This is a genomic window from Paenibacillus sp. FSL H8-0122 (genome assembly GCF_038005345.1).
Classification (GTDB): Bacteria; Bacillota; Bacilli; order Paenibacillales; family Paenibacillaceae; genus Paenibacillus_AQ.
This window is the reverse complement of sequence record NZ_JBBOTB010000001.1, coordinates 4,266,578-4,324,248: the sequence shown is the minus strand read 5'-3', so window position 1 is coordinate 4,324,248 and position 57,671 is coordinate 4,266,578. Positions and strand designations below refer to the sequence as shown.

54 protein-coding genes and 1 riboswitch (1 of these 55 cut by a window edge) are annotated in these 57,671 nt (G+C 53.9%); of the genes, 35 read left to right on the top strand and 19 right to left on the bottom strand.

From position 1 onward, the window contains the following. The 5 genes from NSS64_RS18745 to NSS64_RS18725 all read left to right on the top strand — a co-directional run. Positions 1-142, top strand: partial view of a citrate transporter gene (locus tag NSS64_RS18745; protein WP_340944638.1) — the final stretch only. 1,142 nt of this gene lie to the left of the window's left edge; only the last 142 of its 1,284 coding nucleotides appear in the window; its start codon lies off the left edge, out of view; its stop codon occupies positions 140-142. Between the two features lie 42 nt (positions 143-184). Then, complete coding sequence (locus NSS64_RS18740) at positions 185-2,329, top strand: hydantoinase/oxoprolinase family protein (RefSeq protein ID WP_341141108.1); 2,145 nt, start codon at positions 185-187, stop codon at positions 2,327-2,329. A 15-nt stretch (positions 2,330-2,344) separates the two neighbouring features. Continuing rightward, positions 2,345-3,013, top strand: a complete 669-nt coding sequence (locus tag NSS64_RS18735) for a hypothetical protein (RefSeq protein ID WP_341141107.1) — start codon at positions 2,345-2,347, stop codon at positions 3,011-3,013. Positions 3,014-3,131: 118 nt separating this feature from the next. After that, positions 3,132-4,931, top strand: coding sequence for a sensor histidine kinase (locus NSS64_RS18730; RefSeq protein WP_341141106.1), 1,800 nt, complete (start codon positions 3,132-3,134; stop codon positions 4,929-4,931). 2 nt (positions 4,932-4,933) lie between these two features. Further along, entirely contained in the window at positions 4,934-6,247 is a 1,314-nt protein-coding gene (locus NSS64_RS18725) for an ABC transporter substrate-binding protein (protein ID WP_341141105.1), read from the top strand. Positions 6,248-6,627: 380 nt separating this feature from the next. Here the strand turns inward: NSS64_RS18725 and NSS64_RS18720 are convergent, their stop codons facing one another. Continuing rightward, entirely contained in the window at positions 6,628-7,293 is a 666-nt protein-coding gene (locus NSS64_RS18720) for a hypothetical protein (protein ID WP_341141104.1), read from the bottom strand. A gap of 268 nt (positions 7,294-7,561) precedes the next feature. On the opposite strand from NSS64_RS18720, the gene NSS64_RS18715 reads away from it, so the two are divergent. Together NSS64_RS18715 and NSS64_RS18710 are read left to right on the top strand one after the other, a co-directional pair. Beyond that, positions 7,562-9,553, top strand: a complete 1,992-nt coding sequence (locus tag NSS64_RS18715) for a Na+/H+ antiporter (protein WP_341141103.1) — start codon at positions 7,562-7,564, stop codon at positions 9,551-9,553. A gap of 52 nt (positions 9,554-9,605) precedes the next feature. After that, positions 9,606-10,187: a CueP family metal-binding protein gene (locus tag NSS64_RS18710; protein ID WP_341141102.1), complete on the top strand. Its 582-nt coding sequence runs from the start codon at positions 9,606-9,608 to the stop codon at positions 10,185-10,187. 134 nt (positions 10,188-10,321) lie between these two features. Here NSS64_RS18710 and NSS64_RS18705 read toward each other — a convergent pair whose 3' ends face one another. Next, positions 10,322-10,828, bottom strand: coding sequence for an NUDIX hydrolase (locus NSS64_RS18705; protein WP_341141101.1), 507 nt, complete (start codon positions 10,826-10,828; stop codon positions 10,322-10,324). A gap of 699 nt (positions 10,829-11,527) precedes the next feature. Between NSS64_RS18705 and NSS64_RS18700 the strand changes: the two genes are divergently transcribed. From NSS64_RS18700 to NSS64_RS18690, 3 genes are read left to right on the top strand one after another with little or no spacing between them, the layout of a single operon-like run. Continuing rightward, a complete protein-coding gene (locus tag NSS64_RS18700; RefSeq protein WP_341141100.1) occupies positions 11,528-13,489 on the top strand; it encodes a serine hydrolase domain-containing protein in 1,962 nt (653 codons plus the stop codon). A 22-nt stretch (positions 13,490-13,511) separates the two neighbouring features. Next, positions 13,512-14,189: a response regulator transcription factor gene (locus NSS64_RS18695; RefSeq protein WP_341141099.1), complete on the top strand. Its 678-nt coding sequence runs from the start codon at positions 13,512-13,514 to the stop codon at positions 14,187-14,189. Next, complete coding sequence (locus tag NSS64_RS18690) at positions 14,186-15,544, top strand: HAMP domain-containing sensor histidine kinase (protein ID WP_340942279.1); 1,359 nt, start codon at positions 14,186-14,188, stop codon at positions 15,542-15,544. Before NSS64_RS18695 ends, NSS64_RS18690 begins: the two co-directional genes overlap by 4 nt. Here NSS64_RS18690 and NSS64_RS18685 read toward each other — a convergent pair. Next, a complete protein-coding gene (locus NSS64_RS18685) occupies positions 15,519-16,136 on the bottom strand; it encodes a TetR/AcrR family transcriptional regulator (protein WP_341141098.1) in 618 nt (205 codons plus the stop codon). The two genes, NSS64_RS18690 and NSS64_RS18685, sit on opposite strands and share 26 nt — an antisense overlap. Before the next feature lie 46 nt (positions 16,137-16,182). Further along, the gene (locus NSS64_RS18680) at positions 16,183-17,373 is read right to left on the bottom strand and encodes a pectin acetylesterase-family hydrolase (protein WP_341141097.1); all 1,191 of its coding nucleotides are present in this window, start codon (positions 17,371-17,373) and stop codon (positions 16,183-16,185) included. Positions 17,374-17,541: 168 nt separating this feature from the next. Here NSS64_RS18680 and NSS64_RS18675 point away from each other — a divergent pair, with 168 nt between their 5' ends. Beyond that, the gene (locus NSS64_RS18675; RefSeq protein WP_341141096.1) at positions 17,542-17,892 is read left to right on the top strand and encodes a hypothetical protein; all 351 of its coding nucleotides are present in this window, start codon (positions 17,542-17,544) and stop codon (positions 17,890-17,892) included. A gap of 565 nt (positions 17,893-18,457) precedes the next feature. Further along, a complete protein-coding gene (locus NSS64_RS18670) occupies positions 18,458-19,414 on the top strand; it encodes a phosphotransferase (protein WP_341141095.1) in 957 nt (318 codons plus the stop codon). Between the two features lie 54 nt (positions 19,415-19,468). On the opposite strand, the gene NSS64_RS18665 is transcribed toward NSS64_RS18670, so the two are convergent. From NSS64_RS18665 to NSS64_RS18635, 7 genes are all read right to left on the bottom strand, one after another. Further along, the gene (locus tag NSS64_RS18665; RefSeq protein WP_341141094.1) at positions 19,469-19,867 is read right to left on the bottom strand and encodes a DUF6843 domain-containing protein; all 399 of its coding nucleotides are present in this window, start codon (positions 19,865-19,867) and stop codon (positions 19,469-19,471) included. Between the two features lie 259 nt (positions 19,868-20,126). Continuing rightward, positions 20,127-21,257, bottom strand: coding sequence for a YheC/YheD family endospore coat-associated protein (locus tag NSS64_RS18660; protein ID WP_341141093.1), 1,131 nt, complete (start codon positions 21,255-21,257; stop codon positions 20,127-20,129). Then, complete coding sequence (locus tag NSS64_RS18655; protein ID WP_341141092.1) at positions 21,239-21,757, bottom strand: N-acetyltransferase; 519 nt, start codon at positions 21,755-21,757, stop codon at positions 21,239-21,241. The genes NSS64_RS18660 and NSS64_RS18655 overlap by 19 nt, the downstream gene beginning before the upstream one ends. Positions 21,758-21,785: 28 nt before the next feature. Next, positions 21,786-22,898, bottom strand: coding sequence for a YheC/YheD family endospore coat-associated protein (locus tag NSS64_RS18650; protein WP_340942264.1), 1,113 nt, complete (start codon positions 22,896-22,898; stop codon positions 21,786-21,788). Then, the gene (locus NSS64_RS18645) at positions 22,895-24,268 is read right to left on the bottom strand and encodes a YheC/YheD family endospore coat-associated protein (protein ID WP_340942263.1); all 1,374 of its coding nucleotides are present in this window, start codon (positions 24,266-24,268) and stop codon (positions 22,895-22,897) included. The genes NSS64_RS18650 and NSS64_RS18645 overlap by 4 nt, the downstream gene beginning before the upstream one ends. Further along, on the bottom strand, positions 24,269-25,447 hold the full coding sequence (locus NSS64_RS18640) for a YheC/YheD family endospore coat-associated protein (RefSeq protein ID WP_341141091.1): 1,179 nt from the start codon (positions 25,445-25,447) through the stop codon (positions 24,269-24,271). 10 nt (positions 25,448-25,457) lie between these two features. Beyond that, complete coding sequence (locus tag NSS64_RS18635; RefSeq protein WP_340942261.1) at positions 25,458-26,825, bottom strand: YheC/YheD family endospore coat-associated protein; 1,368 nt, start codon at positions 26,823-26,825, stop codon at positions 25,458-25,460. A gap of 353 nt (positions 26,826-27,178) precedes the next feature. On the opposite strand from NSS64_RS18635, the gene NSS64_RS18630 reads away from it, so the two are divergent. Then, a complete protein-coding gene (locus NSS64_RS18630; protein WP_340942260.1) occupies positions 27,179-27,520 on the top strand; it encodes a YlbF family regulator in 342 nt (113 codons plus the stop codon). Between the two features lie 91 nt (positions 27,521-27,611). On the opposite strand, the gene NSS64_RS18625 is transcribed toward NSS64_RS18630, so the two are convergent. After that, positions 27,612-28,193 carry a hypothetical protein gene (locus NSS64_RS18625; protein WP_341141090.1) on the bottom strand — a complete coding sequence of 194 codons (582 nt, stop codon included), beginning with the start codon at positions 28,191-28,193 and terminating at the stop codon, positions 27,612-27,614. Between the two features lie 178 nt (positions 28,194-28,371). Between NSS64_RS18625 and NSS64_RS18620 the strand changes: the two genes are divergently transcribed. Both NSS64_RS18620 and NSS64_RS18615 read left to right on the top strand, forming a co-directional pair. After that, entirely contained in the window at positions 28,372-28,656 is a 285-nt protein-coding gene (locus NSS64_RS18620) for a hypothetical protein (protein WP_036721603.1), read from the top strand. Between the two features lie 307 nt (positions 28,657-28,963). Continuing rightward, on the top strand, positions 28,964-30,298 hold the full coding sequence (locus NSS64_RS18615) for a DRTGG domain-containing protein (protein ID WP_340942257.1): 1,335 nt from the start codon (positions 28,964-28,966) through the stop codon (positions 30,296-30,298). 162 nt (positions 30,299-30,460) lie between these two features. Here NSS64_RS18615 and NSS64_RS18610 read toward each other — a convergent pair whose 3' ends face one another. From NSS64_RS18610 to NSS64_RS18600, 3 genes are all read right to left on the bottom strand, one after another. After that, positions 30,461-30,763, bottom strand: a complete 303-nt coding sequence (locus NSS64_RS18610; protein WP_076082940.1) for a YtpI family protein — start codon at positions 30,761-30,763, stop codon at positions 30,461-30,463. 106 nt (positions 30,764-30,869) lie between these two features. Next, complete coding sequence (locus NSS64_RS18605) at positions 30,870-31,373, bottom strand: hypothetical protein (RefSeq protein ID WP_341141089.1); 504 nt, start codon at positions 31,371-31,373, stop codon at positions 30,870-30,872. Between the two features lie 51 nt (positions 31,374-31,424). Next, complete coding sequence (locus NSS64_RS18600; RefSeq protein ID WP_036721610.1) at positions 31,425-31,745, bottom strand: YtrH family sporulation protein; 321 nt, start codon at positions 31,743-31,745, stop codon at positions 31,425-31,427. A gap of 145 nt (positions 31,746-31,890) precedes the next feature. Between NSS64_RS18600 and NSS64_RS18595 the strand changes: the two genes are divergently transcribed. The 6 genes from NSS64_RS18595 to pyk all read left to right on the top strand — a co-directional run bounded on the left by NSS64_RS18595 (position 31,891) and on the right by pyk (position 40,705). Next, entirely contained in the window at positions 31,891-35,469 is a 3,579-nt protein-coding gene (locus NSS64_RS18595; RefSeq protein WP_341141088.1) for a DNA polymerase III subunit alpha, read from the top strand. A 619-nt stretch (positions 35,470-36,088) separates the two neighbouring features. Beyond that, complete coding sequence (locus NSS64_RS18590; RefSeq protein ID WP_036725608.1) at positions 36,089-36,589, top strand: phosphatidylglycerophosphatase A family protein; 501 nt, start codon at positions 36,089-36,091, stop codon at positions 36,587-36,589. Positions 36,590-36,736: 147 nt separating this feature from the next. Continuing rightward, entirely contained in the window at positions 36,737-36,925 is a 189-nt protein-coding gene (locus NSS64_RS18585; protein ID WP_036725605.1) for a hypothetical protein, read from the top strand. A gap of 84 nt (positions 36,926-37,009) precedes the next feature. Further along, the gene (accD, locus tag NSS64_RS18580) at positions 37,010-37,903 is read left to right on the top strand and encodes an acetyl-CoA carboxylase, carboxyltransferase subunit beta (protein WP_036725603.1); all 894 of its coding nucleotides are present in this window, start codon (positions 37,010-37,012) and stop codon (positions 37,901-37,903) included. Position 37,904: 1 nt separating this feature from the next. Beyond that, entirely contained in the window at positions 37,905-38,906 is a 1,002-nt protein-coding gene (locus NSS64_RS18575) for an acetyl-CoA carboxylase carboxyltransferase subunit alpha (protein WP_340942250.1), read from the top strand. A gap of 374 nt (positions 38,907-39,280) precedes the next feature. Beyond that, the gene (pyk, locus tag NSS64_RS18570; protein ID WP_340942247.1) at positions 39,281-40,705 is read left to right on the top strand and encodes a pyruvate kinase; all 1,425 of its coding nucleotides are present in this window, start codon (positions 39,281-39,283) and stop codon (positions 40,703-40,705) included. Between the two features lie 134 nt (positions 40,706-40,839). On the opposite strand, the gene NSS64_RS18565 is transcribed toward pyk, so the two are convergent. Then, positions 40,840-41,583, bottom strand: coding sequence for a G1 family glutamic endopeptidase (locus NSS64_RS18565; RefSeq protein WP_340942245.1), 744 nt, complete (start codon positions 41,581-41,583; stop codon positions 40,840-40,842). A gap of 102 nt (positions 41,584-41,685) precedes the next feature. Between NSS64_RS18565 and NSS64_RS18560 the strand changes: the two genes are divergently transcribed. From NSS64_RS18560 to NSS64_RS18550, 3 genes are read left to right on the top strand one after another with little or no spacing between them, the layout of a single operon-like run. Next, a complete protein-coding gene (locus tag NSS64_RS18560) occupies positions 41,686-42,867 on the top strand; it encodes an MFS transporter (RefSeq protein WP_340942243.1) in 1,182 nt (393 codons plus the stop codon). A 54-nt stretch (positions 42,868-42,921) separates the two neighbouring features. Then, a complete protein-coding gene (locus tag NSS64_RS18555; RefSeq protein WP_340995562.1) occupies positions 42,922-43,401 on the top strand; it encodes an acyl-CoA thioesterase in 480 nt (159 codons plus the stop codon). Positions 43,402-43,430: 29 nt separating this feature from the next. Then, complete coding sequence (locus NSS64_RS18550) at positions 43,431-43,829, top strand: FxsA family protein (RefSeq protein ID WP_036695825.1); 399 nt, start codon at positions 43,431-43,433, stop codon at positions 43,827-43,829. A gap of 178 nt (positions 43,830-44,007) precedes the next feature. Here NSS64_RS18550 and ytvI read toward each other — a convergent pair whose 3' ends face one another. After that, a complete protein-coding gene (gene ytvI / locus NSS64_RS18545; protein ID WP_341142843.1) occupies positions 44,008-45,123 on the bottom strand; it encodes a sporulation integral membrane protein YtvI in 1,116 nt (371 codons plus the stop codon). 391 nt (positions 45,124-45,514) lie between these two features. Here ytvI and citZ point away from each other — a divergent pair, with 391 nt between their 5' ends. The 5 genes from citZ to NSS64_RS18520 all read left to right on the top strand — a co-directional run bounded on the left by citZ (position 45,515) and on the right by NSS64_RS18520 (position 50,975). Next, complete coding sequence (citZ, locus tag NSS64_RS18540; RefSeq protein WP_036725592.1) at positions 45,515-46,627, top strand: citrate synthase; 1,113 nt, start codon at positions 45,515-45,517, stop codon at positions 46,625-46,627. A 102-nt stretch (positions 46,628-46,729) separates the two neighbouring features. After that, positions 46,730-48,025 (top strand): NADP-dependent isocitrate dehydrogenase, encoded by a 1,296-nt coding sequence (gene icd, locus NSS64_RS18535; protein WP_341141087.1) that lies wholly within the window; start codon positions 46,730-46,732, stop codon positions 48,023-48,025. A gap of 101 nt (positions 48,026-48,126) precedes the next feature. Then, positions 48,127-49,068: a malate dehydrogenase gene (mdh, locus tag NSS64_RS18530; protein WP_340942236.1), complete on the top strand. Its 942-nt coding sequence runs from the start codon at positions 48,127-48,129 to the stop codon at positions 49,066-49,068. Positions 49,069-49,117: 49 nt separating this feature from the next. After that, on the top strand, positions 49,118-49,543 hold the full coding sequence (locus NSS64_RS18525) for a hypothetical protein (protein WP_036695834.1): 426 nt from the start codon (positions 49,118-49,120) through the stop codon (positions 49,541-49,543). Positions 49,544-49,724: 181 nt separating this feature from the next. Continuing rightward, positions 49,725-50,975 carry an S-layer homology domain-containing protein gene (locus NSS64_RS18520; RefSeq protein ID WP_341141086.1) on the top strand — a complete coding sequence of 417 codons (1,251 nt, stop codon included), beginning with the start codon at positions 49,725-49,727 and terminating at the stop codon, positions 50,973-50,975. Positions 50,976-51,143: 168 nt separating this feature from the next. On the opposite strand, the gene NSS64_RS18515 is transcribed toward NSS64_RS18520, so the two are convergent. After that, positions 51,144-51,674, bottom strand: coding sequence for a GNAT family N-acetyltransferase (locus NSS64_RS18515; protein WP_341141085.1), 531 nt, complete (start codon positions 51,672-51,674; stop codon positions 51,144-51,146). Between the two features lie 304 nt (positions 51,675-51,978). Here NSS64_RS18515 and NSS64_RS18510 point away from each other — a divergent pair, with 304 nt between their 5' ends. The 6 genes from NSS64_RS18510 (at position 51,979) to thiH (ending at position 56,645) form a co-directional block, all read left to right on the top strand. Further along, positions 51,979-52,851, top strand: a complete 873-nt coding sequence (locus NSS64_RS18510; RefSeq protein ID WP_076082909.1) for an SDR family oxidoreductase — start codon at positions 51,979-51,981, stop codon at positions 52,849-52,851. Positions 52,852-53,008: 157 nt separating this feature from the next. Continuing rightward, entirely contained in the window at positions 53,009-53,545 is a 537-nt protein-coding gene (locus NSS64_RS18505) for a hypothetical protein (RefSeq protein WP_341141084.1), read from the top strand. A gap of 55 nt (positions 53,546-53,600) precedes the next feature. Continuing rightward, positions 53,601-53,703, top strand: a riboswitch (TPP riboswitch). A gap of 128 nt (positions 53,704-53,831) precedes the next feature. Then, positions 53,832-54,500 carry a thiamine phosphate synthase gene (locus tag NSS64_RS18500; protein ID WP_341141083.1) on the top strand — a complete coding sequence of 223 codons (669 nt, stop codon included), beginning with the start codon at positions 53,832-53,834 and terminating at the stop codon, positions 54,498-54,500. Further along, a complete protein-coding gene (thiS, locus tag NSS64_RS18495) occupies positions 54,497-54,700 on the top strand; it encodes a sulfur carrier protein ThiS (protein ID WP_036725578.1) in 204 nt (67 codons plus the stop codon). Before NSS64_RS18500 ends, thiS begins: the two co-directional genes overlap by 4 nt. A gap of 30 nt (positions 54,701-54,730) precedes the next feature. Then, a complete protein-coding gene (locus tag NSS64_RS18490) occupies positions 54,731-55,495 on the top strand; it encodes a thiazole synthase (protein ID WP_341141082.1) in 765 nt (254 codons plus the stop codon). Positions 55,496-55,523: 28 nt separating this feature from the next. Beyond that, positions 55,524-56,645, top strand: coding sequence for a 2-iminoacetate synthase ThiH (gene thiH, locus NSS64_RS18485; protein ID WP_341141081.1), 1,122 nt, complete (start codon positions 55,524-55,526; stop codon positions 56,643-56,645). A 344-nt stretch (positions 56,646-56,989) separates the two neighbouring features. Here thiH and yfbR read toward each other — a convergent pair whose 3' ends face one another. Next, on the bottom strand, positions 56,990-57,634 hold the full coding sequence (gene yfbR, locus NSS64_RS18480; protein WP_340942224.1) for a 5'-deoxynucleotidase: 645 nt from the start codon (positions 57,632-57,634) through the stop codon (positions 56,990-56,992). Between the last annotated feature and the right edge of the window lie 37 nt (positions 57,635-57,671).

The window sequence follows — 57,671 nt, the reverse complement described above, 5'->3', positions numbered from 1 at the left end:
CAGTGATCCGACCAACTCGCATAATGTCTGGATCGCCGATTACACGAAGACGGATATTATTGAAACGCTGCGCAAGACGCTGCCATGGATGTTCGTTGCGGTGATGATCTCGATGATTATTGCGGGAATGATTGCCTTTTAGAGACTCTTAGAGACCTAAGCTTCATGGAGAGGAGAACCTGCTATGAGCAATAAACAGATCAGAATCGGCATCGATGTCGGAGGAACCTTCACGGATGCCGTGGCGATAGATAACGAGACCTTTGAGGTGCTGTCCAAGGTCAAAATGCCCACCACGCACCACGATGAACGCGGGGTAGCCAGCGGGATTGTCCAGATTATCCAGCGGATTATGAGCGAGAACGGGATTCTTCCCGGCGATATCAAGTTCATCGCCCACGGGACGACGCAGGCTACCAACGCGCTGCTGGAAGGCGATGTTGCCCGTGTCGGCATTGTAGGGATGGGGACAGGGATGGATGCCCGCAGTGCCCGCTCGGAGACCAATGTGGCGGATATCGAACTGGCTGCGGGTAAATACCTGACCACGTATCACAAGTTCATCGACTCCAAAGAACTTACCGCAGAAGCCATTGATGTTGCCATTGATGAGCTGCTGGCCCAGGGGGCAGAGGTTATTGTAGCCTCGGAAGCTTACAGCGTCGATGATCCGGCCAATGAGCTGAGAGTGATGGAAGCGGCGCGCAGCCGGGGCGTGTACGCCACCGGCGGACATGAAATCTCCCAGCTCTACGGGCTGAAGACCCGCACCCGCACAGCGGTCGTCAATGCGAGCCTGATCCCCAAGATGATGGAGACGGCCAATATGACCGAGCAGGCGGTCAAAGAGGCGGGGATTACCTCCCAGCTGATGATCATGCGCTGTGACGGCGGGGTCATGAGCATCGACGAGGTGCGCAAGCGCCCGATCCTGACCATGCTGTCGGGGCTGGCGGCCGGCGTGGCTGGTGCCCTGATGTATGAGAAGATCTCGGACGGCATCTTCTTCGAGGTCGGAGGCACCAGTGTAGATATTTCTGTGATCAAGAACGGTAAGGTCATGATTGAGAACGCCCAGGTCGGCGGACACAAGACCTATCTGCGCTCGCTGGATGTGCGGACGCTGGCCGTTGCCGGAGGCAGCATGATCCAGATCGGCGGGGGCAAGATCACGGATGTCGGCCCGCGCAGTGCGCATATTGCAGGACTGGAATACGAGTGCTTCACCGGCAAGGAGAACCTGGAGCAGCCGTCTATCGGCCTTGTCCGTCCGCGCGAGGGAGACCCGGATTATGTCACGGTCCGCAGCGCCGGAGGACAGGAATATGCACTGACACTGGCGGGAGCGGCGAATCTGCTGAACCATGTGCCGGAGACGGATTATGCGCGCGGGAATCTGGAGAGCACCCGGATCGCCTGGCAGGCACTGGGTTCCCATCTGGGGATGTCTGCGGAAGAGGCGGCCAGGGCAGCGATGGATATTGCCATCCGTAAGGTAATGGCTGTGGTAAACCAGATGATCAGCGATTATGAGCTGGACGCCGGATTCATTACGCTGGTGGGCGGCGGCGGAAGCGGAGCGGTTCTGGTCCCGGCCATGGCGGCGAAGGAGGGCTTCAAGCACCAGATTGCCAACAATGCGCCATATATCTCCACGATTGGCGTCGGGATGGCGATGGTCCGTGAGCAGATCGAGAAGACTGTAGTGGGCGCGACAGAGCATGACATCAAGCTGATCCGGGCGGAGATTATGGAGAAAATCGTCCAGTCCGGGGCGAATGAAGCCACAGTCGATGTCACGATCGAGATTGACTCCCAGCGCAATATTCTGCGGGCGATCGCCACCGGCTCCACCGAGCTGCGCTCGAAGGATCTGGCCAGCCGTGAGGTGCCGGTGAACGAGCTGATGCAGACGGCAGCGGAGGCGCTGGGACAGCCCGCGGACAAGACGGAGCTGAAGGCGGCCTCCGGCAGATGGTATCTGTTCGAATCCAGCGAGATTAAGAAGTCGATGTTCGGGCTGGTGAAGAAGAAGCTCAGCCATGTCGGTGTGCTGGACCGCGAGGGTGTGGTGCGCTTCAAGAAGAGCAATGCGTATCATCTGGCTTTTTTGAAGAAAAATATGGCCGACCGGTTCGCCTCCTTCCTGGAGGAGAATACGATCTATTCGGACGCCAATGCCACGATCCCCAAGACTTTCATCTTCTATAAGGAAAAAATGCTCGATCTGACCGGGATGCAGACCAAGGAGCAGCTGTTCTCCATTCTTGAAGTGGAGACGCAATTGCTTGAGGACAACAGCGAAATGCTCGCCGTCGTCTATCAGTAGGAGGTGGACAGGAGAATGAAGACGGCTGTAAAGACAGTGCCCGGCGATCATGTACTGGGGTATGCCGAGCTGAAGAACGACCTGTTATTTCACAGAATACCGCACAGCAAACGGCGTTATTATGTGGAGCAGCCGCTTGCCATTGGCAGGGAGCAGGCACTGGCCTTCAAGGCCCGTTATGGCACGGATGTCGGAGCCATCTGCAGGGACAGGGACATCCAGGTGAACCTCAATGAACGGCAGGGCACCATCGGGCAGATCCGCTTCCGCGCCCAGATTGAGCTGTCGGCCAAGGAACGCGTCATTACGCTGTACCGCTCCTCCATGGAGGAGCTGCGGCAATGTGCCGGTGTGCTGCTTCCCGGCTGTTCCTTCAGCCTCAAGGAGGTTACAGACATTCATCTTGCCCATGAGCTGTTCCATGATCTGGAGTTCACGGAGCTGGGCTACACCAATAAGCGGCTGGATGACATCAGCAGCCTCTCCCTGGGGCCGCTGCGCATCCGGGCGGGCGTAACGAAGACCTCGGAGATCGCCGCGCATGCGTTCAGCCGTTATCTGCTGGACCTGCCCTGCTTGCCGAATCTGCTGGATTACGCATATATGATTCACAGCGGGACACTGACAGCCGCCGAATTCTGGAGGCAGACGGAGGTCTGGTCAAGCGAGCTTGAGAATAGCTGAGCCGGAATCTCCGGGCAGCTGCCTTTTGCCAGTAAATACCCATGGTGAACTCCTCTGACTTGATACTCAAATTATGCTATCTTTGTGTAAGAAACCAGAGTCCGGGAGGCTGTTCCGCATGTTATCCGGTAAAAGATTCAACCGGTCCGCTTATGTGCCGCTGCGCACGAAGTTTATCATTTTATTCTGCCTGCTGATTACCATTCCGTTCCTGATCATCGGCACTATCAGCTATAGAAAATATATTGCCGGAGTAGAACGCAGCACGGTGGAGCTGTCCAATCAGGTCGTCAGCCAGATTAATATTAATCTGGAGCATTATATTAAAGAGCTGGACCGTCTGACGCTTGCACCTCTGTATGATGAGGATATGATGCACATTCTCCGCAAGCACAGGGACCCGGAGAAGCCCGGCACCTATCTGAGCACGGATGAGACGCTGAAGATGAACCTGTTTATCTCTTCGCTGGCTTTTGACAGGGGGGAAATCGAGAGCATTCTGGTATTCACCAATGACGGCGGAATCTTCAGTAATCTGGACCAGAGTGTGAGGAAGCGGTGGGACCGCAGCACGGCAGAGTGGATGGAGACCGTAAAGCAGGCGGATGGCGGGCTGGCCATTCTTCCGCCGCATAGTGCAGCTTACTACACAGAGGCGAAGCAGGGGATCATCTCCGTGGCCAGAGTCATCCGTGAACCGTACACCCATGCTATGCTGGGGATAGTCAAGGTGGATCTGACGGCGCGAGGGTTCGGTTCGATTGTATCTACGGTACGTTCCAGTGGGAGCGGTCTGCTGCAGATTACAGGCAAGGATCAGGTGGTTCTATACTCCGGGGCCGGCAAGCTTCCTGATTCAGGCGAATCTTATATTACTGCCTCTGCGCAATCAACGTACACAGGACTTAAGGTCACCTCGCTGATGCCGCGGGCGCAGCTCCGGGAGGATGCCCGTGAATTAACCAATTCTACGCTGGTGGTGTCCATTATTGCCTTGATGGCGGCTTATGCGGCAGCTATTCTGCTGTCCAGCCGACTGATTAAGCCGATTGCCCATCTCCAGTCGAAGATGAGGCAGGTGAAGCGGGGGCTGTTCCTGGAACGTGCGACAGTCACCACCAGCGATGAAATCGGGCAGCTGACCGAAGGGTTCAATACGATGATCGGCGAGATCGACCGTCTGGTCAAAGAGGTCTATGAGACCCGGCTGAAAGAACGGGAGGCGGAGCTGCTGGCGCTGCAGAGCCAGATTCATCCGCATTTTCTGTACAATACGCTGGAGATGGTGAATATGCTGGCCCTTCAGGGCAATACCCGGGAGCTCTCCGGTGTGGTAACCAGTCTCGGCAAGCTGCTGCGTTATACCGTAGGCCACCGGGAACAGATGGTGTATGTGCTGGATGAGGTGAAATTCGTGGAAGCGTACCTGCGCATTCAGGGCATGCGCCTGGGGGACAAGCTGCAAGCCGTAATTCACATTGATTCTTCCTTCGATTACTGTATGGTGCCGAAGCTGATTCTGCAGCCGCTGATCGAGAATGTCATTGAACATGCGATGGGACCGGATACGCTGCATCTTACCTTGGCCGCTTCTGTGGACGAAGAGGATCTGGTCCTGTCAGTCAAGGATGACGGCCTTGGCATCGACGGCGCACGGATGCTGGAGCTTGAAGAACAGCTATATGGCCGTCAGCCCCGGGCCGCAGCCGATGCGGAGCAGGGAGGATTTGGCCGGATACTCAAGGGGTTCGCGCTGCGCAATGTCCATCAGCGGCTGCGTCTGCTCTATGGAGAGCCTTACGGCCTGACACTGGATAACACGGCAGAGCGCGGTGTAACGGTCTCGCTGCGGCTGCCGATGAACTGGGAAGCGATGAACAATACCGGCCCTGCCGGGGACAGACAGGAGGAGGCATAAGGATGCGGACAAGGCTGCTAGGTCTGATTGCTGCAGTGCTGCTGGCTACAGGGTGCTCCTCAGGTGCAGGAAGCGGAGCGGTTGACGGGAAAGCGGGGGATGGGGAAGGAGGGACGGTGACGGCTGCTGTGCAGGAGCCTGTGAAGCTGAAGTTCAGCATCTGGGGCAATGATGCGCAGAAGGCGATGGTCGAGGAGCTGGTGGATGAATTTGAACAGCTTCATTCCGGGATCGAGGTGGAGATTATGACGATTCCTTTTGCTGACTACCAGCAAAAGCTGTCGATTATGATGGCCTCCCGTACCGCGCCGGATGCCGGCTGGCTGGCGGAGCGGATGATTCCGCAGCTCCTGGAATCGGGCCAGCTGGTGGATATTGCAGCGGAGGTGAAGGAAGACGCCGGATATCAGTATGAGGATATCTATCCTTCTACGCTCGACATCTTCAAGCGTGGAGACCAGTTATACGGCATCCCGTTCTCCACGCCCCCGGTGCTGATCTATTACAATAAGGATCTGTTCCTGAAGAACGGCCTGAAGACGCCAACGGAGCTGTACGAGGAAGGGAAATGGAACTATGAGGAGTTCCTCAAGGCGGCGCGAAGCCTCACCGACCCGCAGCGCGGCATCTACGGCGTGAAGCTGGTCCGCGACTGGAACAATTGGTCGGATGCGCTGCTGCCGCTGCTCTGGTCGCATGGGGCAGAGCTGTTCGACAGCAGCGGAGCATCGTTTGCGCTGAATTCCCCCGCAGGGAAGGAAGCGCTGCAGCTCTATAGCGATATGATGTTCAAGAACAAGGTTCACCCGCTGCCCGGGGATGAGATTGCCTTCGACAGCGGCCGGCTTGGCATGTATACGGACCGTTACAGCTATACGTCGAAGGCCCGCGCAGTTACCGATTTCGCCTGGGACATCGCTCCGATGCCGTCAGGCATTAAGGGGACAGGGACTTCCCTCGGCTATGCGGGAGTGTCTGTCTTCGAGACCAGTCATCCGGCAGAGGCTGCAGAATTCCTCAAGTTCATCACCAATGCTGAGTCGATGAGCATCACCGCGCAATATTTCGTCCCGTCACGCAAGTCTGTTCTGGAATCCGATGTCTTCCTGCGGGCAGCCTCCGAGCCTTCACCGGAGAGCATTCAGCGGGCGGTTCTCGATCAGATCGCCACGGCGCGGATCGCGCCCGGGCATAAGAACTGGCAGCAGATAGATACGAAGATCCAGCTGTTAATGGACGGTCTCTACACGCAAACGTCCACCGTTGACGAGTTGCTCGGGCAAATGGAGCTTGAAGTTACCCCGCTTATGAAATAAGCGGGGTGTTCCTCTGTGCTTGTGCTTGTAACTATTCGCTGAGCCATCCCCTGCTGATTTGGAGGTGGAGGCGGCAGCGCAATTACAATTCCTGCACATAATGCAACATTGCCTCTCATTAAGGGTCCATAATCAGAAAATGTTGCACAAAAAGCAGGAATACACCGCACTTAAGTAACTTCACGTTAAGATTCCTGCATTTCCTGCAACAATTCTCCCGCACACCCCAGTATCTAGATAGCTAAGTTGCAATATCTGCAACATTATTAAGGCTGCTAGCCTGTCAAACCGCTACAATCCCCGCCAAATTGCATACTGTAGATTTACTCATGAAGCTTACCTATGCTCAGAGCGGTTCACCCAAGACTAGTCATCAGCACTTACTGATACAAATCAGGCAATCCCTGCACAGGCTCATAATAACAAATGTATCTGTTTTGTATGACCGGGCGCAGCAGTCCTTTATGGACCAGCTCCTGAAGCTGTTTGCGTGCTGTCCTAAAGCTCATATTGTACTGGAGCATCAGGTCTTTGGGCCGTAACCCCTTTTTTTGACTCAAGGAGAGTCTCACAATCTCTCTTTCCCTCGGTGAAAGTGAGGGTCCTATCGGAACACGGAGCAAAGAAGGGGAAATGACCATTTGCAGCAGCATGCGGCAGATTTCCGGACGATTCTGCACATCATCGAAGGAGAAATGTATAATCCTCCAGCCCAGTCCGTTCAGATAATTCTCCCGATTCAGCGAGTAGCTGAACCTTTCGCGGTCCATATCCTTCACATGGCTCTGGTAACCGTCACATTCCAGGCCGAATTTTCCGTACGACGGAAGAAAAGCAACATCCAGAAATTGCGATTTACGGTTCCAGTCGTAGACCTCATACTCCGGATGCAGATCATCCAGATTGCCAAACAGCGGCCACCAGACATTACGCAGCAGCAGCTTCTCTGCATACGGATGCCCCCGTGACAGCCGGCCTCTGCGCTCTCCTGTTCTGATCGACAAATGATGGTCCAAGAGCAGCTGATGCGCTTTTTCAAAATCCATTTCCATTCCCTCCATCTCTCCTTTACGCAAAAAAAGAACGCCCCTCTGCCAGCGATGGCTTGGGACGTTCTTCGTCTGAGCTAATTATACGCCAGCACACGGGCGAGCGGCAATAAATGGTTTATCGATGTCCGTACATTAACCTTTTGTATGAAATCTATAGCAGCCGCCAAGAGGATATTTCCTCCCAGATCGTTTATACTGAGTTTACATACATAACGTAATTTAGTACCTACACAAGCAAGTGTAGAGATGGAGGTTTGTACGATTGGAATTATTTGAGTATATTTTGTTGATGCTGGCAGCCGTGTCGCTGTCAAATCTGGTGAACCGGTTCATCCCCTCGCTCTCCGTGCCGATCATTCAGATTGCACTGGGTATGGCCTTGACCTGGCTGCCCCTGCATTTCGAGCTGGAGCTGAACCCGGAGCTGTTCCTGCTGTTATTCATTGCTCCCTTGCTGTTCAATGACGGCAGGCTTGCCGATAAAGTGGCCTTATGGAAGCTGAAAAAGCCGATTTTGCTGTTGGCGTTGGGACTGGTTTTTCTAACGGTAGGGGTGCTGGGCTATTTCCTGCACTGGCTGCTGCCGGTACTGCCTCTGGCGGCTGCGTTTGCGCTGGCGGCGGCACTGGCCCCTACGGATGCGATCGCTGTAGGCGCACTGGAGCAAAAGGTGAAAATTCCCCATCAGACGATGCAAATTCTCGAAGGAGAATCTTTGATTAACGACGCATCGGGTCTGGTCTCCTTTCAATTTGCAGTCGCAGCTATGGTCACAGGCGCATTCTCTTTTAAAACGGCCAGTCTGAGCTTTATCTCCATTTCTCTTGGCGGTGTGGTGCTGGGCCTTGTGCTGACATTCATTAAATACGGGATCGTCCGCTGGCTGCGCAGGCTAGGGATGGAGAATGTGACGCTACATATGCTGATTGAGATCCTGACGCCATTTGCTATTTTTATGGCCGCCGAGGAATTGGGGGTCAATGGAATTCTGGCGGTTGTGAGCGCCGGGATTGCCCATTCCTTCGGATATAAGCAGATGAATCCTGAGGTAGCCAAGCTGAATATCGTGTCCAAAAGCACCTGGTCCGTCATTATCTTCGTCCTGAACGGACTGGTCTTCCTGCTGCTGGGCACCCAATTGCCGGAGATCATACAAACGGTCTGGAACAACCCGGATATAGGGAATGTCCAGGTTATCCTGTATACCCTCCTATTAACCGCTGCTGTCCTCGGTCTGAGGCTGATCTGGATGCTGGTTATGGATATCCCCGAAGGGGAGGAGCCGCGCGGACCCTGGAAGCTGGAGTTCAAGAAGGCACTGATTCTCACGCTGTCAGGAGTGCGCGGTACGATTACCCTGGCGAGTACGATGTCACTGCCGTTTTTCCTGGATGACGGCTCTTACTTTCCGGCGAGAGACCTTATTATTTTCCTGGCGGCGGGTGTCATTCTGTGGACCCTGCTGGCGTCTAACTTTCTGTTGCCGCTGCTGCTTGGCTCAGATCATGAAGCGGAGCATAGCGCCGAGGAAGCCCAGGCCCGGATCGAAATTCTGCGCAGCGTGGTTGCGGGGCTAAATGAGCAGGCTACAGACCAGTCCCGCCTGGCTTTGAACCATCTAACCGGCATCTATAACACACGAATCCGCATGCTGAAGAAGAATGAAGAGGCCGAGGAAATGGAACGGAAGCTTGGAGTGAAGGCGCTCAAGTGGCAAAGAGAATACACGATGCTTGCGCTTAAGCAGCACGAGGTGAACCCGTATACGGCATACCGTTATCTGAACCGGCTGAACCGGCAGTTGTTCATCTACACCCGTGATCCGCAGTACAAGAATGATCTGATTCCGTTCAAAAGCTGGGAAGAAATCACCGGTGTCATCCAGCAGGTCCGCTTAAGCGCGCAGGAGCGGCGTGAGGAATCGAACCGGCTGCAATCCGGGATTTTCGCGTACGTTCTTGAGAAGCTGAGAGAGCTGCAAAATACGGGGGAGATGGAGCCTGAAGTGATCAGCGCCCTGATTCTGCGCTATGAGCGGGGAAGAATGCGGTTAACCCGTCCGGAGTCCATCTCTGCTACGAAGCGGGAGTTCGAAGAGTCGCTGCATGAGCTGTCCCGCGCGGGCATTCAGCTAGAGCGTGATAACATTCAACTTATGTTCGAGGCCGGACGGATTTCTAGAGCTAGCATGAAGGAAATGAAACGTGATATCCTGTTCATGGAACATGATTTGCGGGAAGAGATGGGCTATTGAGCCCTATTCTATATGAAGCATTACATTCCATAAGGAGATGAATATTCGGAGTATGAGAAAACAAATCGTGGCGGGTACCTGTGCAGTCATTGTGGCAGTCGGAATCTTTTGGTATGCAGGAAACGAGGGGCGTAAGACGGCTGATAACCGGGAAGTAGCGGTCAGCACCCAGCCGGACTCTCAGGCAGCATCCAGTCAAAATATCAAGCAAATGGTGGCAGATTACAGCTCGCGCACCTTGACGGCAGATTCCGCTTCGATTACCTCCACCCAGCTTATCGTGGACAGCGGAGGTCCAAACGAAGCAGCTTATGAGCTTCCGGAGGATGAATTTTTCCTGTCCGTGGCCCCCTATGTGGAGAAGACGCATCCCTGCGCAACGCACAGCCTGACGGGCTGCCAAGGGGAACTGACTGACCAGGAATTTGACGTATACATCGAAGACGCCGAAGGCAAGGAAGTGATGAACAAGTCCGTGAAATCCCAGTCTAACGGCTTCATCGACCTCTGGCTCCCGCGCGACCAGAACTACCGGATGACAATCTCCCAAGAGGGCAGAAAGGCCCAGTCCGAGATTTCTACCTTTGAGAGCGATGATACTTGCCTGACTACTATGCAATTAACAGCTAATTAGTGCAAATTGATTTAATCCTGATTGTTATATCTCTTACAGCTATATTTAGATTATGGTACAAGAAAAGCGCCCAGTGAGGCGCTTTTTCTTGCAAAAGCCGTCCCGCTGGGCGTGCAGCATTTTTCCCAACTCGCTCATTTTACGGATTTAAAGTTTCTATAATCAAATGAACCACTCGCAACAGGAATAGTCCCAGTACGTATCCATTCAATAGCCTGCAATACGAGGGGTGATGAATTGTTAGAAGTTACTTCATCAAGAGGCAGCCAAATAGCCCCGTTTGAATCTTGTCCTTCAAACGATTCAATGGTATTAGGTCTCTCTTCTGAATCAACGTTAACTTCATATACAATTGCAATATGATGTAAATTTTCTACTGTGTTATCTTGTAATGTCCATATCACAGAAAAATCACAAACCCCAATATTTTTAAGTTTTCGAACTGTATGACCTGTTTCTTCACGGAATTCTCTTGTGATTCCTTGCTCTAAGGATTCCATCTTTTCTAACCGGCCACCAGGTAAATCATATTTTCCTGTGTAGGGACCTAAGATTTTTCGAATAACCAAAATACAGTTATCAACCACGCAAATTCCATAAACCCCCATATGTCGATAAAAATTGTCGTTGATATCAAGCATTTTGCCCTTCCCCCCAACTATCTCAAATTCCTTGCTATTCAAGTAGCTGAACCAAGCCAAGTAATATTGCAGATACTTCGTTGCTACTTTCAAAAAAACATTCTAACACAACCCCACATCCGGCGGTAATCCCACCTTTGCCCGCCAATCTAAGAGAGGGTGAAGGTTGTCTCACGCTGAAGCTTGGAAATCCTGCACATATTGCAACATTCTACTCATTAAAAGAGCCGTAATCCGGAAATGTTGTACAAAAGTCAATATTTTACCCTCATCCAAGCGGCTGTGCAAGTAGATTCTTGCATTTCCTGCAACATTTCTCCCGTACCCCCAAGTCTCTATGAACCAAAGTTGCAAAATCTGCAATATTACGGGTATGCCTTGACCATTTGGAAGCAGCGGAGGATGAAGCCGTACATGGCCTACCGTTATTTGCAGCGGCTGACCATGCAGCTTACTGCAAATTAAGCTGAACCCACTTGTGTAGCCCAGGGACGCATGCCTGAAATGAAAAATCCGGAAGAACTTCCATACAGGGGAGCCTTCCGGATTTTTTTATACATTAATTCAAATACTAATCCTGTCCGAAGTCCTGAAAATCATAGTTGATAGCGTTGTTAACGTTCCATTCACACTACTCTGATAATCTCTATAAGTGTTAGGCGGAGGAAAATTATATATAAGATGATGCGGAGGGTAATCATGTTAACACCTAAGAAAAAATGGCGGGACGCTGCTCTGGCAATATTGGCTGTGATGGGATTAAGTGCGGGCCTTATATTTCCCGGGAAACATGCCAGTGCGGAGACAGGGCAAGCTGCTTCACCGGATTCCCGGATTGAATCTCCTGCCAATCTTGAGGATACGGCAAGTCTGACAGCCTTCGTGGATGGAATGATGGAAGAGTATATGAATCGGCTGCAAATTCCCGGCGCGGTGGTCTCTATCGTCAAGGACGGCAAGATTATTCTGGGCAAAGGGTATGGCAGCTCGAATCTGGAGCAAGCGGCTCCGGTTGACCCTGCAACCAGCATGTTCCGAATCGCTTCTACGACCAAGCTGTTTACCTGGACGGCTGTGATGCAACTGGTGGAGCAGGGCAAGATTGATCTGGACACGGACATTAACACCTACCTGAAATCTGTGAAGATTCCTGCCACTTATCCTGAACCCATCACCATGCGCCATTTGATGACCCATACCGCAGGCTTTGAAGAGGGCGGAGTTGGTTATCAGATCGTTACTGATCCTGCCGGATTGCCCGGTTCCATCTCGGAGACACTCAATAAACATATGCTCGCCCGGATCAGACCGCCCGGTGAGATGAGTGCCTATTCTAACTATGGAGCCACGCTTGCAGGGATGATCGTGGAGGATGTCAGCGGTATTCCTTATAATGATTATATTCAGAAGTATATCTTCGATCCGCTGGACATGAAGCATTCAACGGTAGTTGAGCCTTTGCCGGAGTCATTCATCCCTTACCAGGTGGTAGGGTATAATAGCGGGAACGGCAGCTTTATTCCTGGCACACCTACATTCGAGGGCGGATTTCGTCCTGCCGGCTCGGGTACTGTATCTGCAATAGACATGGCACATTTCATGATCGCGCATCTGCAGAACGGGAAATATGGCAACGGGCAGATTCTGAAGCCTGAGACGGCTGCATTCATGCATTCAACGGCATTCCAGCTCGATAAGCGCCTGCCGGGAGTAGCTCTCGGATTCGCAGAGAAGCGGGTGAACGGGGTGAGATTAATCTCTCATGGCGGCTCCGATCCCATGTTTAATACGGAATTGTATCTCGCACCAGCCAAGCAACTGGGGATTTTCTTATCCTACAATGGCGGTCAAGGCAGCGAAGCTGCGACCCATCTGGTCCAGGCCTTGTTCAACCGGTACTATCCCGCTCCTGAAGTGAAGCAGCCGGAGTTCTCCGCTTCCGCGGAATCCGTACAGCAATATGCCGGCTCCTATCAATTTACACGCCGCAACATAAGTGATATTGACAAGTTCTTTAACTTTTTTGCCCAACTGAATGTTACGATTGTGGATAACAAAATATCCTTGGGAAGCGGCAGTGAACAACAGCTGTACAGAGCAGTCGCTCCTAACCTGTTTCAGCTGGAGGAAGGGACCGATCAGATCGGCTTCCTTACGGATGAGTCAGGCACAGTAACACATATGCTCCTGGACATGGCTCCGGAGATGCCGCTGGAGCGTACGCCGCTTTTGGATCAGAGTAAGTTTTGGCTTATCCTCCTTGGTGTCTCAGGATTCATTTTCATCACGGCTTTGCCCGGCCCCCTCTTCTTCAGACGCAGGTTCAAGGCGATGACGCTCCCGGAAAAGCGGGCTATCCGATTATCTGCGGGAACTGCCGTTTGGGCGCTGCTATCATTTATGACTCTGTTTATGGTTATTATGTCCATGGACATTATGCAGAAGCTCAGCAGTATCAGCCCTTTACTGTCTGTCAGCTTGGTTATGCCAATCATTATGGCGGGCTTGACCTTAGCAATGCTGGTCTCGGCTATACTGGTATGGAAGAATAAATATTGGACCGCCCTCAGGCGGGTGCATTACACATTAGTGACGCTTTCGGCTGCCCAACTGACGTTCTTCTTCTACTATTGGAATCTGCTCGGCTGGCAGTTTGGATAACGCTTAAGAGAGAAGGATGATCGTGGCTACTATACTGATCGCGGATGATGATGACAATATCCGGAAGCTGATGTCTCTATATCTGCGCAAGGAAGGGTTCGGCCTCGAAGAAGCCGGGGATGGTACCAAGGCGATGTCCATCATTGAGAACTCGCATGTCGATCTTGTGATTCTGGATATTATGATGCCGGGACTGAACGGCTGGGAGCTGTGCCGGGAAATCCGGCGTACGGATGCCAACCTGCCCCTTCTCATGGTGACGGCCAAAGCGGAATCGGCCCACAAAGTGAAAGGATTTCAGCTCGGAACGGACGATTACCTGACCAAGCCCTTTGATCCGGTTGAGCTGGTCATGCGGGTAAAAGCGCTGCTCAAACGCTCACTGGTTGTCACTTCCCAGTCCGTGCAGCTTGGCAATGTGGTGCTTAACCGCCGGACCTTTCAGGTTACACGCGGTGGAATGCCGGTCACGTTACCTTTGAAGGAATTTGATCTTCTATTTCTGCTGGTCAGCCACCCCAGGCAGATCTTCACCAGAGAACAGCTGATTCAGCAAATCTGGGGACTCAATTATGAAGGGGACGGCCGGACTGTGGATGTGCATGTCAGCCGGCTGAGAGAGAAATTCAGCGGCAATGGCGAGGGTTTTCATATCGAAACTGCCCGCGGTCTGGGCTACCGCCTGATCCCTGAGTCATGATCAAGACACTGTATGTTCGGGTCATTCTCACATTTCTCGGCATTATTGTCTTTAGTCTGATCTGTTCCTTTTTCATCGGCTTGTATGTATTTCAGAAGCAAATAAGCTATGAGGGACAGAACGAGATGATTACAGTGGGCAGGGAGATCATTCACCGCTATGATGACGCCAGGCCTGAAGATACGGACGAGTTCCTGAATAGTATGGTTAAGGTATCGGCGCATCCTATCCATCTGTACGACCAGTCGGGGGAACATACTTTTTACGGGCTCGCGGATAGTCCGGCTGTTACCATCACTCCCGGGGCTGTCCGGCAAGTATTGCAGGGGAAGGTCTATCGTTCTTCCACGGAAGATAATGATACGTTTATTGGAATGCCCTTTATGCTCAAGGGAGAGTGGCGTGCGATGTTCTTGCAGTACTCAGCCGAGAACGAACATATTGTCAACCGTCTGGTACTCTTTGTGCTGCTGCTCGTGCTTGTGCTGGGAAGCGGTTGTATTGTTGTGGCTGCCAGATACCTGGTGGAGCCGATCAAGGCTTTGACGAATGCCACCAGAAGACTGGCCAAGGGTGACTTTGAGGTAGATCTTAAGATGAACCGTGTAGACGAGATCGGAGAGCTGACACAGAGCTATGTGGAGATGGCGGGGGAATTGAAGCAGCTGGAGCAGATGAGGCAGGATTTCGTCTCTAATGTCTCCCATGAAATCCAGACACCGCTTACCTCCATTTCGGGTTTTGCCAAGGCGCTGCAGAACAATGATTTGATTGCGGAAGAGGAGCGTAAGGACTATCTGGATATCATCATTGCGGAGAGTGGACGTCTGTCACGGCTGAGTGATAATCTGCTGAAGCTGGCTTCCCTGGATTCCGAGCATCACCCCTTCTCGGCAGTCTCCTTCCGGCTTGATGAGCAGATTAGAACCATCGTGGTGACCTGTGAGCCGCAATGGGCAGCCCGAAGCATCGTTATCGATCTGGAGCTGCCGGAAGCGGTCTATATCATTGGCGATGAAGATCAGCTTAAGCAGGTGTGGATGAATCTGCTGGGCAACAGCATCAAGTTCACGCCCGAAGGCGGGAAGATCCGCATCCGTATAGACCACAGTGCAGCAGAAGTTGCGGTCACGATCAGCGATAATGGCATCGGGATCTCCCCGGAAGAGTGGGGTGCCGTATTCCAAAGATTCTATACCATAGACAAGTCGCGGAATGGAAGGAATAACGGGAACGGTCTGGGACTGGCCATTGTCTCAAAAATCGTCTCCCTGCATCAGGGCAGTATTGAGCTGGACGGTGCGGCAAAAGAGGGAACAACGATTATCGTCAGGTTGCCCGCACGCCAGCCATAATGAAATCCTTGAATTGCCGGTCCGCTGCCCGGTCTTCCTCCGTAACGGAACCGCCCCGCTGATGAGACAGAATAACGGCTTTTTGTAAATACATGAAATACAGGTGGGTGGACTTCTGCAGAAGATCCAGCCACTTTTTTTGATACTCTGGAGCCACCGCTGCTGTCTCAAGGTTTATGTACCGGGAATACCAGACCTCCATAGCTCTCTTGAAATCAGGCAGCTCCGCCGGATTCTTGGACAGGGTGCTGTAGTAGACTCCAAAAATGGCATCATAATAGATCAGTGCCTCGTGATGATCTTTTAATGCCAGATATTGATCCAGAATCTTCTCCAGGGAGGGAACAGGCCGGGCAAAATCAAAATCAAACAGCAGCTGTCCAAACATCCGCTCCAGATTATCCACATAGAGCTTAGCGGCTAAATCTTCCTTGTCCTTATAATGAAGGTACAACGTGCGGCGGGAGACACCGGCTTGTCCGGCGATCTGTGCCATATCCGTGCGTTCGATCCCCTGAGTACAGAATAGGTCCAGCGCGGCCTTCTTAATGAGCTCTTTGGTCATTTGCATTTGCTTTTCACGTAAATTCAATGATCTTCTCTCCTGTCTTCCTGCGAAAATACCGCTGCTGCAGGAGCTACTCCTGAGCAGGTGCTGACGTCCCCAAGAACTTGCTGCCTACCGAATAGCGCTTCTGCTGATTGACCGCATCCCCCAGCCACTTCACAAGCTTCACACCATCCTGCTCTGCCTGATAGAAGGTCTCCCGGGTGGAAAAAGTGTGCGGGGTTGTCCCGTTCTCAGCGTTCAGCCCGTAATCAGTCAGATAGTAATAATAATTAGGAACTGTGGCCGCTAGAGCTGCTACCGATTGCCGCATTTCCTCTGACCATTCCTTAATGAGCTTCTGGTCCAGTGGCCCGTTGTAATCGTTAATTTTGTTCTGGAAGTGGATCAGAATCTCATCATATACCGAGTAGGATTGTAAAAGCACCGTACCTGCAGGCAGCAGCCGGCCATTCGCCCGAAAGGCAGCCCCGATGATATCTGCCTCCGGCGCATACCCGAAGGTTGCAGTGAAATCCGAGTCCCATTCCTGCTTCATCACCTGCGGCCACTTGTCTGACTTCAGGAAGGAGCTGTCCGCATATTGGAAAATCTCAGAATCCCGGTAATGTGAAGTAATCTCGGGCGCCCAGAAGGCTGACCCGAATCCGCCGGCGCTCTCGCCTGCGATCAGCAGCTTCCCGGGCTTAGCCACGTTCGCATAGATCCAGTCAAGGCTGCTGCGCACATTAGTACGCCCGTTATACCGCATGGTGAAGGTGCTGCCGTCCTCTCGCGGATACGTAGCGGTGCGGTTCCCAATGTGGAAGTCACCTGTTGAATAAGGGAGGTAGACCACATTCCAGCCGTGAAAAGGATTATCCGGGTTGTCTGTATCCATCATCCCGCCCAGCAAAGTCAGCATATAAAACGGAATGTCAGCGAAATAGTTGCCTGTATCTCCACCTTTAATAAAGTTCATGAGCTTAATAGGATGTGCAGCGCTCCGGGCATCCCAGCTGACCCCGCCGCCGGAAAAAAAGATGATCCAGTTGTTGCTCTCACCGGTTTTGGTCCATATGAAATACTCTGATCCATCACTGGAAAGGGTATTCCCGCCCAGCTTGACCTTATTCCACTCGTAGGGCTTCGCTTCCGTGATTACGGGAGTAGAGGTCACCGGCCGTTGGATTACGAAGGCGTAGACCGCAACAATGGCAATGACAACAACGCTCAACAATCCAATACCCGTAAATATCGTGATTTTCTTCATTCTGCTCATCTCATCGCCCCCTTAATAGAAGTATACGTCTAGTTAACTCATTGCACAAGGTGTATACTTTTTCCCCTGGCGTAATTCAACTTACTCCTTAATTTTTGGTTTTTCATAAATTACGATATAATTATCCCTAAGATTACCAGTGGAATGATAAGGACCTGGAGGGATTGTATGACACTATCCAAATGCCTCAAGTTTTCAGTGACATTGTTATTTCTCTTAATGTTCAGTACAGCCTGCCAAAGTCATAAGGAGCTAGGAACAAGCGGCTATATTTCGTTAAATGAATTAGAGAGCTTAGTGGACAATGGAGCCGCACTGAATTGGAGCGATTTTGACAAGTATCCGTATGAGGATATCGGTTCAGGAGTGTATATCAGAAAGTACCAGATCGAAGGGGAAGGACAGTTGTTAGTTAGGGGAAAAAGTCTGGAAAATCCGCCTGAGCAAATTTCTGTGGTTGATGCAGAGGGTAAAGAGCGGGAATTTAATCCTGAGAATTTGAGTGAATTCCTTAAGTAAGTGAAAAGCTCAACGAAGGGCGATGAAAGATGAAAGCGTTACAAACGATACTCCAAGCCATTCTCTACGTACTGCTGGTTATTGGACTACACTTAGTCCTGATTTATTTTCTAGAGATAAGAATGGAGAGATGGGGAACAGCGCTATTAGAAGAAACCATTAGGGTGTACATCATACCGCTGATATTATGCATTGTAAATGCTATTATAATTTCACGCAATCGGAGGATAAAGTACAAAATCAACTGGTTTTTAATAACTATGTTTTCAAGTCTACTACTTCTTTTATTCTTCACAGCCGTGCAAAATCACGGAGATCCTTATGAGGGAGGGTTCGTAACTATTGAATTTTTCCCGAAGTATCAATTGGAGATGCTCTTTATTCTTCCTTGGAGTATCGCAATTATACAGTTTATCTTAACGCTCTATTATCTGTTTAAAATGAGAAAAGAGGATTAATATAGATCGGTAGGTGAATTAATGTGGAATCTCATATGCTCCTCGCTGCGCAAGGTTTAGCTGATGTACTAGGGCCAGGAAAGGTCCTTCATTTGAAGCAAGGGTCCATGACAGAAGACGAACGCGGATGGTCTGGGGTGGAGGTGCGCCGCGTAGAAATTACTTATGCAGATGGTCAAAGGGGAAGTATGATCTTTAAAGAAGCGGCCTTGAAAGAACGCCTGGCGATGGAACGGTTAACTGACCAGGGACACCGGAACACGCCAGCAGCTTTTTCACCGGATATCGAGACAGATGAGCCTAAGTGGATGGCGATGGAGGACTTGGGGAGAATCAAGACACCTCCGCCTGGCCCAAATTGGACATCAAGGGGTGCAGAAGCACTGGCAAAAATCCATGCCCGTAATCTGCGTAGAGGTTCTGAGATGCCGTGGCTTCCCCACGCTGACCGTAAGTATTGGGAGGATTATTTGGTTACCCAATTGACTGTGGACCATTTTGAAGCATGTGCTGAGCAAAACCCGGATTTTCGCCAGGAATTTGGCGCTTATCTGCCATTATTGCGTGAGAAAGCCAACATTTTTGCCCGTGATATGGCTTCTTTGTACAGTGAGAAGAACAGTCTGACTCTTACGCATGGGGATTTACAATCGGTGGATGGTTCACATGTCCATTATTATAAGGGAGAGCCGTATATTATTGATTTCGGCTTCTGTCATTACGCCCCTTTTTATATAGATCTGGTCGGTTATTTCAACCATGAGGATGCCAAAATGTATTACAACGAACTTATCGCAAACGGTGTCTCCCTCAGCTATGCTGATTTTTATGAAAGATTGAGGGCTGCCTTTCGTTACAGCGGGTTGATCTATCTATACCCCAGTATCAGACAATGGTCTTCCGGGCCTACGGAATTAACGGGCAAGCGTCTGCTTCAGATGTTGAAAATTATACTTACTGGCGATTTTCCTGAACGTAAGATAGATTACTCCAACCCCCTTTTCTCAAAGCTGCTTAAGGAGCATAATAGCGGTACACTTCATCTATGCAGTCATGCGGATTAAACTCCTTATTTCATTAATTCATCAGGATAACCAGGAACGGGAGTGTTTTTAAGCTCAGCTTCTGTTCCTACGAAAAAGCTCTGCACCGTAGGTTCCCTCGATTGTACCGGAACTGCTAACCGACTCGCCGTCTCCTATAGTGTGGCCATGGATCATTTGATCGACATCTAATTTTTGCTGCTTATTTTGTTCATCATAGTAGTAAAATTCTTCGAAAGATATCCCATATTCAACATCTGGAGCGGATGTTTTTAATACTCCAGATTCAGGAATGGTAAAAATGTTTCTCCCATGATCCTGTTTGATAGCGTTAAACCCCTCTTGATTATAAATAATCTGTACACAGCCCACATAATTATTTGGAATAAGATATGTATTTAGATTGCTTTTATTAGAGTTGCAGGATGCAAGGAGCAGCACCAAAGGAACGAATAGTAATAGTAACTTTTTCATGTGCTATAACCTCCGTGAATTTAAATTGAAATATGTAGCCTGCGAAGGATGTAACATCACAATACAATATAGATATCATAAGGGGGTCAAATTATAAAAAAGTAAAGTCGGGTGTTGACTGGAACTAGAGAAATGAGCTGCTCCGGATGCCGCATCAGTATAGTAGGGCTCAATATTCCAGTACGAATCGTCAAGTTGATAGCGGAAAAGACAGCCGCTCTCCACAAGGCAGGGACGGCTGTCTTATCTATATATTACCCTACTCCTCAACCACCTTAGAAGAACTAGGCGTGTTCTTATTCTTATACACCCACATCGCGTACTCCAGCGGGCGGACCAGCGCTTTGCGGTAGGTGCTGTTGTCGCCGGAGCGGGCGAAGACCTCGCGGGCGGGCTTAGGGTTGACTTCCAGCACGTAGATCCGGCCCTCGCGGTCAATGGCCAGATCCAGGGCCAGCTCACAGAGGGCGCCGAAGCTGTCTTCGAGATAGGCGGCAGCCTCGATCCCCAGCTTCTCGGCAGTGCGCATGGCCTTGTCGGCCCGATCTTCGCTGCCGAGCCACTGCTTCAGCAGCGTCTCGGCCTTCATGGCATGCCCGCCGCCATGAAGGTTCGAGGTGACGCTGCGGGCGGCGCCCACCCGGCCGGCCATGCCGGTGAACTCCCAGTCGCCCTGGCCGTTCTTCTGCACCAGCATCCGGTAATCGTGGAACCGGCCGCTGGGCAACCGCAGCGGGATGCCCTGCTGCACGAGGAATTTACCGCTGATGCACCACTGGCGGACGATGGTCTCCAGCCGGTTCAGCGACACCTTGCGCGGGGCGATGATCTGGCGGCTCTGGCGGCGTCCCTGGATATCGAAGAGGGACTTGCCTTCACGCTGGCGTTCGATCCGCAGGATGCCGCGCCCCCCGGTGCCGTTAATCGGCTTGACGTAGACGACGGGGCTTACTTTCAGCATCCGGTGCAGATCGGCAGAGGACTGGTAGAGCAGCGTCTCCGGCATATGGGTCCGGAAGCGGCTCCGCTGGGAGAAGGTCTGATGCACCGTCCATTTATTGCGCAGCGGGCGGTTCAGGAAGGTCAGATGGTCGTACCGCGCACGGAAGCGCAGCAGCTGCTGGAAGCGCTGGCTGCGCTGAATCCGGCAGCGGTCATAGATCATATTCGGGAAGGAACGCCATTTGCGCGACCATACTCCGCTTTTGACATCATAGACCATGGCATTGATCAGGTCCTTGCTGACATGTACATCTGCCGGGGTGAACACAAAGACATCCAATCCAATCCGGCTGCCTTCGATAATCATCCTCCGGTATACACTCTTCTCTTCGAGCTGCTTGGCGTCGTTCATATACAGGGTGAGGATGCCTAGGACGGGCTCTGGCACAGGAGTTCACCTCCTTGCGGGAGAATGGCGGGATCAGCTGCGCTCCTCGGGGAACGCAAGAGCAGGGTGGGCTTGCCTGTAGGTCCGGTGACCAGATCAACAGCGGAAAGGCCGATGTTGAAGCACATCTTGAGGCTGGCTGCATTGTCGCAGGCGACTTGGCATTCCAGCTGCCCGAGGCGCTCCAGCTGTGCAGCAAGCAGGGCTGTGCCCGTATGCCTGTTCCGGTACAGGGGATGGACGGCGACTACACAGGCCTCCTTGCCGAAGCCGGACACGAAGCTGACGCCTGCGAGCTGGCGGCCGTTCTGACCCCGCACCGTGGCAACGAGCAGGGAGACCCCCGGCAGGGCAAGCTGATCCGTTGTCAGCCGGGCCAGCCTCCTGCATCCGCGAAGTGTAATCCGCTGCTCCCCATACTCCCTCAGGAACTCAAGCAATCCGTTTCGCCTGGATTCCCACTGTACGGGATTGCTGTCGTAGAGTGAGGATATCTGCATGGTGTCACTTCCTTTGACGGGTAATGGATTATTTGGATTGTCGGGACAGATGATTGCCGTATTGGAAAATGCGTTCGAGCGACAGCTTGCGGATGGCCGGCTCGTCGAATTTCATCGGGCGGGAATTGGCTTCAAAAAACCATACTCCGCCTTCTTCATCGACCCCGAGGTCCATCGACATCTCGCCCAGCATGCTGGATGAAGCCCGCTCAATCTGCCGGGCCACCAGCAGCGCCGTGGTAGAGACATTCTTCAGGATAACCTCTGCCTGCTCGGGCCCGAAGGTTCCCTCCAGCATGCTGGAGGGGTCTTCAATGCTGCCGCCGCGCGGCACATGGGTGGTGATGCTGCGGGCCCCGGCCAGCCGGGCGCCGATGCCGGTTACCGCCCAGGCGCCCCGGCCGTTCTTCTGCAGCAGCACCCGCAGATCGAAGGGGCGGCCGCGGTGTCCGGCAAGCACGATGGCTTGCTGGACAATATAGCGGGCGGACCCTTTTTCCCGGCCGATCCGGGCCCATAGCCGTTCGACAGACGCGGCTTTGTAGGTGGTGTTTTTTTTGCCGCTCTGAATCTGCAGCCGGTAAGGAAGGAGAGTGTCCGGCCGGTATCCCAGCCGCATGATGCCTTTGCCCGCCTTGCCCTTCTCCGGCTTGAGATAGAGGCTCTCGTGATTCTTCAGCATCGCGGTAAGGGTCGCTGCGCTGCGCAGGCGCCGGGTTTTGGGCACATGCCTCGAGGTTGCTTTGGATTCCTTGAGCCACTCGAAGAGATTCCATTTATTGAAGAAGCTCGGATTGTACAGTGAGATTTCGGGATGCTCCAGACACTCGGCAATTTTGCGCGCGACCGGTGCCTTCTCCTCCTCCTCGCGGTTGGGAATCCGGTTATAGATGACCTGCGGCAGCGGAACAGGAATGGCATACCAGAGCCTTCCGCTGGCGGAGGGCACGTAGCCGGTCACGGTCTGTTCATTCAGCTTCAGGTCACGGACCGTGATGACATAGACCATATAGCCCATTTCTCTGCCGGTACGGATAATGTCGCGAAAATTATTGCGGTTACCGCGGAACTGCTTAAGCCGGTCACTGGTGGTCAGAATGGCGATTACGGGCTTGCTGGGATCGGGTATCCGGCTGTTCACAAGTCATCCCTCCTGCGGAATTTGCTGAGATACAGACAATGCTCCAGGATGTGCTCAATGGAAGCTTTGCCCTCAGCGCGCAGGGAGGGGTGGCGGAAGATAGAGCGTCCCGGTTTGGCATTGGCCTCGAACATCCAGATATCCTCATCCTGGTCAATGCCGAGGTCGAACCCGATCTCGCCGAGCAGATGGCGGTGCTGGATCTCCAGAGATTCTGCCAGCTTGACGGCAGTGGTCTTGGCGCGCTGGAGGACTTCATCTGATCTGGCCCCGAACACACGGCCGAGGGCCTGCTGCGGGGTCAATAGCGCTCCGCCGTTCTTCAGATGGGTGGTGACACTGCCCCGTCCGGCTTTTTTGGCCCCGATTCCGACGACGACCCATTGATTGCTGCCGTTCTTGTGCATGTGGAAGCGGAAATCAATCGGGCAGTTGTCAATCTCAATAAGGCGGATACCCTGCTGGACCACATAGTTCTGCATGCTCTGCCCATGGCGTCCCCGCAGCATACGCATCAGGCTGTCGAAGCTGGTGAAGCGCAGCAGCACATTCTTGCCGTTCCTGCGGTACCGGGCGAAATACCCTTTCTTCGGCAGGTAGGTCAGGCGGTAGATGCCGTGTCCCAGGCTGCCGGCCGAGGGTTTGTAATAGACGAAGTGGTGACGGTCGAGCATATCCCGCATTTGTTCGGAGCTGGGGTTACTGTGCGTTTCAGGCACGAAGCGGTTCGCTGCCCCGTCATTCTCCAGCAGCCGGTAGACATCCGATTTGTTGAAGAAGCTCCAGTTGAAGTACGGAATCTTCTTGCGTCCGAAGCGCTCGCGCAGCTGGTTGATGTAAGGGGAGGTCTCAGCTCTGCGGCTGGGCAGGCGGTTATAGACTACATCCGGCAGGGGCACCAGCTTGCGCTCGAAGCGGCCGGTTGCCGTCAGGAAATATCCGTTGACCTGTTCCTGTTGCCAGTCGATATCGCGCGGCATGAAGGCGAAAATGTAGCATTTGTTGCTGCCTTCGCGCAGCAGCTGCTTGATGAAGCCGGTGCGGGAGCCGAAGGGCTGCGCAGCAGAAGAGGGTCCGTCTGAGAGCACACCGACCAGCGGTCCGAGCTGCACCTCGTCATTCTGCAGATTGCGCAGGTAGATGCCGCCGGACTTCGGGACCTTGATGGCGCTTTTGACGCCCGAGGCCAGGAAGAGGTGCTTGCCGGCACGCTTGATCGGTTTGATCGTGGCCGGAATGGCATCTTTTCCGAGGCGCAGGCGGATATTTTTCTTGCCGGATAATTTCAGGCTTCTCATCAGTTCACCCGAGACATATACTACTCGATCAGGCTGCTTGGTGAAATGTACATTGCAAAAAGTGAGACCCATTTATGAATCCTCCTTTGGAACCATAGATATCATTCTCCCGTGTGAACGGAGCTGCCCGGGAGGCAGCTTGTGATGGCTGCTTGAGGTAAGCAGCAGATGGCGCGCATAGCGCAGCGGGTTCTCGGCGGCGAGTCTAGCAGCCCGGCGGTCGCCCGTCAGCCGGAACACCGTGCGCCCTGGCTTGGAATTGGCTTCCAGCAGATAGATTCTTCCTCCGGCATCGATACCAAAATCCAGGCCCAGCTCTCCGAGTCTGCCGCAGGATTCTTCCAGCAGCGGAGGCAGGAGCGCAGACGCCAGGGTCAGCTCCTCCAGCAGGTCTCTTCCTCCCGCGCCGTATTCGTCCAGCAGGAAGGGGAGAACAGGAACGGCCGTGCCTCCGCCGTGCAGATTGGAGGTCAGTGATCCACGGGTGCCGAGCCGGACGGCCATGCCGGTCAGGGTCCAGGCACCAGTGCCGTTCTTCTGCATCAGAACACGTACATCGAACGGCTGTCCTTCACTGCCGGTGAGATGCAGGTAAGGCTGTATGATATAGCGGTGCTGGCCGATGAAGCGGCCGATCCATTCCAGACCTTCGTCCAGCGTACCGAAAACATATTGAAAAGGTTTGTTATCCCGGTCTCTGCCCCGCACCTTCACTCCGCCGCCTTCGCTTCTGCCGAGCAGTACAGCGTGCAGGGTGCGCTTGCCGTGGGAGCCGGTCCGGGGCTTCAGAAAGACACCGTATTCCCTTCCGGCGAGCATATTGCCAAGCGCTTCGCGGCTGCTGTATAGCTCAGTTTCCGGCAGCAGGGGGGCGGCAGCGGGGCTGCGCCGCAGAATCTCGTAGACTCCCCATTTATCAGGAAGCCCGCGTGACCAGGGCAGACAGCGGGTCAATACAGACAGGGCAGCCGCTGCTGCTCTTTTCTCCTCCGGTGTCCGGTAGAAGCAGCGGTTATAGAGAATGTCGGGCGCCGGAGCCTGCACAGGCTCCCATTGTCCGTTCTGCCACTCATATCCGCGGACATAGGAGCCGTCTGCAGCCACACCCTCCGGATGAAAGATCAGGACCTTCAACTCATACAGCGGGGCCGCACGGCAGAGATGACTGCAGAACTCCGGCTCTGCGATGGGAGGAATCCCGTGGCGACGGCCTGTCATAATGCCAAGGAACCCCATTGCTGTTGTGGTCATGATGTCCTCCTTATAACCCGGCCAGATAACGGCAGTATAGAATCATTTGTTTGACTGAGGGTCTGATTTTCTGATCATTCAGGGGGGTGTTGTCGTTCTTGGACGGCTTGGAGTTGACCTCCAGCAGCCAGATCCGGCCGGATTGGTCAAGTGCGAGGTCGATGCCGAGTTCCCCGAAATGGGCGGGAATGTAGGTCTCAACCCCTCTTGCAATGGCCAGCGCTGCTCTGGGCAGCTGAATCTGGGTGCTCTCTTTGACACCGGCCGGAAGACTGCTTTTGCTGACGGCCTCCTTGACCGTACTGAGCGTACCGCCACGGGCAAGATTGGAGACGAAATGATTACTTCCGGCGGTCCGGGCCACGATGGAGGTGACGCCCCATTTGCCGGTGCCGTTCTTCTGTACCAGTGCCCGGAAATCGACCGGCCGCCGTCCAAGCTCCATCAGGGAGAGACCCTGCTGGATCTGGAAGCGGGTGGTTTTCATCTTGGGGGCAATGGACTGAAATAGCTTCGCCAGGCTGGAATAGCTCTGCTTGCGTGTACCCATCGGAGTGGTGGACAGCAGCCGGTAGCCGCCGCCTTCCTCCTTGGAAATGCGCAGAATGCCCTTGCCCAGGCTGCCGCGTACCGGCTTCAGGAACACGCTGGGGTAGCTGCTGCACATTTTTTTGAGTATGGCGAAGCCGTTCAGGGCATGCGATTCGGGCAAGTACCGCTGCAGGGCGGGGTCCAGAGCCAGCGCCTCGAATACCTCCGTCTTGTCTAGGAACTTTTCGTTGAAGAAGTGAGTTCCGTAGCGGGATTTTACATCTGCCAAAAAATGCTGTACGCTAGGTTTATTCTCTACCTTTCGCGTGGTCAGCCGATTGTTGATCACATCGGCAACAGGAAGACTCAGCTTCCGCCAGCCCTCATCGTAGACCCAGCCCTGGATGGTAGTGGTGCGTGATTCCAGCGCTTCCGGGGTGAAGAAATAGACATAAGCGCCTTGTGCATGGCAGGCATGAGTCAGCTCCCGGCAGAACATGGTGATCTGGCCGAAGACCCGCTCCGGCTGTTCGGGATGGTCCCGGCTCACCAGGACGCCAATCATCGGCCCCAGACGCAGAATGCGGCTGCCGGTGCTGTAGGAAGCGTTAAGCGTCAAGCGCTGTCTTAAGCCAAGCCGCCGGGCGAGTGCCTCGCTAACGCGCAGACTGTCGGATTTGGGAACAGGAATTACGGTAACCTCCTGCCGGAAAGAGCCGAAGTTCAGCTGAATGGTTCCGTGCGCCGGTATTTTGAGCCTCTTCATGGATTTGTCGCCTAGCATTACAGCATTTTCCTGCAGGATGCCCGAGTGGACCGTTTGAACCGGGATCTTTAGCTTAGACATCGTGAATCTCCTTCCGGTAGGCAAGCATGGTGCCGGCAATATGAATCTTGAGGGTTACATATCATTCATCATATGGAGACATCTGACCCTTGGTGATTGACCTATTCCCGAAAAAGCCGTGCCGGGCGGATTAATATCGCCGGCAGCCAGGGGGCTGGCAGGCGCGCCCTGGACCGGAGGGCGGGAGCACAGAAGGAAGTAGGCTTGCCCGGTCGGAACTTGCGCGGCTGTCAAATTTGGGCGCAGACAGCCCCTGGGCTGGCTGCTGAACAGGCATAGATCCGCTGCCTGCTGAATGAGCGGGGGCTTTGGAAGCGAAGCAGAGACGAACATTATTTGGAGGAGGAAATAGAATGAACGTGATTGATAAGGCGCATGAATTGGCGCGTGCCATTAAAGACAGCAGTGAGGTATCTGATATTACCAGTGCAATGAAGGTGATCGAAGCAGATCCGGAGAGCAAGGCGATGCTCGACAACTTCCGCCAGAGCCAGATTGAGCTGCAGCAGCGGATGATGAGCGGGGACATGCCTCCACAGGAGGACATGGAGAAGATGGAGAAGCTCTTTGAGGTGCTTAACCTGAACCTGGGCATCCGCCGTCTGTTCGACGCAGAACGCCGCCTCAGTGTAGTCATCGAAGATGTGAACAAAATCATCACAGACAGCCTGTCCCAAATGTACGGCGCACAATAAGCACCGGCAGCGCATCGGGGATTCTCTGATACAGAAAAAGGGTGATTTCAGGGCCATATGGCTCTGGAATCACCCTTTTTGTCATATTCCGTTAATCCTGCTTGCCCTCTACCAGACACAGTAGAATAGCAGCGGCCATCCCGAGACGGCGGTCCAGCTTGCCGTGGGTGTCCTTTGAGAAATCGGCAGTGATTTTGGTGACAAACGGGTTGAAGTTGTACCGGAAGGCAGGAATCACCATTCCCCCGATCTCCAAGTTATATTTCAGCGGAATGATGGCAACCGCACGGCGCAGCAAAGCGAGCAAGGCGTTATCCTCCTTAATGGTGCCTATCTCGTTATCCTGCGTGTCCAGGATGGCCCATTCGTCCTTGATGAGAGACTTCAGGCCTTTGCGGCGGAGTGCGCCCACCGTTTCACCGGTCTCCATATCATACACATCATAGGTTGAGCTGATATCAAGAATCTTGCGCGCTTTGATCCGCAGCAGCTCCCTCCCCATTGTCTCGTCAGGGTACAGTGTAATGTCCTCTCTCAGCCGGAACGCTTTCATTTCCGAGAACAGCAGCAGCTCCCCCGAATCACCCAAGATATGTAGCTTTCCGCCCGGCGCAGAGAATATTTTTTTGCGGGCGATGTACCGGGTCTGGTTATAAATGGGATTCAAGGTCATTCCCTCCTTCGCTATATAACATCTCATACCCGAGCCATGCAGGATAGAATCTGCTAACAAGGTGTGATCAGCCTGCTGAAAAATTACGCAGCTTGTCTCATATTTCAGGCCGCAGGTTCATAGAATAGAGATATAGATTCATTCTAACAATCCTGTAGAGCGAAGGAGCGGTCCTGCAATGAGAAAAAGAAGTAAATTCAAACATTCCGTGTATCTGCTGGTTGCCCTGGCCATGCTGTTATACGCGCTGCCGAAGCTGTCTTTTCAGAATGGTTCCGGCTGGGTGCTGGGCTTCGGTCTGGTCTGGTGTGTCTTCGCGTTCCTGGTTATTGCCTCACATCTGCATTTTATTATCGGAGTGGATGAAGAGAAGCAGAAGCGCCTGGATGCCGTCCGCAAGGCCAAGCTTGCACAGTGGCAGGGCCAGTGGAACGAAGAAGGCCGGGTGTCGCAGAGATCATAGTTCCGGGATTAAGCTAACGGTGCAAAAGTACCCCCTGTTTGCCTGTGCGGCGGACTGGGGGTTACCTGTGCATGCCACTCCTGCTGGAAGTAAGGTGTGCGGTGTTATATATATATTCCCGGCTGTACTCATTGATGTCAATCCTGGGAAGGCCCGTTCTTTCCGCATATCTCCCATACATTTATAGCTGCTTGTCATAGAGCTGTCATAACTTTTGAAAGATACAGTGTAACCTGTTGTACTCCGGTGTGCCCAGCATGTATAATGGGTACAGAATAGTACAGATCGGGGTATGGGGGTGTAACAGTTGGAAGGTCAAGGCGATAATATCACAAAGCATGAACAACTGCTGCAGCACATTGAAAGTCTGAAGGTGGGAACCAAGATCTCCGTCCGCAAGCTGGCGAAGGAGATGGGGGTCAGCGAAGGTACGGCTTACCGTGCAGTGAAGGAAGCGGAGAACCTGGGAATCGTCATCACCAAGGAACGGATTGGCACGGTCCGGGTGGAGAAGAAGCCGCGCAATATTTCCGAACAGCTTACCTTCGCGGATGTGGTGGATATCGTCGAGGGGCATGTGCTTGGCGGAGCAGAGGGGCTGAACAAGCATCTTCATAAATATGTGATCGGTGCGATGAAGGTCGATGCCATGATCCGGTACATCGATGCGGACAGTCTGCTGATCGTAGGGAACCGCGATGATGTGCACTCGCTTGCACTGGAGCAGGGGGCAGGCGTCCTTGTAACGGGGGGCTTCGGCACGAGCCGCGAGGTCAAAGCGCTGGCCGATGCGCTGGACCTGCCGGTCATCTCGTCCAGACATGATACGTTTACCGTGGCTTCGATGATTAACCGCGCGATCTTTGACCGGCTGATCAAGAAGAAGATCATGCTGGTCGAGGATATCGTGGAGGGCAAGCTGCGCCTGAATACACTCAAAATCTCCAGCACCGTAGGAGAGCTGCGTGAACTGTCGCAGGCCAGCGGCGAGCAGCGGTTCCCGGTCACGGATGAGTGGAACCGGGTCATCGGGATAATAGGCCGGCGTGATGTGGAGGATCTCAGCGAAGGGCAAATTATTGAAAAGGCGATGGTGCGCAGTCCGGTCACCGCTGCACTCCAGACCTCGCTGGCTTCGGCGGCGCAGATTATGATGTGGGAGGGAATCGATTTTCTGCCCATTGTGGACCGCAACCGCAAGCTGGTAGGGTCGGTCACCCGGCGTGAAGTGTTGCAGAGCCTGCGCGACGCCAGCAATCAGCCGCAGCTTGGAGAGACGTTCGATCATCTGATCTGGAACGGGTTCGCGGATGAGCGGGATGAGGAGGGAAGATTATTCTTCCACGGCTTCATTACCCCGCAGATGGCAACTGATCTGGGGACGATCTCGGAAGGGGTTCTGTCCACCCTGATGACCCTGTCCGCCTTCAAAGCAGCCAAGGACATCACCGGGAACGACTATGTACTGGACAATATGTCCACCTATTTCATCCGTCCGGTACAGATCGAGCATTCCATCACCGTCATGCCGAAGCTGCTGGAGATCAGCCGCCGCACCTGCAAGCTGGAGATCGAGATCAGCTATATGGATACCATTGTAGCCAAGGCCGTTCTGATGCTCCAGTCGATTGACCATGGCTAGCGGGGATGAGCGGCTGACGATGAGCGGGTAATGCTGGGCGAATAACGATGAGAGTGACGATGAACGAGGATTCATTTTCGGGAAAAATTAATTAGACCAGGGCTGTCCTGCAGGCGATCAGGAGGGGCAACTGGTCTATTTGTATGGGCGGCGGCTGAACCCTCAGCTTCCGCTGCGCATCCGGCTGTAGTAGCTGAAGCTGCGCAGTCCCGAGAAGATATTGAACAGGCCCAGTAGCAGGAAAGCAGCCTCAATGACCACGTTAAGCGTCGAGCCGCGGAAGATGAACATCGACATGAGTGAAAGCGTGACCAGCATTCCGCCCAGCAGCATATTCATGATCGAGCGCCTGGTGCCTTGTATGAGCGGGTCGGCGGTTCTGCGGGAAGAGATGCTGTACGCGGCGGCGCATACCATGAAGATAACGAGCAGGGCAAACAGCAGATACTTAATGAACATAATCATGAACGGACAGCTCCTTTGTGGAAGACCGGGCAGTCAGCGTAGCCTCAGCCGGGCACTCTGTATCCTGTGATTGTGATTTGTCCACTATTGTATCATGATTTGCGCCTCAGCTGCGCTTATAAGGGCTGATTTCCACCCAGATTTGCAGCACGCCCTCCATCACCAGCATGGTGCGGATTTTGACGGTGTATTCCTTCTCGCGGGCCAGATAGATTTTGCTGTCCAGCAGCAGGCGCGCCAGCTTGCCGTCGGAATCGATATCGAACATGCTGCGCCCGCGCAGCGGCTCCAGATCGCCCGACAGCTTGCTGAGGACCTCCTTGGCTATCACCGGGTCCAGCGCCGCCGTATTGTCCTTGGCCTTGCTGCCCTCGGTACGCACCTTAATCTCACGGATGACGGTGGAGGTGTTGTTGTATTTTTTGAGCGTCAGAATGTCTTTCCGGTTCTGTTCAATCTCCAGCCGTAGAGCCTGGTTATTGACCCAGAGTATGTTATAGCCCATATGATAAATGGCGTTGTACAGGGCGGCTCCCACAATCATCCCCAGCACAAACACAGCAGCAATCTGCGAGAAACGGCGGTAGCGGTCAAACGGCGGAAGTCGCATGTATCTTTTCACCCCTTGATCTATAGGCATTTGGTTGGAGGCGTGATGGTTCTACTTGCCGCAGACCCACTTGACCAGCTCACTGCCCATATGAGCGCCCAGGAAGGCGAACACCAGATAGAGAATCTGCTTGATCGCCGGGGAGAGATTGCCTCCCAGCATATTGCTCTCAATGACCCTCATCGGGTCGATGGTTCCGCCTACAGCAGCAGCCAGTGCCCATATCTTAATCCGGTCTGCGATTTCCACCATGGTATCGGTTGGCGGCTGAAGAGAGACGACGGCTCCAATTCCGCCCAGCATCGCTCCGCCCAGCACTATGCCGAAGGCGATGAAGAAGTCGAGGACGGCCTTGCTTAAGAAAATATCCATAAAAAGCTCCCTCCTTAGATCAGGCGGCGGCCTGGCTTTTGCCTGTCCATATGCTCTTAATCCATTCTATGGGCGGCTCCCCCTCTAATATGATAAAATAGTTTCATCTTATGTTTTGATTTGGAGCTGAAGGGAAGTGGGGAATATGAGCCCATTCGTGCATTTGCATGTGCACAGCGAATACAGTTTACTGGACGGGGCGGCGCGCATTACAGATCTCGTGCGCCGGGCCGGCGAATACGGCATGACATCGCTGGCGCTGACGGATCATGGTGTGATGTACGGGGCCATCCCTTTCTATAAAGCCTGCCGGGCGCAGGGAATCAAGCCGATTATCGGCTGTGAGGCTTATTTGACCGCAGGCTCGCGCCGTGAGCGGGGGAGCCGTAAGGATCAGCCGATCTATCATCTGATTCTGCTGGCGAAGAATATGACCGGCTACCGGAATCTGATGAAGCTGATCTCCATCGGCCATCTGGAGGGCCAGCATTACAAGCCGCGCATCGATATGGAGGCGCTGGCAGCACATGCCGAAGGTATTATCTGCCTCAGTGCCTGCCTGGGCGGTGAGGTACCGCAGCATCTGTTGCACGGTAGGGAGGATGAGGCGCGTAAGGCGGCGCTGCGGTATAAGGAGATTTTTGGAAGCGACTTCTATCTGGAGCTGCAGGATCACGGGATTGCCGAGCAGAAGCGGGTGAATCCGCAGCTGATAGCACTTGCTGAAGAGCTCGATATTCCGCTGGTGGTGACCAATGATGTCCACTATATGGACAAGGAGGATGCCGAGGTCCAGGATGTGCTGATCTGCATCGGCACGGGCAAATCCGTAGACGATGAGGACCGGCTGAAGATCGGGACGGACCAGCTGTTCTTCAAAAGCGGAGAGCAGATGGCTGTGCTGTTTCCGCATGTGCCGCAGGCGATAGAGAACACGCAGCGGATCGCTGAAGCGTGCAATCTGGAGCTGACGTTCGGCCATCATATTCTCCCGGAATTCTCGCCTCTGCCGGAAGGGCTGGATGCCGCTGCTTATCTGCGCGAGCTGTGCCGCAGCGGACTTGCGCAGCGTTATGCGGATACGCCGCTCTGGGAATCGCCGGAGCAGAAGGAGACGGCCGAGAAGCGGCTAGACTACGAGCTGGGAGTCATTGAGAGCATGGGGTTCAGCGATTACTTCCTGATCGTGTGGGATTTTATCGCTTTTTGTCACCGCAGCGGTATTGTTACAGGTCCGGGCCGTGGTTCCTCCGCAGGGAGTCTTACCGCGTACACGCTGAAGATTACCGATGTGGACCCGCTGAAATATAATCTGCTGTTTGAGCGGTTCCTGAACCCTGAGCGGATCACTATGCCCGATATTGATATCGACTTCAGCGACGAACGCCGCGATGAGGTGATTGCATATGTGGTGGACAAGTACGGTAAGGAGCATGTGGCGCAGATCATCACTTTCGGTACGATGGCGGCCAGGGCTGCTGTCCGTGATGTGGGCCGGGCGCTGAATCTGCCGTATAACGAGGTGGACAAGGCGGCGAAGCTGATTCCGGGCCAGCTCGGCATCAGCATCACCCGGGCGCTGGAGAGTACGCCTGAGCTGAAGGCGCTGTATGAGAGTAATCCGAAGACCAGAACGCTGCTGGATACGGCCATGAAGGTGGAGGGCATGCCGCGCCATGCTTCAACACATGCGGCTGGCGTGGTCATCTCCAAGGGGCCGCTGACAGACGCGGTTCCGCTACAGGCTGGTAATGAGAGCACGGCGCTGACCCAGTACTCCATGGAGCATCTGGAGAGCGTAGGGCTGCTCAAGATGGACTTCCTCGGGCTGCGGACCTTGTCGATTATTGAACGCTGCATGAAATGGGTGAAGGAGATGACCGGGAGCGTACCGGATTTCCGCTTCATCCCGGATCATGATCCGCTCACCTATGAGATGCTGGGAGCAGGCGAGACCACCGGCGTATTCCAGCTGGAATCGGCAGGCGTACGGCGGGTGCTGAAGGACCTGAAGCCGAGCGGGTTCGAGGATATTGTCTCGGTGGTAGCGCTATACCGTCCGGGTCCGATGGAATTCATCCCGAAATTCATCGGGGGCAAGCACGGGGAGTTCGAGGTCGTCTATCCGCATGCGGATCTGCAGCCGATTCTGGCCGATACGTACGGCATTATCGTCTACCAGGAGCAGATCATGCAGATTGCCTCCCTGATGGCCGGCTTCTCGCTTGGCGAAGCAGATCTGCTGCGCCGTGCAGTATCCAAGAAGAAGCGGGAGACACTCGATCAGGAGCGCAGCCACTTCGTGGAGGGCAGTCTGAAGCAGGGCTACAGCGAAGCGGATGCCCATGCGGTCTATGATATGATCGTGCGGTTCGCCAACTACGGCTTCCCGCGCGCCCATGCGGCTGCTTACGGGGTGCTGGCCTTCCAGACCGCTTATCTTAAGGCACATTATCCGGTGCAGTTCATGGCCGCTATGCTGACTGCTGTGATGGGGAGCCACCGCAAGGTGGCGGAATATGTCCTGGAATGCCGCCGGTCCGGGATTGGCGTACTGCCGCCGGATGTCAACGAGAGCGGGGTGCTGTTCACTCCGGTGCCCGGCGAAGGCCGCGGGCATATCCGCTTCGGTCTGGCTGCGGTGAAGAATGTCGGCACGCAGGCTGTAGAGAATATTATAGCAGTCCGCAAGGAGCGGCCGTTCGACAGTCTGCTCGATTTCTGCCGCCGGGTCGATCTGCGGGTCTGCAACAAGCGCGTGATCGAATCGCTGCTGCAGACCGGAGCTTTCGATGCGCTGCCCGGACACCGGGCGCAGCTGCTGGCGATGCTGGATGAGACGGTGGATGCGGCGGCCAAATGGCGCAAGGAGCGCGATGAGCTGCAGATCCAGCTGTTCGATGACCTCATTGAGACGCCGAACTGGGAGATCCGCTACCCGGATATTCCGAGGTTCAGCGGAACCCAGCAGCTGGAGCTGGAGCGAGAGCTGCTCGGGCTCTATCTCTCCGGCCACCCGCTGGATGACCATGCGGGGCTGCTGGAGGAGCCGGGAGTTCAGAAGCTGATGGATCTTGGCGAAGCAGCGGATGAGAGTATGACCGTGACGGCCGGTATGGTCGTGTCGCTGAAGGAGATCACGACCAAAGCCGGTAAGGCGATGGCTTTTGTGGAGTGGGAAGACCAGATCGAGCGCTGCGAGGTCGTACTCTTCCCGGAGGTGTGGAAACGCAGCCGCGCCCTGATTGAGAAGGGCGCGCTGCTGGCCCTGCGCGCCAAGGTGCAGCAGGAGGACGAGGGCTTCAAGCTGCTGGCCGAGGAGGTAGCTCCGCTCACCTCGGACAGCGTGCGCGGCCTGCTGCAGCGCCGCAGCGCCGGGTCCCGGCCCGCCTACGGCGCGGGCCGCAGTGCCCCCGCAGGAGCGCCTGCGGCCGCTCCTGCAGCCCGCACGGGGCAGGCCCCAGCCGCTGAGCGCGCCGCAGGCTCAGCGGCAGGCGCCCAGCGTGTCTTCATCAAGATCACGCCGGGCGCTGAGCTGAAGGGTCTGCTGCCGCGCCTTCAGGCGCTGCTGCAGACCCATCCGGGACCCGCAGCGACGCTGCTGTTCTACGAGCGTAACCAGAAGGTGCTGGCGCTGAGCGACAGCTACCGGATCGAGCCCTCGGAGGAGCTGTTCGCAGCCATTGAGGAGATGCTGGGTGCCGGAACCGTCCGCCTCAGATAGGAGCAGCCCGACTAGCCTAGTGCAACGTCAGAATTTAATTTATATGGGTTGGATTAGTAAAACGATACCACCTACAAATGTGTTCGGTTTTTCGCATACAATGGGCCTGATTACCTTGCGCTATCGAAATGTGTTCGGTTTTCCGCATACATTTGTCCCAAGCAATGCACTCTTTTAGTCGTTCAGGCCTCATCATGCCGACCCGCTATTTTTAATCTGATGCGCTACAGGAGCTTGTTCAAAGTGGACATTCAGATAGATGTATTATGAGCAATTAAAAACCGTGAGCAGGACGGCTTTCCTCTCCTAACTGTAGTCTGTACAACTAAATCTGCCCGAAAGGGTGAGAACCCGCATATAGAGGCAGTTTAATTGTATCAATTACAGCTAAAAGTATATTCGGCGGTAAATCAGACGATCTAGTTGTACAGATTGCACTTAAGCATACCCAATGCACCATAATCGGGGCATGGCAACACTGATCTTTTTAGCACATTTGCCCCCTCTTCCGCATACATTAGGGAACCAATAGAGTGAACTTATGAATCTGTCAGGCTTCACTCTCAAGTTCAGCTAAATCATAGCGGGGCATTGTCCCGTGCGGAAGGGGAATGACATCATGTCCTATCAAATGGCGGAGGATCTGCTGGAGCGCCGGGGAGTATCACTGGATTCGATCGCAGAGATCGTCTATATCCTGCAATCGGTCTATTATCCCAGCTTAACGCAGGAGGAGTGCCTGAGCAGCGTCAAGTCGGTCCTGAACAAAAGAGAGGTCCAGTATACGCTCATGACGGGGATTGCGCTGGATGAGCTGGCCGAGAAGAAGCTGCTGCCCCAGCCGTTTCAGGCGGTAATGGAAGCGGATGAGTCGCTCTATGGGGCGGACGAGACTCTTGCGCTGGGTATCACGAGCGTGTATGGAATGATCGGTCTGACCAGCTTCGGCTACCTCGATAAAATAAAGCTTGGAATTATCGGCAAATTGAATGATGATAAGGGGAGCATTCATGTATTTCTGGATGATCTTGTGGCCGGAATTGCAGCTGCAGCTTCAGCCCGGATCGCCCACGGGCATGAGGGTGCGAAGGTCTATCCCCATGTGACCGGGACCGAATAACGGCTGCTCCTGATGCGCTGCGATCGGCCTCCCGGGCCTGAGTCCTTCCTGCCGGGCTTGCTTGCGGGAAAAAAGAAAACTGTGTTATCATAATTTCATTATATTCAGGATACGGCTGGATTCGAGATTAGGGAGGCCTTGCAGGGCATGTGGACGGTAATCTATATAGCGCCGACCGCCAAAGTGGCGGAGATGATCGAGAGGAAGCTTACGGAAGAAGGATTTCTGATTAAATGCCGTCCCATCAATATGTCCAAGCAGCAGTTTGAGATTCTGGTTCCTTCGGGAGAGCTTGAAGAAGTGCAGGAGGTCCTCAATCTGATCCTGCATCCCTGAAGAGTATGGCGTAGAGATTCAAGAGCATTCATCACAGCGGCAAGCTGCTATTTACGCAAATAAACGGCTGAAGAGGTGCGACCCTTGTTCAAAGATTTATTTCAGAAAAAACGGAAGTACGCGACTATTCCTTCAGAGCGTCTGGAGCGAAGCGGCGGACCAGCAGAAGGCGAGCGCCCCAAGCGGGAGATTCCCGAAGGCCTAATGAGCAAGTGTGCCAAATGCGGAACGATCCAGTACAGCAAGGAACTGGAGAAGAATTTGAAAGTATGCCCGTCCTGCGGCTATCATATGCGTCTGAATGCGACCGAACGGATTGCGATGATACTGGATCCGGAAGGGTTCATTGAGTTCGACAGCGAGATGGCGTCCATTGATCCGCTGAAGTTCCCCGGCTATGCCTCCAAGCTGGAACAGCAGCAGTCCAAAACCGGACAGGTTGAGGCTGTAATCACCGGCCAGGGCAGCATCGGCGGACATGCGGTTATTGTAGCCGTGATGAACTTTGAGTTCTTCACCGGCAGTATGGGGTCCGTGGTTGGCGAGAAAATTACAAGAGCGGTGGAAGAAGCGACAGAGCGGGGACTGCCGATGCTGATCTTCTCTACCTCCGGCGGAGCCAGGATGCAGGAGAGCATTCTCAGTCTTATGCAAATGGCGAAGACAAGTGCCGCGCTGGCCCGGTTCAGTGAAGCGGGCGGCCTGTACATCTCCGTCATTACTGATCCGACCACCGGCGGGGTATCGGCGAGCTTTGCCAGCCTGGGCGATATTATTATTGCCGAGCCCGGAGCGGTCTTCGGCTTTGCCGGACGGATTGTCATCGAGCAGACGATCCGCCAGAAGCTGCCGGAGGATTTCCAGACGGCAGAGTTCAATCTGCAGCACGGACAGCTGGATCTGGTCGTGCACCGTAAGGAAATGCGCTCCACACTCACGAAGCTGCTGGAGCTGCATGATGTGAAAGGGGGATTTTAGGTTGGCAGGAGAGTTGCCTTTTGAAATGCCTCTGGTAGAAATGCGCAAAAAAATCGCCGAGCTCAAGCAGTTCGGCGAAGAGAAGGGCATTGATTTCAGCGATGAGGTAGCCCGGCTTGAGGAGCGCTACAGCGAGCTGGAGAATGAGATCTATTCCAATATATCCCCGGCCCAGAAGATGCATCTGGCCCGGCATCACGTACGCCCGACCTCGCTGGATCTGATCGGGCTTATCTTCACGGACTTTATCGAGCTGCATGGTGACCGCCTGTACGGTGACGATCTTGCTGTAGTCGGCGGAATCGCCAAGCTGAACGGCCGGCCTGTAACTGTCATCGGTCAACAGCGCGGCAAGGATACGAAGGAGAATATTCTGCGCTTCTTCGGCAGCGCCCATCCGGAAGGCTTCCGCAAGTCACTGCGCCTGATGAAGCAGGCGGAGAAGTTCGGCCGTCCGATCATCACCTTTGTGGACACCAAGGGGGCTTACCCCGGCAATACCGCAGAGGAACGCGGACAATCGGAAGCGATTGCCCGCAATTTGTTCGAGATGTCCCAACTGGCCGTGCCGGTCATCTGCGTGATTATCGGCGAGGGCGGCAGCGGCGGAGCTTTAGCGATGGCCGTGGGCAACCGTGTGCTGATGCTGGAGAATGCGATCTATTCGGCGATCTCTCCTAACGGTGCAGCTTCTATTCTGTGGAAGGATGCCACCAAGGCGGAGCAGGCCGCAGAGGCCATGAAGATCACGGCCACCGATCTGCTGGAGATGGAAGTGATCGAGGAGATTATTCCGGAGCCCAGAGGCGGTGCGCACCGGGATTACGAGGCTGCGGCGGAGGCGGTTAAGGACACAGTCTGGCGTCACCTGCAGGAGCTGTCCGGCATGGATGCAGCAGCGCTGAAGGAAGACCGTTACCTGAAATTCCGCAAAATCGGCGAGTTCTCCGAGTCGGTACTGGAGCAGGATGCCGATCAGGATGAAGCGCAAATTGTGGAGTAAGCGGGAGATTCTCTCCGGGGAATTAGCGGCAATGCCGGTACCGCCGGTTTGCACTTTTTAGCATATTCCAGCTGATTCCAGGCCGCGAACTGGACAAGACTCATAATACATTTATTCCCATTCTAATCATCCTGCACTTCTTGCGGGATGGTTTTTCTTTTATCGGCCATCCTATATTATTCGACTTTAATTTACAGCAAAAACAGCCACTAACATTGATTTTGTGTTCAACATGCAGTAATATTCATAAGGGCGCAATAAAACGTGCATGTCTTTACATGTGATAAAGTTCCTATACAAAGAGCAAGCCTTATAGTAGATTTTGTAGTTGGAAAAGATGAGACAGAGAGAACGAAAAAACGGAGGAAAACCTAATGCGGAAAAGTAAAATTGTATGTACGATCGGACCTGCAAGTGAATCGTTGGAGAATATCAAAAAATTGATTTTGGCTGGTATGAATGTGGCCCGTCTGAACTTCTCCCACGGCGATTTTGATGAGCATGGAGCCCGGATCAACACGATCCGTCAAGCATCCAAGGAACTTGGCAAGACTGTTGCCATCCTGCTCGACACCAAAGGACCGGAGATTCGTACAGGCAAGCTGGAAGTAGAACCGATTGAACTGGTTCAGGATGAGTATCTGACATTGACTACGGAAGAGATCCTTGGCGACCACAACCGTATTTCCATCACTTACAACAACCTGCCTAACGATGTTCAAGTAGGATCGACGATCCTGATCGACGACGGCCTGATCGGCCTTACAGTTGTCGACATTCAAGGCACCGAAATCAAGACCCGTATTGTTAACGGCGGTACGATCAAGAGCAAGAAGGGTGTTAACGTACCAGGAGTATCCATCTCCCTGCCGGGTATTACGGAAAAAGATACCAATGATATCATTTTTGGGATCGGACAGGACATTGATTTTATTGCCGCTTCTTTCGTACGCAAAGCCAGCGACGTTCAGGAAATCCGTGAACTGCTTGCGAAGCATGATGCTTCCCACATCCAGATCATCTCCAAGATCGAGAACCAGGAAGGTGTCGATAACCTGGATGAAATCCTGGCAGTATCCGACGGCCTGATGGTTGCCCGTGGCGACCTTGGTGTAGAAATCCCTGCTGAAGATGTACCTTTGGCACAGAAGCTGATGATTCAGAAATGTAACATCGCCGGCAAACCGGTAATCACAGCTACCCAAATGCTGGATTCCATGCAGCGCAACCCGCGCCCAACCCGCGCTGAAGCAAGTGACGTAGCGAACGCAATCTTCGACGGAACCGATGCAATCATGCTGTCCGGTGAGACTGCTGCCGGGAAATATCCGGTTGAATCCGTACTGACTATGTCCCGTATTGCTGAGAAAGCAGAATCTGCTCTGAACCACCGTGAGATCTTCATGAAGCAGCAGATTGCTCAAGAAACTACTGTAACTGAAGCGATCAGCCAATCCGTAGCGATCTCCGCTCTGGATCTGAATGCTAAAGCGATCATTTCTTCAACGGTAACTGGCCACACTGCACGCGTGGTTTCCAAATATCGTCCTAAATCACAGATCATTGCTGTAACCACCCAGGAAAGAACCATGCGTCAGCTGGCGCTGGTATGGGGCGTAACTCCTGTATTCGGCCCTGAAGCTCATTCTACTGACGAATTGCTGGAAACAGCTCTTAACGGCGGTAAAGCTTCCGGTCTGGTTAAAGCCGGCGATCTTGTAGTCATCACTGCAGGTATCCCGCTTGGACGTTCCGGTTCCACTAACCTGGTGAAGGTAGATACGATTCCAGCCGACTAGGATTTGGAAGAGCTTCTGCAGCACGAATAAGATATAATGATAAGAGCAGTGGCGCTTGATTGCCGCTGCTCTTTTTTGATATCGATCATGCAAATGGATATATTGGACCTGAGTGTCTGGAACAGGACGGCAGGTCAGGGAGTCGTATAAATAGGGTTCCTGGAATACACAGCAGGAGGACTTTTATGATAGATTCGTCTGACCGAAAAGGCGCTTCCGCAAGAGCGCGGAGGAGAAGGCACGGCCAGCAGCTTCTTATTCTGGATCATAATGCCGCCGTCTGAGACCTTTAGTCTGGGGCTGCGTCCATTGACTTGGCAACAGGTGAAGCAGACTGTGGAAAACTTGGACAGCGGAGCGATATCGAACCCCACCTGCGGCGCTTCGACAATCCATTCGGCAGAGCTTTGCGGTCCGTTATAGCGCTGTACGGTACGGAAGACCCAGCATTTGCTGAGATTGCGCAGGGTGATGCACCATTTGCCGGGACTCAGCTTCACGATGGAAGCACGCATATGGTTGCCGGGAGAGACGGGAAGAGGAATTACGGTTTCGGAGGCGGGGAGAATCTCCCACCAGGCATAATACCGGACTTTTCCGTTCACCGACTCATGGCCGGTGCCCGTCTGAATCAGGCTGCTGTTCTTGAAGCCGTCGATGCCGATCCAGGCCGAGGAGAACGTAGGTTTTACCGTAGGCTTTACATAAGGGACGATCCAGTCGGCGGATATCTGCCGGTAGCTGCCTTTTTTGCCGGAAATGGCATAACCGCTCCAGTTGCTTGATGTCCAGCCGAAGCCTGAACTGGCGGCTCTGCCCGTATTAAGTTTATCCTTCAGACAGGGTTTGCTCCGTGTTAATCTATTGACTTGGCCCACTTGTCCACCGCCTCATAATAGGTTGTGCTCTATTTAATGCAGCAGGCGGCTATGAAGGTTGGGTATTCTGTTAAAAAGAATGAGAGAGGACTTGTAATCCCCATGGAAAAAATAACAAAGCTGCGCGGGTTCTATCTGTTTCTGGGACTGGCCGGGGGCTCCTTCGGCTCCTACCTCTCGCTGCTGCTGAAATCGAACGGACTTGAAGTCAGCCAGATCGGCGTGCTGATGGCTATGGGTACGCTGATCGCGATCTGTGTCCAGCCCTTATGGGGAATGGTCTCCGACCGGTATAACCAGGCGCGGCTGGTGCTGATTCTGAGCGTGGCGGTTCCGGCGGTGCTTGCGGTTCTGTACCGTTCGGAATATTTCATCGTGCTGATGCTGGTGTATACCGTGTCCACGATCTTCTCCTCTACACAGGCGCCTATAGCCGACTCGTACGCCATAGCGGCTGCGAACAGGGCCGGAGCCACTTACGGCAGCATCCGCATGATGATGAGCATAGGCGCCGCCGTAGGGGCCATTGCGGGGGGGCAGTATGTATCCAAGTTCTCTGTATCGACCATCTGGCTGCCGTTTCTGCTGCTGAATAGCGTCGCTGTAGTGATTGCCTTCACTCTTCCCAAGCAGGCGGAGGAGAATCATATGATGAGCCAGTCTTTCTCCCAGGGGATCAAAAAACTGCTCGGCAACCGCATCTTCCTGGCCTTCTTAGGCGGAAGCTTTCTGGTCAACCAGACGATGACGGCCTTCGGGACCTATTTTGTCATTGCCTTCCAGTCGGTGGGCGGATCGACCGGCACTGCCGGAATCGCCCTGTTCCTGGCCTCGATTACCAATGTGCCTTCTATGTTCTTCGCCTCCAAGGTGATACGCAGAATGGGGATGGAGCGGACGCTGCTGCTCGGTGCGCTAATCTATGTGCTGCGCTGGGGCATCCAGGTGGCCTTCCCGTACCCTTCCGTCATGATCGGCGTACAGGTGCTTCACGGCCTCTCCTTCGGGTTCTTTTATATCGCTGCGGTTGAATATGTATCGAAGATTACCTCAGCGGAGATGCAGGCGACCGGACAAAGTGTGTTTAACATCGTATTCTCCGGGTTAGCCGGGATTCTGGGCAATTTGTTGAACGGGATGCTGCTCAATCAGGGCGGGGTCGGACTGATGAACCTCTCCTGTATGATTAGTGCAGCTGCGGGCGCAGCCCTTCTGTTCTATGTTGCCCGAAGCTCCCGCCGTAAGCTGCCGCTGAAGTCTGCTTCCGGCGGTGTTGGCGCGTAGCGGACTGCTGGCTGCCGGGCAGACTGTATTTTAGAAAGGAGCATGAATATGAATATGAATCCGCATCAACCGGGATGGGCCAGCCGCTGGCATAGTACCTCTATCCGTGTACGTTATCAGGAGACCGACCAGATGGGCGTCGTCTATCATGCCAACTATTTGATTTGGTTTGAGTGCGGCCGTACGGAGATGTTCCGTGAGCTGGGCTTCGACTACAAGAGGCTGGAGGGCCTTGGTCTGCTGCTGCCGGTAACCTCTGCAGATTTGCAATTTAAAAGCCCCGCGCGATATGATGATCTTATTACCGTGTATGCGCGGTTAACCACCTTCTCGGCTCTGAGGGTTGTGTATGAATATGAAATCCGCCGGATGGCGGGGGGTCAGGAAGGGCAGGAGCGGACCGCAGGCGAGCTTCTGGTCAGCGGCTCGACGAGTCATGTCTGGCTGAACGGGGAATGGAGGCCGGTGCGGATCGACAGGGCACAGCCTGAGCTGTTCCATGCCATCCTGGCTGCGCTGAAGGAAGAAGAATAGCGTTAACGTAAAGAAGAAGGAGGAGCAGTATGATCAGGAACAAATGGCTGTGGGCCGCCCTATTTGCAGTCCCGGCCGTGGAATTATTCGGTTTCATCTATGTCTCAAGTTTTCTTGGAGCGCCCAAGACGCTGCTGATCATGCTGGCTACTTCAGTCATCGGTTTGCTAATGATGCGGTTCGAAGGCAAGAAAGTGCTGCAGGACAGCAGAACACATATGCAGGAGGGCCGGGTGCCCGGACGGACCATGCTGGACGGCTTATGTATTTTCTTCGGCGGTCTGCTGCTGATTCTGCCGGGGTTTGTCACGGATCTGATCGGCTTTACTCTGGTATTTCCGCTGACCCGGCCGCTTTACCGGGTTTTTCTGCTGAAATGGATCGAAAAGAAGATGAAGAACGGCACGTTCACCTTCTACCGCAGGTAAGCGGGTAGAGATGCAGAGCAGGCGGGCGGTTGCTGGCGTTAATAAGGAGTTGTAAGGATCGCTTAGGAGTACTATGGAGTAATCAGGCTTGCCAAAAGGTGTTCAGTTGCAGGGTGCTGCGGCTGGATGCCTTTTTGGCTTCAGGGAGTGGTGTGGAGCAAAGTTGTTTCGGACGCCCCTAATGCAGCCTGCCGCTGAGGATATAAGTGCGCAGGGCGCGGAATACGCCGGCGCGGGCGAACGCGTCGAGAATAACGAGCAGCACCGGGCCGAGGATCAGGCCGAGCATGCCCATTAGCTGAAGGCCGGCAAACATGCCGATCAGCATGGCGAGCGGATCGACGCCGATGCTGCTGGCGAGTACCTTGGGCTCCAGTACCTGGCGGGTGATCAGGATGATGCCGTAGAGCACCAGCAGCCCGATGGCCAGCGCCATGTTCCCGGTCATGTATGAATACAAGGCCCAGGGCAGAATGACGATACCGACACCCAGATAAGGAATCAGGTCGACAATGCCGATGGTCAGGCCGATGGCGAAGGCTGAGCTGACCCCTAGCAGCAGCAGGCCGATGATCACAATTACCGCCGTTACGGAGATCAGCACCAGCTGGGCGCGGATGTAGCCGAACAGCGCCTTGCGGAGATCCTTCCAGATCTCCGACACCGGTCTCAGCAGCGGGGCCGGGAGCAAGGCGGTCAGCTTGGCATTATGCCGTTCCCAGCCGGTGCTGAGGAAGAAGGCGGCCAATACGATGACAATCAGAATGGTGCCAAGGCTCGGCAGCGAGGAGATCAGCTTCAGGATGATATTGAAGAATCCGGTAATCATCTGTGTCACAGCTTGGCCGACCGTTTCAGTAGTCCGGTTGATATTGCTGTCAATGGTGGCGTGATAGCCCGGGTTGTCGTGGTAAAACTGGTTGATTTGGTTAATAATATTCTGAATGCTGGCATTGCGGCTCAGGGACAGCAGCAGCTCCCGCCACTGACCGGTATGAATATCGAAGGTCTGGAGCAATCCGATCAGCTCTTTGACCAGCCGCGTGATTAGAGCGGTCAGTACAAGTGCGATGCCTCCGATGTAGAACAGCAGCGAGAGGGATACGGCGAGCCAGCCGGGGAGCTTCAGCCCCTTAAGAATCAGGACCAGCGGATGCATGAAATAAGCCAGCAGCCAGGCGATCAGCAGGGGGTACAGGAGCGGCAGCAGTACATATACAGCCAGCAGAATCAGGGCGGCGGCAAGCACGACCCAGAGGCCGCGCAGCATTCTTTTCAGCACAAGTGTATCGATCTTACGTCCCTCCTACTCTGGCGTGATTCCAGTAATAACGGCTCGTCTTATATATATTCATAGGGGGTGTGAAAAGACTAGCAGCGCCAGAAAAGGGCAGACAGCGGGCATATCCATAACCTGGAAGCGCGTTCATGAATCAGGTTTTGCGTTCGTTTTTTTCTATCCCTCCGATAAAATCATTTGATGTCCTGTAAAGCTTCCACGTTGTTCACATAACCGTCAAAATCCGGTATGATAATTAAAGGTTAAAGAGCAGAAATTTAGTTGCAATCTTCTGAGCCGGTCCTGAAGCTTTTTTCAGAGAGAGTTGAAATACTTGGAAATGTAAATGTTTACATGAGATTTGAAGCGGCACTATACACTCTTGTTGGCAAAGGAGAGAGATACTATGACAGCTACTAAAGGACTTGAAGGCATTGTTGCAACGACTTCCTCAATCAGCTCTATCGTAGATGGAGTGCTCACTTACCGCGGCTATGATATTGACGATCTTGCGGACCATGCCACATTTGAGGAGACCGCTTATTTGCTGTGGTTCGGCAGTCTGCCGACGGTGCCGGAGCTTGAAGCTCTGCGGCGCGACCTCAGCGCTCACGCTCCGATCCCGGAGCAGGTGCTCACTCAAATGAAGCTGTATCCCAAGGAAGCCAACACCATGGCCGCTTTGCGCTCTGCCGTATCAAGTCTGGCGCTGTACGATGAAGCCGCCGATGATATGAGCAAGGAAGCGAACCAGACCAAGGCGCTGAAGCTGCAGGCGCAGATTCCGACCGTAGTTGCCGCACTGGCACGCATCCGCAAAGGCCTGGAGCCGGTAGCTCCCAAGGAAGGCTTGACCATCGCCGAGAACTTCCTCTACATGCTGTGGGGAAAAGAGCCGGATGCGGTATCCGTCAAGGCGCTGGATACCGCGCTTGTGCTGCATGCCGACCATGAGCTGAATGCTTCGACTTTTGCCGGACGGGTAACGGTTGCGACCTTGTCTGACATCTATTCCGGTGTGACCTCAGCGATCGGGGCGCTTAAGGGGCCGCTGCATGGCGGGGCGAATGAAGCTGTAATGAAGATGCTTGAGGAGATCGGCAGCCTGGACGCGGTGGAGCCGTATATCCAGGGCAAGCTGGAGCGCCGCGAGAAGATTATGGGCTTCGGACACCGTGTCTACAAGAACGGCGACCCGCGCGCCAAGCACCTGATGAAGATGTCCAGCGAGCTGGGCACGATGAAGAATGACACCAGTCTCTATGACATGTCGGTCAAGGTGGAAGAGCTGATCACCAGCCAAAAGGGGCTGAAACCAAACGTCGACTTTTATTCGGCATCGGTCTACACACAGCTGGGGATTGAACGGGAGCTGTTCACCCCGATCTTCGCGATCAGCCGCACTTCGGGCTGGACGGCGCACATTCTGGAGCAGTACGAAGACAACCGTATCATCCGTCCGCGTGCGGAATATACAGGCATGTCCGACATGAAGTACGTCCCTGTAGACGAGCGATAACAGGACGGCAGGGAGGGCGGCCCTTGCGGGCTGCTCTACCCCTTTAGTACAATGAATGATATGAATGCTTATACATCATACTTTTAGGAGGAATATCTACCAATGTTGAAACTGGAACAATACGATCTGCCCACAGAAGGCGAACAAATTACAATCGAAGACGGCAAGCTGCTGGTTCCGGATCAGCCGATCATTCCATTCATCGAGGGTGACGGGACAGGCCGTGACATTTGGAAAGCCTCCAAGCGGGTGCTGGATGCAGCTGTAGAGAAAGCTTACGGCGGTGAGAAGAAAATTGCGTGGTACGAAGTGTTTGCCGGCGAGAAGGCCTTCAATACATATGGTGAATGGCTGCCGAACGACACGCTGGAAGCGATCCGTGAGTACATTGTGGCCATCAAGGGCCCGCTGACCACTCCGATTGGAGGAGGTATCCGCTCCCTGAACGTAGCGCTGCGCCAGGAGCTTGACCTGTACGTATGTCTGCGCCCTGTGCGCTACTTCGACGGCGTTCCTTCTCCGGTGAAGCATCCTGAGCTGGTGGATATGGTTATTTTCCGTGAGAACACTGAGGATATCTATGCCGGTATTGAATATCAGGAAGGCTCTGACGAAGTGAAGAAGGTGATCGAATTCCTGCAGAAGGAAATGGGCGTGAACAAAATCCGCTTCCCGGAAACATCCGGTATCGGTATTAAGCCTGTATCCGAGGAAGGCTCGAAACGCCTTGTTCGTTCAGCAGTAGAGTATGCGATCAAGCACGGACGCAAGAGCGTGACCCTGGTACACAAAGGCAACATCATGAAGTTCACTGAAGGCGCCTTTAAGAACTGGGGCTATGAAGTGGCTGAACAGGAGTTCGGCGATAAGGTCTTCACCTGGAACCAGTACGATGTCATCAAGGAACGCGACGGTGAAGCGGCTGCGAATGCTGCCCAGAAGGAAGCCGAAGCAGCAGGCAAGATCATCGTGAAGGATGCCATTGCCGACATTGCGCTCCAGCAGGTATTGACACGCCCGACAGACTTCGATGTCATTGCGACGCTGAACCTGAACGGTGACTATCTCTCCGACGCACTGGCTGCCCAGATTGGCGGCATCGGTATCGCTCCGGGAGCGAATATTAACTATATTACGGGACATGCTATTTTCGAAGCTACACATGGTACGGCACCTAAGTATGCTGACAAGGATGTAGTGAATCCGGGCTCTGTTATTCTCTCCGGCGTTATGCTGCTTGAGCATCTGGGCTGGCAGGAAGCGGCTGACCTGATCTACAAGGGAATGAGTACGGCGATTAACAACAAGACGGTTACTTACGATTTTGCCCGCCAGATGGAAGGCGCGACTGAGCTGAAATGCTCTGCTTTTGCTGACGAGATCATCAACCATCTGTAAGCAGGCCGGGCCGGTAAATACTACAGATATAAGCTGCACATCCGTGTAGCTTATATCTATGTAGGCCGCCTTCAGACTATCATCAGGTTAGGAGGGCTACCGTGGCGATCAAACGTTCAAAAATCACTGTCGTAGGTGCCGGATTCACCGGCGCGACCACGGCGCTTATGCTTGCCCAGAAGGAGCTTGGCAATGTAGTGCTGCTTGACATTCCTCAGCTTGAGAATCCGACCAAGGGCAAGGTGCTGGATATGCTCCAAGCGGGCCCCGTGCAGAATTTCGATGCTCAAATTACCGGAACCTCCAGCTATGAGGACGCAGCGGATTCTGACATTGTGATTATTACCGCAGGGATTGCCCGGAAGCCCGGCATGAGCCGTGAGGATCTTGTCAATACCAATGCGAACATCGTCAGATCGGTCTGTGAGAATGTGAAGCGCGTGGCTCCAGAGTCCATTGTGATCATACTGAGCAATCCGGTGGATGCCATGACATACGTGGCCTATCATGCGCTTGGCTTCCCCAAGAACCGCGTCATCGGGCAATCCGGGGTGCTGGATACGGCCCGCTACTGCACCTTCATCGCTCAGGAGCTGAATGTATCGGTAGAGGATGTGCGCGGCTTCGTGCTGGGCGGCCATGGCGACGATATGGTGCCGTTAGTGCGTTATTCCAGCGTAGGCGGTATTCCGATCGAGACGCTTATCCCGGCAGAGCGCATCGCAGAGATTGTGCAGCGTACCCGTGTCGGCGGCGGTGAGATTGTCGGCCTGCTTGGGAACGGCAGCGCGTATTATGCTCCGGCAGCATCCCTGGTTCAGATGGCGGAGGCTATTCTCAAGGACAAGAAACGGATCATACCGGTAATCGCTCTGCTTGAGGGTGAATACGGCTATGAGAACCTGTTCATGGGAGTTCCTGCGCTTTTGGGAGCGGAGGGCATTGAGCGGATTTTTGAACTGGAGCTTACGGCGGAGGAACAGGCGGCGCTTGACCAGTCCGCTGATTCGGTCCGGGCGGTGACTTCTTCGGTAACAATGTAACCCCGGCAATCTGCCGGAGCCCCGCAAATTGAAATTGGAGGAGATTATGATGGGTCATGTTTTCTTTTTTCTGCATATGATCGGGACACTGGCACTTGGCTTCTATCTGGTGCTGCCGTTTATCTTAAGCGGGACGGCTAAGCTGTCCTCCCCGGCGAAGGAAGGCACGCTCAGTGCAATCGGCGGATTCAACCGTTTTGCCCAATACGGGCTGGTAATTCAGCTGCTGACCGGCGGCTACATGATGACTAAGGGTGAGTATTCTGTACCCTGGATGATCATTGTTACGGTGCTGCTGCTGGCTATGTTCGCGTTCGGCGGGATTATGACCAAGCCTCTGCGCCTTGCTGCGGCAGGCATGAGAGAGAACCGCGATGTCTCTGCGGAGACTGCCAAGATCCGTACCATGAGTCTGCTGCTGATGGTCTCGCTGGTCGTCATGATCTTTTTCATGGTCTACAACACAATTATCTAAATAACCTGCTGCCGGATCGGCGGTGTGGTAACAGCTCTGGAAGCTCCGGCTTCCAGGGCTGTTTCCTATGTCTGGATGCACATGGTTGGATATTGTTCCCAACGGCTGTGTATTCCGCTACACTATGATTAGGTGCTTGGTTCATTTGGCATCACATACATACTTAGGAGTGAGCGCAGTAATGATAGGAAGAAAATTAGTAACGGTCGGGCTGAGTCTGGGCTTGCTGCTGGGTTCAGCCGGGCATATGTCTGCGGCAGCCGATTATGAAGGACACTGGGCGCAGAAGCAGATGAGCCGCTGGCTGGAACAGGGATGGCTGAAGGGATTCGCGGACGGGTCAGTCCGGCCGGATCAGGCGATCACTAGAGCGGAATTTATCGCGTTAATCAACCAGTTGGCCGGGCTGACGGCTGAGAGCAAGGTGAAGGCTGATTTCAGCGATCTGCCTAAGACGAGCTGGGCATACGAAGAAATCTCGAAAGCGCTGGAAGTGGGCATCATCAAGGGTTACGGAGGCACGATTCGTCCGGGCGATCCCGTTATGCGCCAGGAGGCGGCGATTATGGTGAGCAGAATGATGTATTTTGAGACGGGAAGCACGGAGGTATTATCCATGTTCAGCGATAAGGATCAGATTGCAGGCTGGAGTGAAGCCGATGTCGCTGCACTGATCAATGACGGAGGAATGAAGGGGTACCCGGACGGGCGGTTTGCTCCAGAACAGGCGATGACCCGGGCCGAAGCGATTGCTCTGCTGGATTACTACAATGTCACAAGCGGCGGCTTGCAGAGTGTAACTATCAGCCATTCTGAGGGGCTTGGAAGCTTTGAACCAGGAGCCATCAAATACTATAACAATGTCACTGTATCCGGCTATGATGTGCTGCTGCAGAATCTGAAGATTTTTGGAGACCTGGTCCTGGAGGAAGGAATCGGCAACGGAGAGGTGAACTTGGACAGTGTTGAAGTACTAGGCAAGGTCATCATACAGGGCAGCGGAGATCCCTCAGTGCAGCTAAAGAACACAACCATGAACCAAGTGATTGTGCAGAAGAATAGTGGAACTGCCCGCCTGGTCACCGAAGGTACAACCTGGGTGAAGGCAATGTCGGTACAGTCCGGTGTAAATCTGGAAGAGGGGGAGGGTACCGGAGAAGGGTTCACAGAAATTGATCTGCCATCCGGCCTTGCAGCCGGGATCGTAGTGACGCTTAACGGCAATTTCGGAGATGTGAACATTGAAGCCAAAGGACCCGTCCTCCACCTGCAAAAAGGCTCCATACGCACGCTTAAGACCGCTGCCTCTGCAACAGGGGTTAAGATAGAGCTAGATGAAGGGACAACGGTGACGCAGGCGATTCTGAATACGTCAACGAAGGTTATGGGTGCGGGTAAGGTTCAGGATGCAATTGTGAAGGAAGATGAATAGAGTTCTGGAAATAAGGCCGCTATCCCAAGGAGTGAGGTCTTGTCATGAGGGGCGATGTATTGCTATGAAGAGAAATCGACCCGATGTATGCGAAAACAAACCGCGTAGGCCGAATGTAATCGAAAAACCGAACACAATTGAGCCGGGCGCACCGCGTAGGCCGTACGTTTATCGTATCCCGGTAATCGCCCGGTACTCCCGGTCCAGTATCGCATAAAAGTATTGGTTCACCCACTGGTTGTTCCAGTGTATTTCCTCCCGGAATACGCCTTCGCGGACCATGCCTAGCCTGTCTAGTACCTTGATAGATGAGGTATTGTATTCATTGCACATAGCCACGACTCTGTGGGCCTTCCATTCTTCAAAAGCAAGCTTCAAGGCCAGCTGCGCCGCTTCGGTGCAGTAGCCTTGCCCCCGGTATTCTGGGAAAAGGCTGTAGCCCAGCTCCCAGCTTTCGCGCTCTTTTACATACCAATGTATACTCAGTTCCCCTACAAGGGTTGCCTCCGGGGAAGCCAGCCTTATCAGGAATTGTCTATGCCAATCGCTATGGATTCGTTCCGTCACAGTCTTCCGGACTGCATCCTTGTCGGTTGGAAGCATATCCTCGAAGGGCCAGAGTGAAGCGCTCATTTCCAGATCTGTGATGAAATCGATATCGTCCCGGGTGACCGGAGATAGTGTGACTCTTGCATTCATTGTGTGATACCCTCCTGCTAGTATGATTTCGATACGATCTTGCCGTTGTTCCCCACAAAGTATAGGACATTCCCCCTAGCGGATATAGATAATATTCTTTTTGGAAACGTTCGTTGCTTACCGTACTATCGTTCCGCTATAGGTGCAGGCGAATCAAGATTGGTTGTTTGGGCGGCTGCCAAGTGTGGTAAGTAACATAACGTACAGCCAAGCAGGCACACTGCCTGATGCATAAACACCAGACCTTAAGCCATGCTAACATGATTGATCAACAATACTGTGGACAGCGAAAGGAGAATGGATTATGCCAGACACTAGCAAGCAACCTGTCAAAACTTTACCACCGCAGGTGCAGGATCAGCGCCCCGGAATTGAGAGTGAGATGAACCCGCTTCCGGAGTTTGAGACACCGGCGTACAAGGCAGCAGGCAAGCTGCTGGGCAAGGCTGCGCTCATTACCGGAGGCGACAGCGGGATCGGGCGTGCGGTTGCCGTTCATTTTGCCAAGGAGGGCGCGGATGTGGTGATCTCCTACTTGAACGAGCATGAGGATGCGGAAGAGACCAAACGCCAGGTGGAGCAGGAGGGCAGAACGTGTATTCTGATCGCCGGGGATATCGGGGACGAATGCTTCTGTCAGAGCTTGATTCGTCAAACCGTTGAAGGACTCGGCAAGCTTGACATCCTGATTAACAATGCGGCGGAGCAGCATCCGCAGGATCATATTGAGGACATTACGGCGGAGCAGCTGGAGCGTACGTTCCGGACGAATATTTTCTCCATGTTCTATCTGACCAAGGCCGCCATGCCTCATCTGAAAAAAGGTGCTACGATCATTAACACCACCTCCATCACGGCGTATCGCGGCAGCCCGCAGCTGCTGGACTATTCGTCCACCAAGGGAGCCATTCTCAGCTTCACCCGGTCACTGTCGATGAATCTGGCGGATAAGGGTATCCGCGTGAATGCGGTAGCGCCCGGACCGATCTGGACCCCGCTGATCCCGTCAACCTTTGACGCTAAGAAGGTCAGTGAGTTCGGCGGCACTCAGCCGATGAAGCGCCCGGGACAGCCTGAAGAGCTGGCACCGGCGTATGTGTACCTGGCCTCGGACGATTCCTCCTATGTGAGCGGACAGGTGATGCATGTGAACGGCGGCGAGGTTGTGAACGGATGATGGGTGCAGAATAAGATCTGGATGCAGATTCGTGTGCAACATATAAATTCTATTTTAAAAAAGCCTAACCGCTTGCCGGCAGGCTTTTTTTCAGCGCTTGTAACTATTACAATATATTTCCGTCTATTTAGATAATTTGATATGAAAGGGGATTGGGATGCTTAGAAAAAAAGGATTCATTCTATCTGCAGCGGGGATTTTAGTTTTTCTGGTAGTGTTCATTTATTTGACTCCTTTTGCAGGGAGACTTGTGGCAAATACAAGATTGGAAGGAAATGCAAAAAGCATTGGGATTAGAATTACACAGGAATCGCCACCGCTACCCCTTGTTACTTCCGGAAAAACCCAAATTCCGGTTACCCAAGGCAGCTATTGCTGGGGAAAATTAGGATGTGCGGATTATACAGGAGGACAATCCATGGTACAGGGGGTTACTCCCACTGTTATAGCCCCTGAGGGGAGGATTGATGTTGCTTTTACTTATAAACCGGCACCCGGCGGATTAACCGTTCAGCAATTTGTCGATGATAAAGAAGTGCAAATTCCATTGAAGAACGGCTCTTTTAATGCTCCAAAAGAACATGGCGTTTATTACTACGGCATATCAGCATTCTGGACAACCGAGGATGGTAAATTTTCAGAAGGGAGTTCATCCGTGGTTTTTGTAATTGAAGTAAAATCTACGAAAGAATAGCCCTAACAGAAATAATATGCTAATATACAACAAGCAAGACGAAACAACCGCATAGAACGATCACTAGGGGTGCCGCAAGGCTGAGACGGGCGTAGTTGTCCGGACCCTTTGAACCTGATCTGGTTTATACCAGCGTAGGGAAGTGGAGAACGAATAATGCAGCGGGGGTATACGGCTAATCACGGTATTCCTGCTTTTATTCCAGACTGCTTCCTTTACGGGGAGCGGTCTTTTTTGTGTTGCGGGGTGGTGCAGAGCGGGCTTGGAGCAGACGGGAGGCGAAAGAGTGTTGTATGAGATTCATGCGGTCTCGGACGGGCGGCTGCCGCCTGAAGCGCTCGCCGAATGGGCCGTGGCGGTACATTCTATAGTGGATTATATCCACCTCCGCGAAAAAGCCATGCCCGCCCGGGAACTGCTGGCGGCGGCGCAGCAGATGCTTCAGGCCGGGGTTCCGCCTTCGAAGCTGGTCATTAATGACCGGATCGATGTTGCCCTGGCTGCAGGGGCAGGCGGTGTACAGTTAGCCTGGCACAGTCTTCCTCCAGCCGCAGTGCGCGGCCTTGCGCCGGACCTGCGGATCGGCAGATCGGTACACTCGCGGGAAGAGGCGGCGGAGGCTGGAAGGCAGGGAGCAGACTTCTGCCTCTACGGGCATGTGTTCCCGACGGCCTGTAAGCCGGGACAGCAGGCACGCGGACTTGCGCAGCTGGCAGAGGCCGTCCGCTGGAGCTGCATCCCGCTGATTGCCATCGGCGGCATAACACCGGGCAATGCCGGAGCGGTTCTGGCTGCGGGGGCAGCCGGCATTGCTGTCATGTCGGGGATCTGCGGAGCCCCGGACCCGGTGGCAGCGGCCCGGGCGTACAGGGAAGCGGTCCACAGGGCAGCAGAGCTGGCTGAAGCGCTGGATATGGCTCAAGCACAGGGTACAGCAGGAGGTGAACAGGCATGAATGTGACCGTTAACGGGAAGAGGCAAAGAATTGAAGAGAGCTGCCGGACACTGGAGGATCTGCTGTCCCGGCCCGAGTGGGCCGGTAAGCTGGTGATTGTCGAGCTGAACGGTGAGCTTGCCGGCAGAGAGGTTTATGGAGAGACACTGCTCAGCGAGGGGGACCGGGTGGAGCTGGTTCATTTTGTAGGCGGAGGCTAAACAAGAAGACTTATTCCAGGAGGCGTTAACATGCAAGACTCATTGATGATTGGCGGAGTGACTCTAACCAGCAGACTGTTCATTGGCACCGGAAAATACAGCCGCAACACCCTCATTCCCGAGGTGATTACGCGATCAGGCTCACAGGTCATTACCGTTGCTCTGCGCCGGGTGGACCCGGAGAGCAGTGACAATATTGTCAGCCATATTCCTTCCCACATGACCTTGCTGCCTAATACCTCCGGTGCGCGCACCGCAGAGGAAGCAGTACGGATTGCCCGGCTGGCGAGATCGGCGGGGCTGGGGGACTGGGTGAAGATTGAGGTCATCAACGACCAGAAATATCTGCTGCCGGATAATACCGAGACCATCCGGGCGACCGAGATTCTTGCAGCTGAGGGCTTCGTGGTGCTGCCGTATATGAGTCCTGACCTGTCCGCCGCCCTGCGGCTGAAGGCAGCGGGGGCTGCGGCCGTGATGCCGCTGGGAGCGCCGATCGGGTCCAACCGCGGACTGCAGACCAAGGAACTGATCCGCATTCTAATCTCCGAGACGGAGCTGCCGGTGATCGTGGATGCCGGAATCGGCAGACCGTCCGAGGCGGCTGAGGCGATGGAGATGGGGGCCGCAGCGGTGCTGCTTAATACAGCGATTGCCACCGCCTCAGATCCGCTGCTGATGGCAGAAGCCTTCCGTGACGCGGTAGCTGCAGGGCGCAAGGCTTATCTCGCTGGACTAGGGCCCGTAGAGGAGACGGCGGCAGCCTCTTCACCGTTGACCGGGTTCTTGGCCTGACAGATGGAATAGGGAGGAGAGAACGGTTATGAGCTTTTATGAGACGATGACCCGGCTGGAGCAGCTTCCTTACGGAACGCTATGGAGCCGCTATACGGCAGAGGAGGTGAAGCGTGCGCTTCGTGCAGAGCGGGTCGATGAAGAGGGGCTGATGGCCCTGCTGTCACCGGCAGCGGAGCCTTATCTGGAGGAGATGGCGCAGAAGGCGCACCGGTTAACGCGTACGCATTTCGGCCATGTGATGCAGCTGTTTACACCGATGTATCTGGCTGATTTTTGCGTGAATCACTGCACGTATTGCAGCTTCAGTTCTATCTATGATTTTCCGCGCAAAAAGCTGACGCTGGAGCAGGTCGCCCGGGAAGCAGAGATCATCGCAGCCACGGGCCTGCGCCACATTCTGATCCTGACCGGAGAATCCCGGAGTGACAGTCCGGCCGGTTATGTGAGGGACTGCGTGAACGTGCTGCGCCGCTATTTCTCTTCCGTCAGCATTGAAGTGAATCCGCTCTCGACAGCCGAATATGCTGAGCTCAGAGAAGCCGGTGTGGACGGTCTGACGCTCTATCAGGAGGTCTACCATCAGGAGACTTATCGTGCGCTGCATATCAAAGGACCCAAACGCGTCTACCGCAACCGGCTGGATGCTCCCGAGCGGGGCTGCCAGGCGGGCTTCCGTTCGGTAAATATCGGGGCTCTGCTCGGCATGTACGAATGGCGCCAGGAGGCGCTGGCAACTGCGCTGCATGCGAGGTATTTACAGGATAAGTACCCGGAATGCGAAATCGGGCTGTCGACTCCCCGATTCCGGCCGTACTTAGGCGAATTCAACCCGGCAAGCGATGTTACCGACCGTGCGTTGGTGCAGATCATCCTGGCGTACCGCCTGTTCCTGCCGCGCTCCGGCATCTCATTGTCCACACGCGAGCCTGCCGCTCTGCGCGATCATCTGGTCCAGCTCGGCATCACGAAGATGTCCGCCGGGGTATCCACCGAAGTGGGCGGACATTCCCTGGAAGGGGGAACGCCGCAGTTTGAAATCTCGGACAACCGCAGCGTGAACGAGATGGCCGAGATGCTGCGCTCGCAAGGACTCCAGCCGGTATTCAAGGACTGGGATATCCTGTCCGAGCCGCTTGGGTTGAGGTAGGCAAGCTGAATCTGGTTGAGAGCCTGATGTGACCAAACCGGGTGCAACTTAAACTGATCAGGTATATCGAATCAGCTTGACCTGAACAGCCAAACTGAATGAACTTAGACTGACTTGACTAATCGTGCTTAACTTAACTTGACTAGACTAACCGTGTCTAACTTAACCTGATCATATGCAAATAACCCGCTTCATGGCGGGTTATTTGCATTGTATATGGGTTGTAGGCTGCTCACGCTGACTTCTCCTTCTACCACGAAAGCTCGTGGGCAGGATGTATGCGAAAAACCGAATACAATCGCTAGCGCGAAGGCTGATGGGCCAAATGTATGTGTGTACTCTATCTACTCTATAGATTCAGGCTGTCCGGCAGACTGTCCCTGACTCGCACTGGAAGTCAGCTCGTCCAGCGACATCTCGAAGCCCGGAGCCATGTGTTTAAGGAAATACTCCATCTCAGGCATCTCCAGTACATGCAGCTTCGCGGCAGTCTGCTCTCTGGCAGCGGCGAATTCGCGGTTGCCTGCGGCGACCTCCCAGACGCATTTCAGGTAAGCGTCCAGCACATCCGCTGCCTTGACGTAGCGGAGCAGTCCGGCATCCTCGGAGCCGGGCGGGCTGGTGTGCGGCTGCAGGAGCGGCGCATAGACTGCGCTCAGCTCCGGCGGGATCATGGCCGCCAGCCGGTCGGCGGCCACCTGCTCCATCTCGCGGAAGCTGGACAGCAGACGCGAGTTGTTATGCTTCACCGGCGTAGCGATGTCGCCGGTGAAGACCTCGGTGGCGTCGTGGAACAGCGCCATCGTGGATGCGCGGTCGGCGTTCAGCGACCGGCCGAAATGGGCATTGCCGATGGTGCACAGCATGTGCGCCAGCAGGGCGACCTGGAACGAATGCTGCGCCACGTTCTCCGGGGCGGTGCTGCGCATGAGGCTCCAGCGCTGGATATATTGCAGCCGGTAGAGATAGGCGGAGAAATGGTAGTTCAATTTTGAAGTAACCCCTTTCATGAGCAGCTTAATGTGC

Bases quoted from the DNA above. Each gene is read 5' to 3' on its own strand.
- NSS64_RS18740 (WP_341141108.1), top strand. From the start codon at position 185: ATGAGCAATAAACAGATCAGAATCGGCATCGATGTCGGAGGAACCTTC.
- NSS64_RS18735 (WP_341141107.1), top strand. From the start codon at position 2,345: ATGAAGACGGCTGTAAAGACAGTGCCCGGCGATCATGTACTGGGGTAT.
- NSS64_RS18730 (WP_341141106.1), top strand. From the start codon at position 3,132: ATGTTATCCGGTAAAAGATTCAACCGGTCCGCTTATGTGCCGCTGCGC.
- NSS64_RS18725 (WP_341141105.1), top strand. From the start codon at position 4,934: ATGCGGACAAGGCTGCTAGGTCTGATTGCTGCAGTGCTGCTGGCTACA.
- NSS64_RS18720 (WP_341141104.1), bottom strand. From the start codon at position 7,293: ATGGATTTTGAAAAAGCGCATCAGCTGCTCTTGGACCATCATTTGTCG.
- NSS64_RS18710 (WP_341141102.1), top strand. From the start codon at position 9,606: ATGAGAAAACAAATCGTGGCGGGTACCTGTGCAGTCATTGTGGCAGTC.
- NSS64_RS18705 (WP_341141101.1), bottom strand. From the start codon at position 10,828: ATGCTTGATATCAACGACAATTTTTATCGACATATGGGGGTTTATGGA.
- NSS64_RS18700 (WP_341141100.1), top strand. From the start codon at position 11,528: ATGTTAACACCTAAGAAAAAATGGCGGGACGCTGCTCTGGCAATATTG.
- NSS64_RS18690 (WP_340942279.1), top strand. From the start codon at position 14,186: ATGATCAAGACACTGTATGTTCGGGTCATTCTCACATTTCTCGGCATT.
- NSS64_RS18680 (WP_341141097.1), bottom strand. From the start codon at position 17,373: ATGAGCAGAATGAAGAAAATCACGATATTTACGGGTATTGGATTGTTG.
- NSS64_RS18675 (WP_341141096.1), top strand. From the start codon at position 17,542: ATGACACTATCCAAATGCCTCAAGTTTTCAGTGACATTGTTATTTCTC.
- NSS64_RS18670 (WP_341141095.1), top strand. From the start codon at position 18,458: ATGACAGAAGACGAACGCGGATGGTCTGGGGTGGAGGTGCGCCGCGTA.
- NSS64_RS18665 (WP_341141094.1), bottom strand. From the start codon at position 19,867: ATGAAAAAGTTACTATTACTATTCGTTCCTTTGGTGCTGCTCCTTGCA.
- NSS64_RS18655 (WP_341141092.1), bottom strand. From the start codon at position 21,757: ATGCAGATATCCTCACTCTACGACAGCAATCCCGTACAGTGGGAATCC.
- NSS64_RS18645 (WP_340942263.1), bottom strand. From the start codon at position 24,268: ATGGGTCTCACTTTTTGCAATGTACATTTCACCAAGCAGCCTGATCGA.
- NSS64_RS18640 (WP_341141091.1), bottom strand. From the start codon at position 25,447: ATGACCACAACAGCAATGGGGTTCCTTGGCATTATGACAGGCCGTCGC.
- NSS64_RS18635 (WP_340942261.1), bottom strand. From the start codon at position 26,825: ATGTCTAAGCTAAAGATCCCGGTTCAAACGGTCCACTCGGGCATCCTG.
- NSS64_RS18630 (WP_340942260.1), top strand. From the start codon at position 27,179: ATGAACGTGATTGATAAGGCGCATGAATTGGCGCGTGCCATTAAAGAC.
- NSS64_RS18625 (WP_341141090.1), bottom strand. From the start codon at position 28,193: ATGACCTTGAATCCCATTTATAACCAGACCCGGTACATCGCCCGCAAA.
- NSS64_RS18620 (WP_036721603.1), top strand. From the start codon at position 28,372: ATGAGAAAAAGAAGTAAATTCAAACATTCCGTGTATCTGCTGGTTGCC.
- NSS64_RS18610 (WP_076082940.1), bottom strand. From the start codon at position 30,763: ATGATTATGTTCATTAAGTATCTGCTGTTTGCCCTGCTCGTTATCTTC.
- NSS64_RS18605 (WP_341141089.1), bottom strand. From the start codon at position 31,373: ATGCGACTTCCGCCGTTTGACCGCTACCGCCGTTTCTCGCAGATTGCT.
- NSS64_RS18600 (WP_036721610.1), bottom strand. From the start codon at position 31,745: ATGGATATTTTCTTAAGCAAGGCCGTCCTCGACTTCTTCATCGCCTTC.
- NSS64_RS18595 (WP_341141088.1), top strand. From the start codon at position 31,891: ATGAGCCCATTCGTGCATTTGCATGTGCACAGCGAATACAGTTTACTG.
- NSS64_RS18590 (WP_036725608.1), top strand. From the start codon at position 36,089: ATGTCCTATCAAATGGCGGAGGATCTGCTGGAGCGCCGGGGAGTATCA.
- NSS64_RS18585 (WP_036725605.1), top strand. From the start codon at position 36,737: ATGTGGACGGTAATCTATATAGCGCCGACCGCCAAAGTGGCGGAGATG.
- pyk (WP_340942247.1), top strand. From the start codon at position 39,281: ATGCGGAAAAGTAAAATTGTATGTACGATCGGACCTGCAAGTGAATCG.
- NSS64_RS18560 (WP_340942243.1), top strand. From the start codon at position 41,686: ATGGAAAAAATAACAAAGCTGCGCGGGTTCTATCTGTTTCTGGGACTG.
- NSS64_RS18555 (WP_340995562.1), top strand. From the start codon at position 42,922: ATGAATCCGCATCAACCGGGATGGGCCAGCCGCTGGCATAGTACCTCT.
- NSS64_RS18550 (WP_036695825.1), top strand. From the start codon at position 43,431: ATGATCAGGAACAAATGGCTGTGGGCCGCCCTATTTGCAGTCCCGGCC.
- citZ (WP_036725592.1), top strand. From the start codon at position 45,515: ATGACAGCTACTAAAGGACTTGAAGGCATTGTTGCAACGACTTCCTCA.
- icd (WP_341141087.1), top strand. From the start codon at position 46,730: ATGTTGAAACTGGAACAATACGATCTGCCCACAGAAGGCGAACAAATT.
- NSS64_RS18525 (WP_036695834.1), top strand. From the start codon at position 49,118: ATGGGTCATGTTTTCTTTTTTCTGCATATGATCGGGACACTGGCACTT.
- NSS64_RS18520 (WP_341141086.1), top strand. From the start codon at position 49,725: ATGATAGGAAGAAAATTAGTAACGGTCGGGCTGAGTCTGGGCTTGCTG.
- NSS64_RS18515 (WP_341141085.1), bottom strand. From the start codon at position 51,674: ATGAATGCAAGAGTCACACTATCTCCGGTCACCCGGGACGATATCGAT.
- NSS64_RS18510 (WP_076082909.1), top strand. From the start codon at position 51,979: ATGCCAGACACTAGCAAGCAACCTGTCAAAACTTTACCACCGCAGGTG.
- NSS64_RS18505 (WP_341141084.1), top strand. From the start codon at position 53,009: ATGCTTAGAAAAAAAGGATTCATTCTATCTGCAGCGGGGATTTTAGTT.
- thiS (WP_036725578.1), top strand. From the start codon at position 54,497: ATGAATGTGACCGTTAACGGGAAGAGGCAAAGAATTGAAGAGAGCTGC.
- NSS64_RS18490 (WP_341141082.1), top strand. From the start codon at position 54,731: ATGCAAGACTCATTGATGATTGGCGGAGTGACTCTAACCAGCAGACTG.
- thiH (WP_341141081.1), top strand. From the start codon at position 55,524: ATGAGCTTTTATGAGACGATGACCCGGCTGGAGCAGCTTCCTTACGGA.